This window comes from Pseudomonas sp. RW10S2 (genome assembly GCF_014268985.1).
Classification (GTDB): domain Bacteria; phylum Pseudomonadota; class Gammaproteobacteria; order Pseudomonadales; family Pseudomonadaceae; genus Aquipseudomonas; species Aquipseudomonas wayambapalatensis.
In genome coordinates, this window is sequence record NZ_JABWRO010000039.1 from 1 (window position 1) to 40,617 (window position 40,617).

Genomic DNA, 40,617 nt, shown 5'->3' on the forward strand with positions numbered 1-40,617 from the left:
CGGTTCGGCGCCCCGACTTGTCCCGCGAACCGGGGGCCAAGGCCCCCGGCCATTCACCTCAGTCGAACACGATGCCCTGCGCGAGCGGCAGCTCACGCGAGTAGTTCACGGTATTGGTCTGACGGCGCATGTAGCCCTTCCACGCATCCGAACCGGACTCACGGCCACCACCCGTCTCTTTCTCGCCACCGAACGCGCCGCCGATTTCCGCGCCGCTGGTGCCGATGTTCACGTTGGCGATACCGCAATCACTGCCCGAGGCGCTCTGGAAGCGCTCGGCCTCGCGGATGTCGGTGGTGAAGATGCACGACGACAGGCCCTGTGGCACTTCGTTGTTCAGGCGCAGGGCCTCTTCGAAGTCATCGTAGGCCAGCACGTAGAGGATCGGCGCGAAGGTTTCGTGGCGCACCACCTCGCTCTGCGCCGGCATCTCGGCGATGGCAGGCGATACGTAGTAGGCATTGGGGTACTGGTCGGCCAATTGGCGCTCGCCACCGAAGACCTGCCCACCCTCGTCGCGCGCCTTGGCCAGCGCGCCCTGCATGGCGTCGAACGACAGCTTGTCGATCAGCGGGCCGACCAGGTTGTCTTTGCGCGGGTCGCCGATGCGCACCTTGCCGTAGGCGGCTTTGACACGGGCGACCACTTCGTCCTTGATCGAGCGGTGGACGATCAGCCGGCGCAGCGTGGTGCAGCGTTGGCCAGCGGTGCCCACGGCCGAGAACAGGATGCCGCGCACGGCCAGGTCGAGGTCGGCGCTCGGGGCGAGGATCATGGCGTTGTTGCCGCCCAGTTCGAGGATGCTGCGACCGAAGCGCGCCGCAACCCGCGGGCCCACTTCACGACCCATGCGGGTGCTGCCGGTAGCGCTGACCAGCGGTACACGCGGGTCATCGACCAGGGCCTCACCGGCTTCACGCCCGCCGATCACCAGTTGGCTGAGGCCCTGCGGCGCCTCACCAAAGGCTTTCAGGGCCTTCTCGAACAGCGCCTGGCAGGCCAGTGCGGTCAGCGGGGTCTTTTCCGAAGGTTTCCACACCACCGAGTTGCCGGCTACCAGCGCCAGCGTGGTGTTCCATGCCCATACCGCAACCGGGAAGTTGAAGGCACTGATCACCCCGACCACGCCCAGCGGATGCCAGGATTCACGCATGTGGTGGCCCGGACGTTCGGAGGCGATGGTCAGGCCGTAGAGTTGACGCGACAGGCCGACGGCGAAGTCGCAGATGTCGATCATCTCCTGCACTTCGCCCAGGCCTTCCTGGGTGATCTTGCCGGCTTCGATGGACACCAGCTCGCCAAGGTCAGCCTTGTGCGCACGCAGCACTTCACCAAACAGACGCACCAGCTCGCCGCGACGCGGGGCCGGCACGTTGCGCCAGGCTTCGAAGGCTGCTTGCGCCTGGTCGATGCGCGCGATGGTCTCGGCCTTGCCGAGCAATTTCACCGAGGCGATCTGGCTGCCGTCGATCGGCGTGTGAACAGGGTAGTCGCCCTGGGTGTAATCCGCGGCGGCGACGCCGAGGCGCTCGAGCAATGCAGCAACCATTGTGCTTCTCCTACATCGGGTGAAGGGTTGAAAAGGTGATGGGGATCAGTATTAATCCGATTACATTGCTGCAACAAACGACCTTTATTCCTCTTATCATTCCCCTGCGGAATGGTATCGCAGCCCTAGAGAGTGCCATGTCCAAACGCCTGGTTCCGTCGATGACAGCCTTGCAGTGCTTCGAGGCCGCCGCCCGTCACCTGAACTTCACCCGCGCCGCCGAAGAGCTGCACCTGACCCAGAGCGCCGTCAGCAAGCAGGTGGCACAGCTCGAAGAGATGCTGCGTCACCACCTGTTCCTGCGCATCCGCCGGCGCCTGCAGCTCACGCCGGCGGGTGCGCTGTACCTGGCCGAGGTCAACAAGATCCTCACCCAGGTGGATATGTCCAGCCGCTATGTCCTCACCTATGGCGAACAGACCGAAGTATTGAAAGTAGCCACTCAACCGAGTTTTGGCGTGCGCTGGTTGATTCCTCGGCTCAAGGGCTTTGGCAAACGCCACCCCAACATCCACCTGGACATCCGCAACGAAATGGAGCCCTTCGCCCTGCTGCAGGGCTCGGCCGACGTGGTGTTCTTCTTCGGCCAGGGCACCTGGCCGGGTGCGACCTGCGTGGAACTGTTCGGCGAAGAGGTGGTGCCGGTGTGCGCCCCGGAGCTGCTGGGCGGACAAGAGCTGGACGGCCCCGGTGCGGTGGCCAGGCAGGTGCTGCTGCAAAGCACCTCGCGGCCGGAGGCCTGGCATGAATGGTTCCTGGAACAGGGGCTGCACACCGACAACAGCTACCATGGTCCGCGCTTCGATACCTTCTACATGGCGCTCAGCGCCGCACAGTCCGGCTGCGGCGTGGCCCTGGTGCCGCGCTATCTGGCGGCCAAGGAATTGGCCGAAGGCAGCCTGGTAGTGGCCTGGAACCATGCGATGCCGAGCAATGGCAAGCACTACCTGGCGTTCGCCGAACATGCGGCGGAGGTGCCGAAGGTGCGGGCGTTGGTGGAATGGATTCGCGCGCAGTTGCCGGGGTGATGCGATAGGGCCGGCAAATTCAATAGCAAAAGGAATGACCCTCACACTTTTTTTCGCTTGTGGACAAAGTCCATTCCCCGCTTTCATGTAAGGGTATCTACTGACCTTCAGGAAGCTAGTGATGCCCGCCCACGATTTCGTCAGCCCCGACAGCATCCGCGCGCAGTTCTCTGCCGCCATGTCGCTCATGTACAAACAGGAAGTGCCACTCTACGGCACGCTGCTGGAGCTGGTGAGCGAAATCAACCAGCAGGTCATGGCCCAGCAGCCTGAAGTGGCCCAGGCCCTGCGCTGGACCGGTGAAGTCGAACGCCTGGATCAGGAGCGCCATGGCGCGATCCGTGTCGGCACCGCCGAAGAGCTGGCGACCATCGCCCGCCTGTTCGCCGTCATGGGCATGGAGCCGGTTGGCTACTACGACCTGAGCTCGGCTGGGGTTCCGGTGCACTCCACCGCCTTTCGCGCGGTGCACGAACAGGCGCTGCACATCAGCCCGTTCCGCGTGTTCACCTCGCTGCTGCGCCTGGAGCTGATCGATAACCCGCCCCTGCGCGCATTGGCCCAGGACATCCTGGCCAAGCGCCAGATCTTCACCCCGCGCGTGCTGGAGCTGATCGCTCAGTGCGAACGCGACGGCGGCCTGAGCGCGGCCGATGCCGAAACCTTCGTACAGGAGGCGCTGCACACCTTCCGCTGGCACCAGCAGGCCACGGTCACCGCCGAACAGTACCAGCAACTGCACGACCAGCACCGCCTGATCGCCGATGTGGTGGCCTTCAAGGGCCCGCATATCAATCACCTGACCCCACGCACCCTGGACATCGATGCAATCCAGGTCGGCATGCCGGCCAAGGGCATTCCGCCCAAAGCCGTGGTCGAAGGCCCACCCACCCGGCGCCACCCGATACTGCTGCGTCAGACCAGCTTCAAGGCATTGCAGGAAAAGGTCGCGTTCAGCGATGCCCAGGGCAGCCACACCGCGCGCTTCGGCGAAATCGAGCAACGGGGTGCGGCGCTGACCCCCAAAGGCCGTGCGCTCTACGACCGCCTGCTCGACGCTACCCGGGCCGCCCTCAACGGGGTGCCGGCCGAAACCAATGCCGAGCACTACAAGACGCTGCTGGCGCAGCACTTTGCCGAATTCCCGGATGATCTGACGCAGATGCGCGAGCAGGGGCTGGCCTACTTCCGTTACTTCGCCACCGAAAAAGGCCTGGCCGAGCGAGATCGCCAGGATCGACCGTCCACGCTACAAGGCCTGATCGACGCTGGCCATGTGCATTTCGAGGCGCTGGTGTACGAGGACTTCCTGCCGGTCAGTGCCGCAGGGATCTTCCAGTCGAACCTTGGCGACGATGCCCAGGCTGACTATGGCAGCAATGCCAACCGCGATGCCTTCGAGGCAGCGCTGGGCCTCAAGGTGCAGGACGAACTGGCGCTGTACGCCCAGAGCGAACGACGTTCGCTGCAAGCCTGTGCACAGGCCTTGGGCGTTGCGTTGGACTAGGGTCATCGGGGCTGCCAGGCAGCCCCTTCCCGCACGCCATCACTCGCCGATGGCAGCCTTGTAGCCCGCCGCGTCCAGCAGTTTGTCCAGCTCGGCCTTGTCGCTTGGCTTGAGCTTGAAGATCCACGATTCGTAGGGCGCTTCATTGAGCAGCTCAGGGCTTTCGGCCAGCTCCTCGTTGACGGCGATGACTTCGCCGCCGACCGGGGCGTAGATGTCGGATGCGGCCTTGACCGACTCGACCACCCCCGCAGCGTCGCCCGCGGCGAACACCTTGCCGACTTCGGCCAGTTCGACGAACACCACATCACCCAGAGCTTCCTGGGCGTGATCGCTGATACCCACGGTCACGGTGCCGTCGGCTTCCAGGCGCGCCCATTCATGACTTTCAGCAAAACGCAGGTCGGCGGGGATATTGCTCATGTGTCGTATTCCTCGGTTGGCTCAGCGGTCTACCGCCGGTAATTGAGTGTTCAGATCAGGGTCTTGCCGTGGCGCACGAAGGTCGGTTTGACCACCCGCACCGGATACCACTTGCCGCGAATCTCTACTTCGGCGCGGTCGCCAGTGGCGATGGGCACGCGCGCCAAGGCAATGGACTTGCTTAGCGTAGGGGAGAAACTACCACTGGTGATCTCTCCTTCGCCAATACCGGCAACACGAACTATCTGGTGGGCACGCAGAACGCCGCGCTCCTCCAGTACCAGGCCGACCAGTTTGTCCTGCACACCACGCTCGATTTCCGCCAGCAGGCCGCTGCGGCCGATGAAATCGCGCTCGGCTGGCTCCCAGGCGATGCTCCAACCCAGGTTGGAGGTCAGCGGTGTGTGGGCTTCGTCGATATCCTGGCCGTACAGGTTCATGCCGGCTTCCAGGCGCAGCGTGTCACGAGCGCCAAGGCCGCTGGGGGCAATGCCGGCGCCGACCAGATCGTAGAAGAACGTTGCGGCCTGATCGCCTGGCAAGATGATTTCCAACCCGTCTTCGCCAGTGTAGCCGGTGCGGGCAATGAACCAGTCGCCTTCGCCGACGCCCTCGAACGGGCGCAGCTCGCGAATCAGCGCGGCACGCGCAGCACTGAGCAGTGCGGCGACCTTCTCGCGGGCCTGGGGCCCTTGGATGGCGAGGATCGCAAGATCGGGGCGTACCTCGATACCGACGGCAAAGCCTTCGCTCTGCACGTTCAACCAGGCCAGTACCTTGTCGCGGGTGGCAGCATTGGCCACCAGTCGATAACCGTCTTCGGTGCGGTAGGCGATCAGGTCGTCGATGACCTTGCCCTGCTCATTGAGCAACGGGCTGTAGAGGGCTTTTCCGGGGCTTTCGAGGCGGGCCACGTCGTTGGCCAGCAGGCGCCGTAGCCAGGGGGTGGCGTCGGCACCGTCGATGTCGATGACTGTCATGTGGGAAACGTCGAAGACGCCGCAATCACTGCGGACCTGATGATGTTCTTCGACCTGAGAGCCGTAATGCAGGGGCATGTCCCAACCGCCGAAATCGACCGTCTTGGCGCCAAGCGCCAGGTGCAGGTCGTACAGGGGCGTGCGCTGTCCCATGGGTTTCTCCTTCCGGGCGTGGCGAAGCAGAGGCGGTCGGCGCTGTTGAATCAGCACCTGATCTTGTAGGACCCACCTCTACGAATGCCGCGCATTGTAGCCGCAAGGGCGGGGGCTGGCACCCTCAGTGAGGATGCCCAGGGCGATAGGCGGAGCGACGGATCAGGCCGATGACCGGCAAAAGCCCTACCAGCACCAGGGTCAGGGCCGGCAGCGAGGCGCGCGCCCATTCGCCCTCGCTGGTCATCTCGAACACCCGCACGGCCAGGGTGTCCCAGCCGAACGGCCGCATCAAAAGGGTGGCCGGCATCTCTTTCAGCACATCGACAAACACCAGTAACGCGGCACTGAGCGCACCCGGGACCAGCAGCGGTAGATACACCTTGAAAAACAATCTCGGCCCGGCCACGCCGAGGCTGCGAGAAGCCTCCGGCAGCGACGGGCGGATCCGCTCCAGACTGCTTTCCAGCGGCCCGTAGGCCACCGCGATGAAGCGCACCAGATAAGCCAGTAACAGCGCAGCCACACTGCCCAGCAACAGGGGCTTGCCGGCCCCGCCCAGCCAGGTGGAAAGCGGGATCACCAGTTGATTGTCCAGATAGCTGAACGCCAGCATGATCGACACCGCGAGCACCGAACCAGGCAAGGCGTAGCCCAGGTTGGCCAAGCCAACGCCGGCACGAATCGATGGCGTGGGCGCCTGACGCCGGGCGAAGGCCAGCAACAGTGCCACGCTGACGGTGATCAACGCCGCCATCGCGCCCAGGTACAGGGTGTGCAGGATCAATGCGCCATAGCGTTCGTCCAGGTCATGTCGGCCACGCTGCCAGAACCACGCCAGCAACTGCAGCAGCGGGATGACGAAGGCGCAGGCGAACACCAGCAGGCACCAGCCACTGGCCGCCAGCGCCTTGAGCCCGCGCAGATGATAGAGCGCCTGCCCGCGCGGGCGCTCGTTGCCGCTGCGGCTGGCGCCACGGGCGCGGCGTTCGCCATAGAGCACCAGCATCACGACCAGCAACAACAGGCTGGCCAGTTGCGCCGCACCGGACAGGCTGAAGAATCCATACCAGGTCTTGTAGATGGCAGTGGTGAAGGTATCGAAGTTGAACACCGATACCGCACCAAAGTCCGCCAGCGTTTCCATCAACGCCAGGGCGATGCCCGCGCCGATGGCCGGCCGCGCCATCGGCAGCGCCACCCGCCAGAACGCCTGTAGCGGCGACAGCCCCAGCACCCTCGCGGCCTCCATCAAGCCCTTGCCCTGTGCCAGGAAGGCGGTGCGCGCCAGCAGGTAGACATAGGGATAGAACACCAGCACCAGCACGATGATGACCCCACCGGTCGAACGTACCCGGGGCAGGCGCATCGGCCCGAACACCTCGCGCAAGGCACTCTGCACCGGGCCTGAGAAGTCCAGCAGGCCGACGAAGACGAAGGCCAGTACATAGGCGGGAATGGCAAAGGGCAGCATCAGTGCCCAGTCGAGCCAGCGTCGGCCGGGAAACTCGCAGAGACTGGTGAGCCAGGCCAGGCTGACCCCCAGCACGGTGACGCCGACACCCACGCCCAGCACCAGGGTCAGGGTGTTGCCCAGCAGGCGGCTCATCTGGGTGTCGAGCAGGTGCGACCAGATCTGCGTGTCGATCGACTGCCACGACAGCACCAGTACGCTCAGGGGCAGGAGCACCAGGGCGGCGACAAGGCTGACCGGAAGGTACCAGCGGCGTTGGGGGGAGTGGGGCAAGACAGGTATCTCGGTTGCAGGTTGCGACCGCTGTGCGGTCGTTCGCGGCCAAAGCCACTCTCAATGTGTGGGAGTGGCTTCAACTGCGAAGGGGCCTTGAACGGCCCCGAAAGGATAAGCGCTGAAACTCAGTTCCAGCCAGCCCGATCCATCAGGCGAATGGCTTCGGCCTGGCGCTTGCCCGCCACTTCCACCGGCAGGCTGTCGGCCTTGAAGCTGCCCCAGGCCGCGACTTCATCCGACGGCTTGACCTTGGGGTTGGCCGGGAACTCCTGGTTGATGTCGGCGAACAGTTTCTGCGCTTCCTCGCCCGTCATCCACTCGACCAGTTTCTTCGCCGCTTCCGGGTGCGGGGCATGCTTGGTCAGGCCGATGCCCGAGAGGTTGACGTGCACGCCACGGTCGCCCTGGTTGGGCCAGAAGATCTTCACCGGCAGCTTCGGGTCGGCCTTGTGCAGGCGCCCGTAGTAGTAGGTGTTGACCACACCCACGTCGCATTGCCCTGCGGCAACGGCCTGAATCACGGCGTTGTCGTCGGAGAACACGTCGGTGGACAGGTTGCTGACCCAGCCCTTGACCAGCTTCTCGGTCTCGGCCTCGCCGTGGGTCTCGATCAGGGTGGCGGTCAGCGACTGGTTGTAGACCTTCTTCGCGGTGCGCAGGCACAGGCGGCCTTCCCACTGCTTGTCGGCCAGGGCTTCGTAGGTGCTCAGCTCCGAGGGCTTGACCCGCTCGGTGGAGTAGATGATGGTCCGCGCACGCAGGCTCAGGCCGGTCCAGTCGTGGGACGAAGCGCGGTACTGCGGCGGAATGTTCTTGTCGATAATGTCCGACTTGATCGGCTGCAGAATGCCCATCTGCTCGGCCTGCCAGAGGTTGCCGGCATCCACGGTGAGCAGCAGGTCGGCGACGCCGTTCTGGCCCTCGGCCTTGATGCGCTGCATCAGCGGCGCTTCCTTGTCGGTGATGAACTTGATCTTCACCCCGGTCTTGGCGGTGTAGGCATCGAATACCGGCTTGATCAGCTCGTCGATGCGCGAGGAGTACACCACCACTTCATCATCCGCCGCCTGGACGGAACCGGCAAACAAGGTCAGGGCCAGGGCGGCCAGTAGGGGCTTGCGGGGCGACATGGTGGATGCTCCTCGGGGTTAGAGAGGTGCAAATGGTAGTGAATCCCATTTTCCCACTCACCCTTGGAGCCGTTACCGGATGTTGCAAAGCAATCGCGGGGCAAGCCCGCCCCTCTAGGACCACCCCGCTCTTCAGGCAGGTGATGTACCTGCAGGAGCGGGCTTGCCCCGCGATAGGGCCCTCAAGCCTTGGCCAGGTCTGGCAGGTCGCCGCTCAACCCCAAGGCCTGGCGCACGAACACCGCCTTGGCCTCAGGCATCCCTTCCACCAGCTTCAACCCGGTATTGCGCAGCCAGCGCAGCGGCAGCGGGTTGGCCTGGAACAGGCGCTCGAAGCCCTCCATCGCCGCCATCAGGGCGAGGTTGTGCGGCATGCGTCGGCGCTCGTAGCGACTCAACACCCTCACATCGGCCAGACGCTCGCCACGCTCGCACGCGTGCACCAGTTCCTCGGCCAGCACTGCCGCATCGAGAAAGCCCAGGTTGACGCCCTGCCCCGCCAGGGGGTGGATGGTGTGGGCCGCATCGCCGATCAGCACCAGGCCTTCGTCCACATAGCGCTTGGCATGACGCTGGCGCAGCGGCACGCAGACGCGGCGGTCGGCATGCAGCACCTGGCCCAGGCGGCCTTCGAAGGCGCGCTCCAGTGCCTGGCAGAACGCCGCATCATCCAGCGCCATGGCCTGCTCGGCCTGCTCCGGCGTGGTGGACCAGACGATCGAACACCAGTGCTGGCCGTCATCGCGCGACAACGGCAGAAAGGCCAGCGGACCTTCGTCGGTGAAGCGCTGCCAGGCCGTGGCGCGGTGCGCCTCGCTGCAGCGCACGCTGGTGACGATGGCGTGGTGCAGGTAATCCCACTCGCGCGTCTCGCAGCCCGCCAGGCGCCGCACCGCCGAATTGGCGCCATCGGCAGCGACCACCAGCGGCGCACGCAGGCGACGGCCATCGGACAGGGTCACCAGCCACTCATCGCCAGAGCGGCGCAGCTGTTCCAGCCGCGCATTGGGCAGCAGCCCGACGTCACTGTCGTGCAGACGGTCCAGCAGGCCGTCCTGCACCACACGGTTCTCGACGATGTGGCCGAGCACCTGAGCATGCACACTGGCGGCTGAAAAATGAATCTGACCGGTGCCGCTACCGTCCCAGACCTGCATGTCCGAATAGGGCGTCACGCGGCGCCCGGCAATGCCCTCCCAGGCGCCAAGACGCTCGAGAATGCGCTGGCTGGCGGCCGACAGGGCACTGACCCGCGGCTCGAAGGGCGCGGCGTCATCGAAAGGCTTGACCGACAGCGGCCCGCCATCGAGCAGCAGCACCTCCAGGCCACTGTGGCGCAACGCCAGGGCCAGGGCGCTGCCGACCATACCGGCACCGACAATCAACAGATCCGCGCGCATGTCCATGCCTTACGCCTGCCTCGCTTGCGGCTTGAGCCGCACGTATAGGGTTTTGTCGACCCGCGCCACCAGCTCGCCGGCGCCGTCGCGGATATCGACCTGCAGACGCGGCAGGCACTTCTTGCCACCGGCCGTCTGCTGGCGGATGTCGTCCAGCAGTGCGTCGTCGATGTGGAATTCGGCGAACACCGGGCCCTTGCCCGGTGCGATGAAGTCGATGCTGGCGGCCTTGTCCCAGACGATGTACTCGCGGCCCAGCTGCTCGATCAGCAACAGCATGTAGAACGGATCGACCATCGAGTAGAGGCTGCCACCGAACTGGGTGCCGACGTAGTTGCGGTTCCAGCGGGTCAGGTTCATGCGCACCTTGACGCTGCGCATGTCGGGGCTGATGTGCTGCACGCGGATACCGGCCCCCAGGTAGGGCGGGTAGAAATTCAGCAACCAGCGCAGCATGCGGGCCCGGCGCGCGAGCTTGCGGGCGTCTTTCATGCGCGGCCTCGCGGGTCGGGGCGGGTTCCCAGGCCCATGGCCTGGCGGGCGAACCAGCTCTTGGCCGGCGGCAGCAGGTCCAGGCCCAGCAGGCCGAGGTTGCGCCCGGCGGCCAACAGCGGTTGGGCGCTGCCGAACAGGCGGGTGACCTGGTCGGAGAAGCCGATGGTCAGGCTCTGGTCCAGGCGCTGGCGCTGGCGATAACCCTGCAGCGTTGCCAGGTCGCCCGGCTGCTGCGGGCCTGCGAGCAGGGCCTCGGCCAGCGCCTGCACGTCACGCAGCGACAGGTTGAAGCCCTGGCCTGCGATCGGATGCAGGCTGTGCGCCGCGTTGCCTAGCACCACCAGGTGCGGGCGTACCTGCTCCTCGGCTTCGACCAGCGCCAACGGGTAGAGATGCCGTGCGCCGACCTGGCGCAGAGCGCCGAGGCGGTAGCCGAACGCGTCCTGCAGTTCGCGCAGGAAGGCGCGCTCGTCGATATCGGCCAGACGCCGCGCGTCCATGCCCTGGCGTGTCCAGACCAGCGCGCAGCGGTTTTCCGGCAGTGGCAGCAAGGCCATCGGGCCTTGTTCGGTGAATCGTTCGAAGGCCTGGCCACGGTGGGCCTCGCCTGGAGAGATGTTGGCGATCAGCGCGCTCTGGTCATAGGGCGTGCGGCGCACATGAATGCCCAACTGCTCGCGCAGGCCGGAGCGGCCGCCATCGGCGAGAATCGCCAGGTCGCACTCAAGGCTGGTGTCATCGTCGAGTTGCAGGCGATAACCGCCCTCGACGGGCTGCATGGCCCTGACTTCGGCCGGGCAGCGCCAGCTCACCACCTCGCTGTCCAGCCCCTGCCACAGGCACTGGCCGAGCCAGGCGTTCTCCACTACATAACCCAGCGCAGGCACACCTTCTTCCTGGGCATCCAGCCGGGTGGCGCCAAAGCGGCCGCGGTCGGACACCTGGATCTGCCGAATCGGCTCGGCGCGGCGCTCGATGCCCTGCCACAGGCCAAGCTGGTCGTAGATCTGCCGAGTGCCGAAGGACAGCGCCGAGGAACGTGCGTCGTAGCTGGGCTGGAAGCTGTCGCCGGGGGCGAACGGCTCGATCAGCAGGATCTTCCAGCCACGCACCTTGGCCCCGGCCTGCAGCGCCAGTGCAAGGCTGGCACCGACCAGGCCGCCGCCGATGATCGCCAGGTTGACCCGGCTCATGCCACGTCCTTGCGCGCGTCGAGCATCAGTGCCTCGATTTCGTCGACTGTCTTCGGCACACTCGAAGTGAGAATTTCACAGCCCTTTCTGGTGACCACCACGTCGTCCTCGATCCGCACCCCGATGCCGCGCCACTTCTTCGCCACGCTCTGGTTGTCGGCGGCGATGTAGATACCTGGCTCTACAGTCAGCGCCATGCCCGGTTCGAGCACCCGCCACTGACCGCCGACCTTGTATTCACCCACATCGTGCACATCCATGCCCAGCCAGTGTCCGGCGCGGTGCATGTAGAACGCGCGGTAGGCTTCGCTGTCGATCAGCGCCTGCACCTCACCCTTGAGCAGCCCCAGCTCGACCAGCCCTTGGGTGATCACGCGCACCGTCGCTTCATGGGCGTGATTCCAGTGTTTGCCCGGCGCGATCTCGGCAAAGGCGGCTTCCTGGGCCTTGAGCACCAGTTCGTAGATCGCCTTCTGCTCGGGCGAGAACCGCCCGCTGACCGGGAAGGTGCGGGTGATGTCGCTGGCGTAGCAGTCGATCTCGCAACCGGCGTCGATCAGCACCAGGTCACCATCCTTGAGCGGCGCATCGTTCTGCTGATAGTGCAGGATGCAGGCATTGCGCCCGGCGGCGACGATCGAGCCGTACGCTGGCATCTTCGCGCCACCCTTGCGGAACTCGTAGTCCAGTTCGGCCTCCAGGCTGTATTCGTGCAGACCGGCGCGGCAGGCCTGCATGGCCCGCACATGGGCGCGCGCGGAAATTGCCGCAGCCTCGCGCATTACCTTCACTTCCGCTGCCGACTTATACAGGCGCATGTCGTGCAGCAGATGATCCAGGGCAACGAACTCGTTCGGCGGTTGCGCACCCAGGCGCGCCTTGGAGCGGATCACATTGATCCAGTCCATCAGCCGGCGATCGAACTCGGGGTTGCTGCCCATGGCGCTGTAGACCCGCTCGCGACCTTCGATCAGGCCAGGGAGAATCTCGTCGATGTCGGTGATCGGGAAGGCATCGTCGGCGCCGAAGTCGCGTATCGCGCCCTCCTGGCCGGCACGCAGACCATCCCAGAGCTCACGCTCGGGGTTGCGCTCGCGGCAGAACAGCACGTATTCGCCGTGCTCGCGGCCGGGGATCAGGGCGATCACCGCCTCGGGTTCCGGGAAGCCGCTCAGGTACTGGAAGTCGCTGTCCTGGCGATAGACGTGCTCGACGTCGCGGTTACGGATCGCGACCGCCGCCGCCGGCAGGATGGCGATGCTGTCGGGGACCATCTGCGCCATCAGCGCCTTGCGCCGACGGGCGTACTCCGCCTTGGGTATGTGGCTCATGGGCAAACGACCCCCGGGTCGATCAATGCAGCGATGGTTTTGGCGCCGGCGCGACAGGCGCGGCCAGCTCCGTGTACAGCAGCAGCGGTGCGACGCGCAGGTACTCCATGACTTCCATGTAGTCGCTCTCGCCGTCCTCGGACTCTTCCAGCGCTTCTTGCACCTGGGAGATGGCGACCAGGTCCTGGAGCACTTCCTTGGCATCGGTGGACAGGTCCTTGCCACCGGCGTTCAAGCCAAAACCGGTAATGAAGCCCTGGCACCATTGGCCCAGCGCCGTGGCGCGATCGCTCAGGGCGGCATCGTCGGTCGGCAGCAGCAGCACGATGGCGACGTCTTCGCCGGTCAGCTCGGCCTTGACCATCTCCTGCAGGCCGATCAGGGCGTTGCGGACAGTGTCACCGGGCTCGGTTTCAAGCAGTTGGGCGGCGTCGGCCAGCCAGGCATCGGCATCGAAGCCGGCACCGGCGCAACTGCGACCGATCAGCAGGCCGTGCAGCTCGGCAGGAGTGGCGGGATGGCCATTGCTGGAGAGCAGCATGGCGAAGGCGATGTAAGGCGATTGGGTATTGGGCATGGGCGGCTAGGCGCCAGACGGCGCATATGACTAGAATGAAGACCTTGTATCCTAGCACCGGCAGGCGCGCCAAGACCATCTGCGCTGGCCGTCGCGGCTCGGGCAGAGGCATGATCGCCAGGCGATCGACGAAGGAGCGGATCGAGTGCAACCCATGCAAGACAATGACCTGCAAGCGCTGATGAGCCGATTCGAGTTGCTGATCGAGCGCGTCGAGCAACTAAAACGGCAAAATGCACTCCTAGTAGCTCAGGAAAAATCCTGGCGCGAAGAGCGCGCCCACCTCATCGAAAAGAACGAGATCGCCCGGCACAAGATCGAGTCGATGATCTTGCGTCTGAAGGCCCTGGAGCAAGACTCATGAGTTCAAGCAATAGCGTCACCGTCCAGATTCTCGACAAGGAATACTCGATCATCTGCCCGCCGGAAGAACGCAACAACCTGGTGGGTGCCGCGCGCTACCTGGACGGCAAGATGCGCGAGATCCGCAGCAGCGGCAAGGTGATTGGCGCCGACCGCATCGCGGTGATGGCGGCGTTGAACATCACCCATGAGCTGCTACACCGCCAGGAGCGCCCTGACGTCGCCAGCGGCGGCACCACCCGCGAACAGGTGCGCGACCTGCTCGAGCGCGTCGACCAGGCGCTGTCCGACGACGCGGTTAGCAAAAACGATTGAGATTGGTATACTGGCGCGACTCCCTGGGGGATGCGCCAGTCGGTTATGTCCCTGAGCCGATACGCACAACCACGGGGGTTGCACGTGGGGCAGGTGTGCATGTCCGCTCGACGGAAAGCCTTAACGCCTCCTGCAATCTCCACCTTGAACTTTCGGGTTCAAGGGCTACACCGATAGCGGTCTTGTCGGGGAGCCTGAATTCTCAATGCCCGCCCTTACCGGCGGGCATTTCGTTTGTGCCGCCGTCGGCGGCCAGCATCCGGGATCGCCTGTGCCATGACCGACACCGTGCCGCTCACCCGTCCGCAACTTCGCCGCGTGCTGCGCAACGCACGACGCGCGTTGACGCCCGCCCAGCAACGCCAGGCCGCCGTCGGCCTGTACCGGCAACTGGCCCAGCACCCGCTGTTTCGCCGCGCGCGGCATATCGCCCTGTACCTGCCCAACGACGGTGAGATCGACCCGCGCCTGTTGCTGCGCGAAGCCCAGCGGCGCGGCAAGCGCACCTACCTGCCGGTGCTGCATGCCTGGCCACGCACGCGCATGGTGTTCCAACGCTTCGAACAGGGCGAAAAACTGCGACGCAACCGCTTCCGCATCCCTGAACCAGTCATCGAGCGCAAGCGTCAGCGGCCGGTCTGGTCGCTGGACCTGATCCTGCTGCCACTGGTGGGTTTCGATGAAGTGGGCGGACGGCTGGGGATGGGCGGCGGCTTCTATGATCGCAGCCTGGCCTATCAGGGGCGGCGCAAGGCGTGGAAGAAACCGCTGCTGCTGGGGCTGGCACATGAATGCCAGAAGGTGGAACGACTGGCGCAGGCCAGTTGGGACGTACCCTTGCGCGGAACGGTCTCGGACCGTGACTGGTACCTGGCGCCGGCCTGAACGTTAGGCCGCGCGCCGCAGCACTTCAGCGCTGCTGTTGGGCGGATACGGCCGGCGCCTGATAGGCGGCGTCGAGCTTTCGCTCCCACAAACCCTGCGCATAACCGGTGGTGACGACACCCAGACCGAAGATGAAAGCCAGGATCCACAGCAGGTCCGGTTTGCGTTTGTTCATCGTTGCCCCCCTAGGCAAACTGTTCAGGCTCGGCAGCCTTCTTGGTGCTACCGGAGCGTATAGCTTTAAAATCGGCGCATTTTCCGACAACGTGACGCGCCACGCAAATGTTGACGCCAACCGGCTGTCGGTTTGATGCAACATCTTATTTCAAACCTTGTCAGGAGCAGCATCCATGGCCTATTGGCTGATGAAATCCGAGCCCGACGAACTTTCCATCGAAGGCTTGGCCCGCCTCGGCCAGGCGCGCTGGGACGGGGTGCGCAACTACCAGGCACGCAATTTCCTGCGGGATATGAGCGTAGGCGACGAATTCTTCTTCTACCACTCCAGTTGCCCGCAACCGGGTATCGCCGGGATCGCCCGGATCAAGGCCGGCGCCTACCCCGACCCGACGGCGCTGGACCCGCAAAGCCACTACTTCGACGCCAAGGCCAGTGCCGAGAAGAACCCTTGGAGCGCAGTGGATGTCGAGCATGTGCGCACGTTCGGTCAGGTGCTTGGCCTCGGCTTGCTCAAGCAGCAGACGGCGCTCGAAGCACTTGCACTGGTGCAGAAAGGCAGCCGCCTGTCGGTGATGCCAGTGACCCCGGAGCAATGGCAGGCAATCTGCGCGCTGGCGAGGTGATCCAGGCAGCCGCTGTGCGGGAGCGCGCCGAGGAACTCACTGCACGATCAGGTTGTTGAACAGCAGGTCCTCGACGATCGGCTTGCCTTCTTCGGTTTCCATCACCTGCTGAACCTGCTTCAAGGCTTCCTGACGCAACGCCTCCTTGGCTTCGACATTGCTCATGTTATCCACGCCTTGCTGGGTGAACAGCGCCACCAGCTGGTTGCGGATCAGCGGCTCATGGTGCTTGACCGCCGCGGCGGCAGCATCGCCGGTCACGCGCAGGGCCACGTCGGCCTTGTAGACGCGCAGCCTGGGGCCGCCATCGAGGGCATAGTTGCCGACCAGAGGCGGGGTCAGGTTGATGTAGGCAACCTTTGGCTCGCCTTCCTTGCCCTCTTCGGCCGTGGCCGCCACCGGCAGCATCAAGGCCAGCACCATCAAGATCCACGCTTTCACGAAATCGCTCCTCAATACAATTGGCGCCAGCTTACCCAGCGCGTCGCTCAAACCCAAGCCCGGGCTTATGCCGGCTTATCAGAGCAGGCCATGCTCGTTGACCCGCCCCTTCGTCCTCCTACACTTATCGGCCATCACCCGCAAAGGAATAGCCCGATGAAAGCTGTGTTGTGCAAAACCCTGGGCCCGGCACGGGACCTGGTGCTGGAAGAGGTCGCGGATCCCGTGCCGAAAAAGAACGAGATCCTCCTCGAGGTGCATGCCGCCGGGGTCAACTTCCCCGACACCCTGATCATCGAGGGCAAGTACCAGTTCCAACCGCCTCTGCCCTTCTCGCCCGGCGGCGAAGCGGCCGGCGTGGTGGCGGCAGTCGGCGAGAAGGCCGGGGCTTTCAAGGTCGGCGACCGGGTCATGGCCCTCACCGGCTGGGGTGCCTTCGCCGAGCAGGTCGCGGTGCCTCACTACAATGTGCTGCCCATTCCGGCAGGTATGGATTTCACCACGGCGGCCGCCTTCGGCATGACCTACGGCACCTCGATGCACGCACTTACCCAGCGTGGCCAGCTCAAGGCGGGCGAAACCCTGCTGGTGCTGGGTGCATCAGGCGGCGTCGGGCTGGCAGCGGTGGAAATCGGCAAGGCGTTGGGTGCACGGGTCATCGCGGCGGCCAGCAGTGCCGAAAAGCTCGCCGTGGCCAAGGCAGCCGGCGCGGATGAGTTGATCGACTACAGCCAGGCCAGCCTCAAGGAAGAGATCAAGCGCCTGACCAACGGCCAGGGTGTGGACGTGATCTACGACCCGGTCGGCGGCGAGCTGTTCGACCAGGCAGTGCGAGGTCTGGCCTGGAACGGCCGGCTGCTGGTGGTGGGCTTTGCCAGCGGCAGCATTCCGCAGATGGCGGCCAACCTGGTGCTGCTCAAGGGCGCTGCAGTGCTGGGGGTGTTCTGGGGCGCGTTCGCCCAGCGCCAGCCAGAAGACAACGTTGCCAACTTCCGTCAGCTGTTTGCGTGGCATGCCGAGGGCAAGTTGAAACCGCTGGTGTCGCAGACCTACGCGCTGGCCGAGGCCGGGGCGGCTATCGAACGGCTGGGGCAGCGGCAGGCGGTGGGCAAGCTGGTGGTATTGGCCAGGTGATTCGGTGATGACTTCTTCGCGGGCAAGCCCGCTCCTACAAACTGTACCGTCTCTGCAGGAGCGGGCTTGCCCGCGAAGAGCCCAGCGCAGTCAAACCTCGCGCAGGTTATGGCAGCGCTGAAACCGCGCCTCCAGCCCCCGATCAGGCATCTGGTGGCTGCGCAAGGCGTTGAGCGTCTGCTCCACATACTCCCGCGTGGTGCCGTAACGCCCCTTGGCACTGGCCAGAATCTGGCTGAACAGGGTGTCCGGCAGGTTGCCGGCATAGCACGGCAAGTGACGCTCGAGCACAAAGCCCAAGGCCTGCACCTTGCTGCCGTCATCGAGTCGGCAGGTCAGCCAATGCGGGCGATAGGCCGGATAGGGCATCTCCCGCTGCCACAGGGCCATCAGCGAGTCGTCCAGGCAGCTCTCGTCCAGGCGGTAAGCAAAGCCGCTGCACGACCCTCCACGATCCAGGCCGAACACCAGCCCCGGGCATTCCGGTGTGCCGCGGTGCTCATGGGACCACAGGTAAAGCCCACGATGATAACCGTGCACCCGCGCACGCTGGCGCTCTACCGAGTTGCACTCCGGACGCCAGATCAACGAACCATAGGCGAACAACCACACAGGCCCACCGTCATGACGGGACATGGTCGTTGTCATGGAGTGCTGCAATTGCTCAGGGGTCAGTTGTTGACCGAAGTCGAGCGACGGAGGATAGGAAACCTGCCACGAAGAACTTTCAAGTGCCGACATAGGCTGCCGCCATTATTTCCTGTGTAACTACCGGAGAGCTGTGTTGCGATCGACGCCTTCGCCTGCGAGCCCGCACCCAATGCTGCGGGGCCTGTACCGCAAGAGGTTGATGACGATGTGCCTACCGTAAGACATATGACGGCGAAACCTCAACCCCTTTTGGCAAAGTTTCACGCGCGATACCGACGACTGGAAAGTGTTGTTATAAGCATAGTAAAAGTTATTAACCCGGCGAGTAATAATTCACCGCTTATAATCGACGACGATAACTTTGGTTATTAATCACGGCGCGCCATTGCAGCGCGCCGCAGGCGCTCATGAAGACCTAGTTACTCAGCCGCGTGGAGCGTAGGCAAACACGTCGGCGCGCATGCGGTGTGCATCCATGCCCGCCTCGACCAGCGCATCGAGCGTGCCATAGACCATGTTCGGTGAACCGCTGGCATAGACATGCACACTGTTCAGGTCGGCGATATCCTCGCACACTGCCTCGTGCAAAAGGCCGCAACGCCCCTCCCAGCCACACAGGTCGCTGACCACCTTGTGCAGGAACAGGTTGGGCAGACGCTCCCATTCGGCCCAGTGCTCGAGGGTGTAGAACTCCTCGGGCCGACGCACACCCCAGTAAAGGTGCACCGGATGCTTGAAGCCGTTGGCGCGGCAATGCTCGACCAGGCTGTGCATCTGGCCCATGCCGGTCCCGGCAGCAATCAGCACCAGCGGCCCGTCCGGCAGCTCGGCCAGGTGTGCGTCACCGAATGGTAGCTCGATGCGGGCCATACCGTTGCGCTGCAACTGCTCGATCAGCTTTACCGCGCTGCTTTCGCGGGCCAGCACATGCAGCTCGAGATCACGGCCCGAATGCGGGGCAGACGCCAGCGAAAAGGCGGCCTTGTCGGCGCCCTCACGCTCGATCATCAGGTATTGCCCGGCGTGGTAGCGCGGCGGCTTGCCGGCGGGCACGCGCAGACGCACGCGCCAGACATCCCCGCCGACCTCGACGCACTCGCTGACGGTGCAGGCCAGCTTGCGCACGGGCAACTCGCCCAGGGCCAGCACGCCATCCCACAGCAGCACGCAGTCTTCCAGCGGTTCGGCGATGCAGGTGAACAGTTCGCCGTGATCGCGGACTTCACCGTCCTGTCGCACCCGCCCCTCCACCAGCAACGCCGCACACACATGGCAATTGCCGTTGCGACAGCTGCTCGGGCACTCGTAGCCCAGGCGCCGCGCGGCATCCAGAATCCTCTCGCCCGGCTCGATGGACAGCACCGCGCCGGACGGCTGCAAGGTCACCTGCATCAATCTATTCCCAACTGGTCCCACAGCTCATCGATACGGCGGGTAACGGCCTCGTCCTTGACGATGACCCGGCCCCATTCGCGTGTAGTCTCGCCCGGCCACTTGTGCGTGGCGTCCAGGCCCATCTTCGACCCCAGGCCCGATACCGGCGACGCGAAGTCGAGGTAGTCGATCGGCGTGTTGTCGATCATCACCGTATCACGCTTGGGATCCATGCGCGTGGTGATGGCCCAGATCACGTCGTTCCAGTCGCGGGCGTTGACGTCGTCGTCGGTGACGATAACGAACTTGGTGTACATGAACTGTCGCAGGAACGACCACACACCCAGCATCACGCGCTTGGCGTGCCCCGGATATTGCTTTTTCATGGTCACCACCGCCATGCGGTAGGAACAGCCTTCCGGCGGCAGGTAGAAGTCGACGATCTCGGGGAACTGCTTCTGCAGGATCGGCACGAACACTTCGTTCAGCGCCACGCCGAGGATCGCCGGCTCATCTGGCGGCCGGCCGGTGTAGGTGCTGTGGTAGATCGGCTTTTGCCGATGGGTGATGCGTTCGATGGTGAACACCGGGAAGCTGTCCACCTCGTTGTAGTAGCCAGTGTGGTCGCCGTAAGGGCCTTCCGGGGCCATTTCACCCGGATGGATCACACCTTCGAGGATGATTTCGGCGGTGGCCGGCACCTGCAGGTCGCTGCCGCGGCACTTGACCAGCTCGGTGCGGTTGCCGCGCAGAAGCCCTGCGAAAGCGTACTCGGAGAGGGTGTCGGGCACCGGCGTCACGGCGCCAAGGATGGTGGCCGGGTCTGCACCCAGCGCGACGGCCACCGGGAACGGCTGGCCCGGGTGCTTCTCGCACCATTCGCGGTAATCCAGCGCGCCGCCACGATGGCTCAGCCAGCGCATGATGACCTTGTTGCGGCCGATGACCTGCTGGCGGTAGATGCCGAGGTTCTGGCGGTCCTTGTTCGGCCCGCGAGTCACCGTCAGGCCCCAGGTGATCAGTGGCGCCACGTCACCTGGCCAGCAGTGCTGGATCGGCAATTGCGAAAGGTCGACATCGTCACCCTCGACCACCACCTCCTGGCACACCGCATCCTTGACCACCTTGGGTGCCATTGACACGACCTTCTTGAAGATCGGCAGTTTCGACCAGGCATCCTTCAGGCCCTTCGGCGGCTCGGGCTCCTTGAGGAAGGCCAGCAGCTTGCCGATTTCACGCAGTTCGCCGACCGACTCGGCCCCCATGCCCATGGCCACACGCTCGGGAGTACCGAACAGGTTGCCCAGTACCGGAATGTCGAAACCCGTGGGTTTTTCGAACAGCAGCGCCGGGCCCTTGGCCCGCAGGGTGCGGTCGCAGACTTCGGTCATTTCCAGGACGGGCGAGATAGGAACCTGGATGCGCTTGAGTTCACCGCGCTGCTCCAGGCCACGGATAAAGTCGCGCAAATCGCGATACTGCATGCGTGAGCCTCGTGTTGGCTGTATCGGTCGGGGTGCAGAGTGTAGCGCCGATCGGGCTTTGATAGCCAAATGGCAGAGTGCAATGCGCTCGTTCGTTAGGGCGCATCAATGACTTGGGGCCGCTATGCGGCCCATCGCGGGACAAGCCCGCTCCTACAGGTCTGGCGTGATCCTTGTAGGAGCGGGCTTGTCCCGCGATGGGCTGCGCAGCAGCCCCAATTCGCTGTACCGACGGAAACGCTTACTTGCGCTTCATCGACAGGAAGAACTCATCGTTGGTCTTGGTCTGCTTGAGCTTGTCGATGAGGAACTCGATGGCCGCCACTTCATCCATCGGGTGCAGCAGCTTGCGCAGGATCCACATGCGCTGCAGTTCGTCGTCGGCAGTCAGCAGCTCTTCGCGGCGGGTGCCGGACTTGTTGATGTTGATGGCCGGGAACACACGCTTCTCGGCGATGCGGCGGTCCAGCGGCAGCTCCATGTTGCCGGTACCCTTGAACTCTTCGTAGATGACCTCGTCCATCTTCGAGCCGGTCTCGACCAGCGCGGTGGCGATGATGGTCAGCGAGCCGCCTTCCTCGATGTTACGGGCAGCACCGAAGAAACGCTTGGGCTTTTCCAGGGCGTGGGCGTCGACACCACCGGTCAGGACCTTGCCGGAGCTCGGGATCACGGTGTTGTAGGCACGCGCCAGACGGGTGATGGAGTCGAGCAGGATGACCACGTCCTTCTTGTGCTCGACCAGGCGCTTGGCCTTTTCGATCACCATTTCGGCAACCTGCACGTGGCGGGTCGGCGGCTCGTCGAAGGTCGAGGCGACCACTTCGCCGCGCACGGTGCGCTGCATCTCGGTCACTTCTTCCGGGCGCTCGTCGATCAGCAGGACGATCAGGTGGCACTCGGGGTTGTTACGGGTGATGTTGGCCGCGATGTTCTGCAGCATGATGGTCTTGCCCGCTTTCGGCGGAGCGACGATCAGGCCGCGCTGGCCTTTGCCGATAGGCGCGCACAGGTCGATGACACGGCCGGTGAGGTCTTCGGTGGAACCGTTACCGGCTTCCATCTTCAGGCGATGGTTCGGGAACAGCGGCGTCAGGTTTTCGAACAGGATCTTGTTCTTCGCGTTTTCCGGACGGTCGAAGTTGATGGTATCGACCTTCAGCAGGGCGAAGTAACGCTCCCCTTCCTTCGGCGGGCGGATCTTGCCGACGATGGTGTCGCCGGTGCGCAGGTTGAAGCGGCGGATCTGGCTGGGCGAGACGTAGATATCGTCAGGGCCGGCCAGATACGAGGCATCTGCCGAACGCAGGAAACCGAATCCATCCTGGAGAATCTCCAGCACGCCGTCACCCGAGATCTCTTCGCCGCTCTTCGCGTGTTTTTTCAACAGGGCGAAAATCACGTCCTGCTTGCGCGAACGGGCCATGTTTTCGATGCCCATCTGTTCGGCCATTTCCAGCAGATCGGTAATCGGCTTTTGCTTGAGTTCTGTCAGGTTCATAAGGGGAGTGACGTAATCATGTAAGAAGGGGGGAATTAAGCTTCTGGCTTAATGAGGTCGCGCCGCTAGATTGGCGACAGGATCGCGTACTGATTCGAATTGGGAGTACGTCGCGACGGCGTGCAGAGGGCACTGGAGAAGCAGTGCGAGGCCGAATGTAACACTTGCTTTTTTCGACGTCTAGTGGTTTTGACAGGGGAAATCGAGCCTCAGGGGCAAAAAAAGCCCCGCATTCGCGGGGCTTTTTCACATCACAGGTGGGCGTCGAGGAACGCAGCCAGCTGGGACTTGGACAGCGCGCCGACCTTGGTGGCCTCGACGTTGCCGTTCTTGAACAGCATCAGCGTCGGGATGCCGCGCACGCCGTGCTTGGCCGGGGTTTCCTGGTTGTCGTCGATGTTCAGCTTGGCGACGGTCAGCTTGCCTTCGTAGGTGGAGGCGATGTCGTCCAGGACCGGAGCGATCATCTTGCATGGACCGCACCATTCAGCCCAGTAGTCGACCAGCACCGGGCCTTGAGCCTGCAGCACTTCGGCTTCGAAGGTGGCGTCGGTGACGTGTTTGATCAGATCGCTGCTCATGGAGTTCTCCAGGTCGTAAGCATAAAAAACGTTGCCCATCATAGCCGCACCCACGCCCTACAGGAAGCCACGGCCGATTGAGTGTAACTATAGTTGTGCAAGACGCCCCGAATCGAAACCGTCATACAAGCGTCATAGGATTTGTCCGAGGCCTTTGTTGATCAGTCATCCAGGCCACCCGCACATTGCCCTGCATCAATCCTCGCCATGTCGCGCGTTGGCGTATGCCCGCGATCATGGCAGGATTGCCGGGTTATCGACCGAGAACATCCAGATCATGCCGCAAACCACCGCGAAGAACCTGTCTCTGATCGCCGCCATCGACCTTGGCTCCAACAGCTTCCACATGGTCGTGGCCAAGGCCCACCATACCGAGATCCGCATTCTCGAACGGCTGGGGGAGAAGGTTCAACTGGCTGCGGGCATCAACGAAGACCGCCAGCTCAGCGAAGAAGCCATGCAGCGGGGCCTCGAATGCCTCAAGCGTTTCGCCCAGCTGATCAACGGCATGCCGGCCGGCGCAGTGCGCATCGTCGGCACCAACGCCCTGCGTGAAGCGCGCAACCGCAATGACTTCATCCTGCGTGCCGAAGCCATCCTTGGCCATCCGGTCGAGGTCATTTCAGGCCGTGAAGAGGCGCGCCTGATCTACCTGGGTGTGTCGCACACCCTCGCCGACACGCCCGGCAAACGCCTGGTCGCCGATATCGGCGGCGGCAGCACCGAGTTCATCATCGGTCAACGCTTCGAGCCACTGCTGCGCGAGAGCCTGCAGATGGGCTGCGTAAGCTTCACCCAGCGCTATTTCCGCGACGGCAAGATCACCCCGGCACGCTACGCCCAGGCCTACACCGCCGCACGCCTTGAGCTGATGAGCATCGAGAACGCCCTGCACCGCCTGACCTGGGACGAGGCCATCGGCTCGTCGGGCACCATCCGCGCCATCGGCGCCGCGATCAAAGCCAACGGCCATGGCAACGGCGAAGTCAACGCCGAAGGCCTGGCCGTGCTCAAGCGCAAGCTGTTCAAGCTGGGCGAAGTCGACAAGATCGACTTCGACGGCGTCAAACCGGACCGGCGCACCATCTTCCCTGCGGGGCTGGCGATTCTCGAGGCGATCTTCGACGCCCTCGAACTGCAGCGCATGGACCACTGTGACGGCGCCCTGCGTGAAGGCGTGCTGTTCGACCTGCTCGGCCGCCATCATCACGAGGACGTGCGTGAGCGCACGCTGAACTCGCTGATGGAGCGCTATCACGTCGACCAGGGTCAGGCCGCACGGGTGGAGCGCAAGGCCCTGCACGCCTTCGACCAGGTGGCCAAGGCGTGGGATCTGGAAAACGGCAACTGGCGCGACCTGCTGGGCTGGGCGGCGAAGGTGCATGAGGTCGGGCTGGACATCGCCCACTACCACTACCACAAGCACGGCGCCTACCTGATCGAGCACTCCGACCTGTCGGGCTTCTCCCGCGAGGACCAGCAGATGCTGGCCCTGCTGGTACGCGGCCATCGCCGCAACATCCCCAAGGACAAGTTCGCCGAGTTCGGCGACGAAGGCGTCAAGCTGATCCGCCTGTGCGTGCTGCTGCGCTTCGCCATCCTCTTCCACCACATCCGCGGCACCCAGCAAATGCCCAAGGTCGAGCTCAAGGCTGCCGACGACAGTCTGGAAGTGGTGTTCCCTGAAGGCTGGCTGGAGCAGAACCAGCTGACCCAGGCCGACTTCGCCAACGAGGCTGAGTGGCTGGCGCGGGTCGGGTTCGTGCTGAGCGTGCGTTGAAGGTTTGAGTGTGCTGGGGCTGTTTTGCAGCCCCAGCAATCTGACTACCGTACGTTCAGCACCGGGTTGCTCAGGCGCTCCAGCAGGGTCGCCTGGGCGCTGCGCGGGTTCTGGTTGCCGGTCGGCGTGCTGCGCACATAACGACCATCAGGCTGCAAGGTCCAGGCCTGGGTATTGTCGGTCAGGTAGCCTTCGAGCTCCTTCTTCACCCGCAGCAGCAACTTCTTGCCCTCTACCGGGAAGCAGGTCTCGACACGCTTGTCGAGGTTGCGCTCCATCCAGTCGGCGCTGGACAGGTAGATCTGCTCCTCGCCGCCGTTGAGGAAGTAGAACACCCGCGTGTGCTCGAGGAAGCGGCCGATGATCGAGCGCACATTGATGTTGTGCGACACCCCCGGGATGCCCGGGCGCAGGCAGCACATGCCACGCACCACCAGGTCGATGCGCACGCCCGACTGGCTCGCCTTGTACAGGGCCTTGATGACCTTGGCATCGGTCAGCGAGTTGAACTTGGCGATGATGTGCGCCGGCTTGCCGTCGAGCGCGAACTGCGTCTCGCGGGCGATCATGTCGAGCATGCCCTTCTTGAGGGTGAAGGGTGCATGCAGCAGCTTCTTCATGCGCAGGGTCTTGCCCATGCCGATCAGCTGGCTGAACAGCTTGCCGACGTCCTCGGTGAGTGCGTCATCGGAGGTCAGCAGGCTGTAGTCGGTGTACAGGCGGGCGTTGCCGGCGTGGTAGTTACCGGTACCCAGGTGCGCGTAGCGGACGATCTCGCCCTGCTCGCGGCGCAGGATCAGCATCATCTTGGCGTGGGTCTTGAAGCCGACCACGCCATAGATCACCACCGCGCCGGCTGCCTGCAGGCGGCTGGCCATCTGCAGGTTGGACTCTTCGTCGAAACGCGCACGCAGTTCGATCACCGCAGTGACCTCCTTGCCGTTACGCGCCGCATCGACCAACGCGTCGACGATCTCCGAGTTGGCCCCGGAGCGGTACAAGGTCTGGCGCACAGCGAGCACGTGCGGGTCCTTGGCGGCCTGGCGCAGCAGGTCGACCACCGGGGTGAAGGATTCGAACGGGTGCATCAGCAGCACATCCTGCTTGCTGATGACGCTGAAAATGTTGTCGGCGTTCTGCAGGATCTTCGGGATCGCCGGGGTGAACGGGGTGTACTGCAGCTCCGGGTGGCTGTCCAGGCCGGTGATGCTGAACAGACGGGTCAGGTTGACCGGGCCATTGACCTGGTAAAGCTCGCTCTCGCTCAGGCTGAACTGCTTGAGCAGGTAGTCGGAGAGGTGCTTCGGACAGGTGTCGGCAACCTCCAGGCGCACAGCATCGCCGTAGCGGCGCGAGAACAGCTCGCCACGCAGGGCGCGGGCAAGGTCGTCGACCTCTTCGGAGTCCAGCGCCAGGTCGGCGTTTCGGGTCAGGCGGAACTGATAGCAGCCCTTGACCTTCATGCCCTGGAACAGGTCGTCGGCGTGAGCGTGGATCATCGACGACAGGAATACATAGTTGTCGCCGGGGCCGCCAACCTCTTCCGGCACACGGATCACCCGCGGCAGCAGGCGTGGCGCCGGAATGATCGCCAGGCCCGAGTCGCGACCGAAGGCATCGACGCCCTCGAGCTCGACGATGAAGTTCAGGCTCTTGTTCACCAGCAGCGGGAACGGGTGGGTCGGGTCGAGGCCGATCGGGGTGATGATCGGGGCGATCTCGTCGCGGAAGAAGCGACGCACCCAGGTCTTGAGCTTGGGCGTCCAGTGGCGGCGGCGGATGAAGCGAATCGCATGCTTCTCCAGCTCCGGCAGCAGCACGTCGTTGAGGATCGCGTACTGGCGGTCCACCTCCAGGTGCACCAGCTCGCTGATCCGCGCCAGCGCCTGATGCGGCTGCAGGCCGTCGGCGCCGGCCTGTTCGCGGGCGAAATTGATCTGCTTCTTAAGCCCGGCGACGCGGATCTCGAAGAACTCGTCGAGGTTGCTGGAGAAGATCAGCAGGAACTTCAGACGCTCCAGCAGCGGGTAGGACTCGTCCAGCGCCTGTTCCAGCACGCGGATGTTGAACTGCAACTGCGAAAGTTCACGATGAATGTACAGGCTGCTGTCGTCCAGGCCCGGCACCGGAATCGCCGGGGCCGGCGCCGGGGCGGCGGCCTCGACGACAGGCACCGGCTCAGGTGCAGGCGTCGCTGGGAGGTCCGGCGGGGTCTGCATCAGTTCCTCCGGGAGGGCCTTGGCTTCCTTGATCTCGACAGCAGTGAGCACTTCGTTATTCATCTGACGTTCCTGTGAGGGCGTTACTGCCCTCTCAACAATTGAGCGGCACGCACGGCGAAATAGGTGAGGATGCCATCGGCGCCGGCCCGTTTGAAAGCGGTTAGGGATTCGAGAATCACGGCCTCGCTGAGCCAGCCGTTCTGGATGGCCGCCATGTGCATGGCGTATTCGCCGCTGACCTGATACACGAAGGTCGGCACGCGGAATTCGGTTTTGACGCGGTGAACGATGTCCAGGTACGGCATGCCCGGCTTGACCATGACCATGTCGGCGCCTTCGGCGAGATCGGTGGCCACTTCATGCAGGGCCTCGTCACTGTTGGCCGGGTCCATCTGGTAGGAGGCCTTGTTGGCCTTGCCCAGGTTCAGCGCCGAGCCGACCGCATCGCGGAACGGGCCGTAGTAGGCGCTGGCATACTTGGCGGAGTAAGCCATGATGCGCACGTTGACGTGACCGGCCAGCTCCAGGGCTTCGCGGATCGCCTGCAGACGACCGTCCATCATGTCGGACGGTGCCACCACCTGGGCACCCGCTTCGGCGTGCGACAGCGCCTGACGCACCAGGGCGTCGACGGTGATGTCGTTCTGCACGTAGCCCTCTTCGTCGAGGATGCCGTCCTGGCCGTGGGTGGTGAAGGGGTCGAGCGCAACGTCGGTGATCACCCCCAGGTCCGGGAAGCGCGCACGCAAGGCGCGGGTGGCACGCTGGGCGATGCCGTCCGGGTTCCAGGCCTCGGCACCGTCGAGGGACTTCTTCTCCACCGGGGTGACCGGGAACAGCGCCAGCGCCGGAATCCCCAGCTCCACCCAACCCTGTGCGGCTTCGAGCAGCAGGTCGATCGACAGGCGCTCGACGCCCGGCATCGACGGCACTTCCTCGCGGCGATTTTCGCCGTCCAGCACGAATACCGGCAGGATCAGGTCATCGACGGTCAGGGTGTTCTCGCGAACCAGACGACGGGAGAATTCGTCCCGGCGGTTGCGACGCAGGCGGGTAGCAGGAAACAGGCGGTTGGCGGGGGTAAAACTCACGGCAGACTCCTGAGCCCGCGCAGGCGGGCTAGCGCGACAGTTATAAGCGCCCATTATGACGCCTAGGTTACAGGGAAGAGCAACCCTGCGACTTGTGGCCGCAGGCATTGTCCTTGTAGGAAATGTTCACGTCGAGACACATTTGGACACTTTCCCCCAGGCGCGCGAAGGGGTAGGCTGCGCGTTCATTTCGCCAGCACCTCAGAAAATGCTTCAACAATTCCTGCAGGATTTCGGCTATTTCGCCCTCTTTCTAGGCACCTTCTTCGAAGGCGAGACCATCCTGGTACTTGCAGGATTCCTCGCGTTCCGTGGATACATGGACATTAGCCTGGTCGTGGTGGTGGCGTTCTTCGGCAGCTATGCCGGTGACCAGCTCTGGTATTTCATGGGCCGTCGCCACGGGCGCAAGATCCTTGCGCGCAAACCGCGCTGGCAGGCGATGGGCGACCGCGCGCTGGAGCATATCCGCCGCCATCCCGACATCTGGGTGCTGAGCTTCCGTTTCGTCTATGGGCTGCGCACCGTGATGCCGGTGGCCATCGGCCTGTCCGGCTATCCTCCGCGGCGCTACCTGCTGCTCAACGGCATCGGCGCGGCAATCTGGGCCCTGGCCTTGGGCGCGGCGGCCTATCACTTCGGCGCCATCCTCGAAGGCCTGCTGGGCAACGTGAAGAAATACGAGCTATGGGTGCTCGGTGGCCTGCTGGTGCTGGGCGGACTGCTCTGGCTGCGCCGACGTTTCCGCAACCTGCGTGCGGAGCGCAAGGCGGCGGCAGAAGGCCAATCCCCACAGGCTGAGCAGGCTGTAGAGCCCGAGCAGAAGCCAGGCCAAGGGCGTAACCGTCCCTAGGCCCAGCGCCCCGCCCAGGTAAAGCGCCGGGCCGTTGGACACCAGCCGCAGCAGCTCAAGGCGCGCGGCCCGAGGCCGGTTCTCCAGCGCCATCCCAAGCACGAACAAGCCAAACGCCATCAGTGTCCAGCCCAGCACCAGCGCCACTGGCGGCACGCGGTCGGCCACCTCCATCAGGTAACTGCCCAAGCCCGCATACACGGCGAACTGCAGCGCCACGTACAGCTGCTGGGCCCGGCCCAGCGGTATCTCGAACTTGCGAAACTGCGCCAGATCGGCCTTGGCCTGTGGATAACCCAGCGCCACATCCGCCGGTCGCCAACCGGTGGGCATGAACCAGATCCGCAGCTTGTCCCACAGACTGCGAGTGCGCCGCGCATCGCGCCAGAGCTGCGCATAGAACTGCAGGTTGGCCCACAACGGGTTCCAGCTCGCCAGCGGCGTGGTCACGCCGAACACCACGGGCTCGCGCGGGTCTTCCTCCTGGAAAGTGCCGAACAGGCGATCCCAGAGAATGAACACGCCGCCGTAGTTGCGATCCAAGTACAAAGGATTCTGCGCATGGTGGACGCGATGGTTGGACGGCGTGATCAGCACCCACTCGAGCCAGCCCAGCTTGGGCACGTGGCGGGTATGCACCCAGAACTGGTACAGCAGGTTCAGCGATGCCACGGTGACGAACACCAGCGGCGGTACGCCAACCAGGGCCAGCGGCAGGTAGAAGATCCACGAGAAGAGAAAGCCGCTGCTGGTCTGGCGCAGGGCGGTGGTGAGGTTGTACTCCTCGCTCTGGTGATGCACCGAATGCGCCGCCCACAGCACGTTGCGCTCATGGCCCAGGCGGTGCAGCCAGTAATAGCAGAAGTCGTAGAGCACGAACGCCAGCAGCCAGACCCAAACCGCACTATCCGGCAGGCGCAGCAGGGCCAGGTGCTCCCAGACCAACGCGTAGCTGACAAGCCCCACGCCCTTGGTCAGCAGCCCCGTGCTGGTCGACAGCGCCCCGGTGCTCAGGCTGTTGATCGAATCGGCCAGACGATAGTTGCGCTGCCCGCGCAGCCGGTCGGCGACCAGCTCCACAGCAATCAGCACGAAGAAGAACGGCACGGCCAGCAGAATCAGGTCCATGGTGACGATCCCAAGCGTTATCCACAGAGATTAGGCCGCGTCGGGCACAACCCTTATGGCCACATCTGCCAAACTAGAGGACATTTAGCGCCTCGACACTGGAGTAATGAGCATGACGAAAAAGGTAGCGGTGATTCTTTCCGGCTGTGGCGTCTATGACGGCGCCGAAATCCACGAAAGCGTGATCACCCTGCTGCGCCTCGACCAGCGCGGCGCCCAGGTGCAGTGTTTCGCGCCGAACATCGCGCAGATGCACGTGATCAACCACCTGACCGGCGAAGAAATGCCCGAGTCGCGCAATGTGCTGGTGGAGTCGGCGCGCATCGCCCGCGGTGAAGTGAAGGACATTCGCGAAGCCAAGGCCGAGGACTTCGACGCGCTGATCGTGCCCGGCGGTTTCGGCGCAGCCAAGAACCTGTCCAACTTCGCCGTCGAAGGCGCCAACTGCAGCGTGAACCCCGATGTGCTGGCGCTGGCCGAGGCTTTCGCGGCGGCGTGCAAGCCGGTCGGCCTGATCTGCATCTCGCCGGCGCTGGCCGCGAAGATCTACGGCCCGGGCGTGGTCTGCACCATCGGCAACGATGCCGGCACCAGCGCAGCCGTGGTGAAGATGGGCGGCACCCATGAAGAGTGCGATGTACATGACATCGTCGAAGACACCCAGCGCAAGCTGGTGAGCACCCCGGCCTACATGCTGGCCAAGTCGATCAGCGAAGCGGCGGGTGGAATCTACAAACTGGTGGATCGGGTGCTGGAGCTGACTCACGAGAAGGACTGAAACGCATCAGGGCGAGCCTTTTCGCGGGCAAGGCCGCGAAAAGGTCAACGCGTCAACCGCGTGAGGATCCGATCCAGCGAATTGGCAAACGCCTGCTTCTCCCGCTCGCCATAGGGCGCCTGCCCGCCGCCGACCTGCCCCTGTTCACGCAATTCAGTGAACAGGTTGCGCACCGCCAGCCGATCCCCCATGTTGCGCTCGTCGAACTCGCGACCACGCGGATCCAGCGCCGCTACACCCTTCTTGATCAGGCGATCGGCCAGCGGCACATCGCTGCAGATCACCAGCTCGCCGGGCTCGGCATGCTCCACCAGGTAGTCGTCGGCGGCATCCATGCCGCTGGGCACCACGATCAACCGCACGATCGCGAAGGCCGGCTTGGCCACGGCCTGGCCGGCCACCATCACCACTTCCAGCTTGCGCTTGAGGGCGAACTTGACGATCAGATCCTTGGCCGCCTTGGGGCAGGCGTCGGCGTCGATCCATATGCGCATGACGATGTTTCCGTAATTCGAAAAGAGATAGTGTGCCAGCCCCGACCTCAGTTCGCTGCTACCCTGCGCTTCTCGGCAATCCGCGAGCGCCCGTAAAGCGCCACGATAGCCAGCAACGCCACCGCCTGCGCACTCAGCGAATAGGCGTCGGCGTGAATCCCCAGCCAATCGAACTCGAAGAACGGCACCGGCCGCGTGCCCAGCACTCCAGCTTCCTGCAGTGCCTTGACGCCGTGCCCGGCGAACACCACCGACAGGGCGCACAACAACGCGGCGTTGATGCTGAAGAACAGCGACAGCGGCAGCTTCGCCGACCCGCGCAGGATCACCCAGGCCAACCCCACCAGCAACACCAGCGCAGTGGCACCACCGGCCAGCACCGCCTGGTGCCCGGCAGGCCCGGCCTGCAGCCACAGGGTTTCGTAGAACAGGATCACCTCGAACAGCTCGCGGTACACCGAGAAGAACGCCAGCATGGCGAAGCCGAAGCGCCCGCCGCCACTGAGCAGGCTGCTCTTGATGTAGTCCTGCCAGGCTGCGGCGTGGCGCCGGTCATGCATCCACACCCCCAGCCACAGCACCATGACCGCGGCGAACAGCGCCGTGCAGCCCTCGAGCAACTCGCGCTGGGCGCCGCCGACATCGATCACGTAGGCCGCCAGGGCCCAGGTGGCGAAACCTGCAACCAGGGCCAGGCCCCAACCGATGTTGACGCTGCGTACCGCCGACTGCTGCCCGGTATTGCGCAGGAAGGCGAGGATCGCCGCCAGCACCAGGATCGCCTCCAGGCCCTCGCGCAGCAGGATCAGCAGCCCGGAGATGTAGCTCAGCGACCAGCTCAGGCCGTCGCTGCCAAGCAGTTTCGCAGCCTGCTCCAGCTTGACCTTGGCCTCGGCCAGGCGCTGCGCGGCCTGCTCGGCAGGCAGGCCATCCTGCAGCGACTGCCGGTAGGCCATCAACGACCTCTCGGTATCCTTGCGCACCTGCGCGTCGATGTTGTCGAGCGAGCTCTCCACCAGCTCGAAACCTTCGAGATAAGCGGCCACCGACAGGTCGTAGGCCTGGTCGTGATCGCCCTCGCGGTAGGCCGCCAGGCTCTTGTCCAGGGTGCTGGAGGTGTATTCGAGCAGCTGTGCCGGGCCACGCTTGACCTGCGGTGGCTGGGCGCGCTGGGCACGGAATGCAGCAACGGCGTCGGCGCCTTCATTGGCGCCGACTTCGGCCGGGGTCTGGCGGGCCAGGTCGGCGATGTTCCAGGTCTTGTCGCCCTTGGCCGCCTGCGGGTCGGCGGTGAAGCTGGCAATGTAGGCGGCCACGTCCCAGCGCTGGCGCTCGTCGAGCTGATCGGCGAATGACGGCATCTCGGTGCCCTCGATACCCAGGCCGAGGGTGTTGTACAGGTCGAACAGGCTCAACTGGTCAAGGCGCTGGGCGTCGCGCAGGTTGGCCGGCGCAGGCTCCAGGCCGACACCCGCCGGGCCGTCACCGGCACCGCTGTCACCGTGGCAGATCGAGCAGTTCTGCGCATACAGCGCGGCACCGCGAGCCGGATCCGGCGTGATCACCGGCGCCTGGCTGACCTCATAGGCCACCGCCAGCCGCGCACCCAACTGCCGAGCCTGGTGCGCCACGGCGCCACCGTCCTGGCGTTGCTCGATGGCCTGGCGCAGCGCCTGCACACCCTGCTCGAGGGCGTCGCGCTCGGGGTTGGCGGGCAAGCCCTTGACCAGCTCGGCCAGCACCCCGCTGAACTCCTGCTGTTCGCGATATTCACCCTCATCCACCACCTTGCCGTCATGCACGGTCGGCGGGTAGTCGGCACCGATGTAGTCCAGCAGGTGCAACGCCTTGGTGGCCTCGGCGGGGGCTTCGGCCTGCGCCAGGGTGCTGCACAGCGCCAGCACCGGACCGAGCAACAAGGCCGGCAACCAGGCGAGCGGACGGGAACGGGGAATCATGGGGCGATCTCGGCGAGAATACGAAAGCGAACATTGTTCACTTCCACTTCGACTTGCTCAAGGTTCGCGGGCGGATTTCATGAAAAATCTTGCAACGAATACGTTCTGAATCGGCCCGCTCAAGACGCTCCCAGGATCTCCACCTCAGGCAAATCCATCGCCGCCGCTTCCTCCTGCAAGAAGGCACTCAAGCGCCGCAGTCGCTCACCCCCCGGCCGGGTGCGCGGCCACACCAGGTAATAGTCCAGGCCGCTGGCCACCGCCGTCGGCCATGGCAGGCTCAGGCGCCCCTGGGCGACGTCTTCGGCGACCATCAGCAGGTCACCCATCGACACCCCATAACCCCGGGCGGCGGCGATCATGCCCAGCTCCAGGGTGTCGAACACCTGCCCGCCCTTGAGCGACACCGTTTCGCTCAGGCCCATGCGCGCCAGCCAACTGCGCCAGTCGCGACGATCGGGCGTCGGGTGCAGCAGCTCGACGCTGGCCAGCCTGCCCGCGTCCCAGGGCGCCTCGGCCTGCAGGTCCGGGGCGCCCACCGGGATCAGCAGCTCGGCGAACAGCCGGCGCACCTCCCAATCCACCGGAAAGCTGCCATCGCTGAGCAGTACCGCGCAATCGAAGGGCTCTTGATTGAAGTCCACATGGTCGACGTCCATCCAGGCGCTGGTCAGTTGCACCTCGTTGCCCGGCTGCAAGTGGCGGAAACGGCTCAGGCGCGCCAGCAGCCAGCGCATGGTCAGGGTCGAGGGGGCTTTCATGCGCAGGATGTCGTCCTCACCGCGCAAGGTATTGCAGGCCCGCTCCAGTGCCGCGAAACCGTCGCGCACGCCAGGCAGCAGCATCCGCGCCGCCTCGGTGGGCTGCAGGTTGCGGCCGTTGCGCACGAACAGCCGGCAGGCAAAGTGCTCTTCGAGGGTGCGGATATGGCGGCTGACCGCACTCTGGGTAATGGACAGCTCCTCCCCGGCGCGGGTGAAGGAGCTCAGCCGCGCGGCCGCTTCAAATGCGCGCAGGGCATACAGCGGTGGTAGCTGACGGGACATGGGACACCTGCCATACGTGGGCATGAGGCGAATCATCGAAATCATACATCCATGAGTTGAACTCATGCCAACGATCGCTTTTATCCTTTTGTGGAATGCTGACCGAAGCCTCAGAATCCCCAATTCTCGCTGTAGGACTCATACTCAAGGACTTCGCCCCATGCATGTCGCGCCCACCACCGAACTCAAGGCTCTGCTGCGCCTGGCCGGGCCCCTGGTCGCCTCGCAATTGGCGCACATGCTGATGGTGCTCACCGACACCCTGATGATGGCGCGCATCAGCCCACAGGCGCTGGCAGGGGGCGGCCTGGGTGCGGCGAGCTACTCGTTCGTGTCGATCTTCTGCCTGGGCGTGATCGCTGCGGTCGGCACCCTGGTGGCCTTCCGCAAGGGCGCAGGTGACATCGCCGGGGCCACGCGCCTGGCGCAGAACGGCCTGTGGCTGGCCTGGGGCCTGGCGCTGGGCGCGGCCTTGGTGTTGTGGAACCTCAAACCTTTGTTGCTGCTGTTCGGCCAACGCCCGGACAACGTCGATATGGCCATGCAGTTCCTCACCCTGCTGCCCCTGGCGCTGCCCGGCTACCTGACCTTCATGGCCCTGCGCGGCTTTACCAGTGCCCTGGGCCATTCGACCCCGGTGATGATCATCAGCCTGGTGGGCACGGTGCTCAACTACCTGTTCAACCACGCGTTGATCGAAGGCATGTTCGGCCTGCCCAAGCTGGGCCTGATGGGCATCGGCCTGGTCACTGCCGTGGTGTCGCTGGGCATGGCCATCGCCCTGGCGCTGTACATCCACTGGCACCGCGCATACGACGCCTATCCGCTGCGCAAGGGCCTGTCACGCCCCTCGCTCGATGCACTGCGCGAGCTATGGCGGCTGGGCCTGCCGATCGGCGGCACTTACATCGTCGAGGTCGGCCTGTTCGCCTTCGCCGCCCTGTGCATGGGTGTACTGGGCGATACCGAGCTGGCCGCGCACCAGATCGCCCTGCCGATCATTTCCGCGGCGTTCATGGTGCCGACCGGGCTGTCCTACGCGGTGACCATGCGGGTCGGGCTGTACTACGGTGCAGGCAACCTGCTGGCCGCGCGCAGCGCCGGGCGCATCGGAATCGGCCTGGGCGCGGTGGTGATGTTCGCCTTCGCGGTGCTGTTCTGGCTGTTCCCGGAAACCTTCGTGGGGCTGCTGGTCGACCGCAATGACCCGGCGTTCGCCGCCATCTTCGCGCTCGCCGTGCAGTTGGTGATGGTGGCCGCCTGGTTCGAGCTGTTCGACGGCACGCAGACCATCGCCATGGGCTCGATCCGCGGCCTGAAGGACGCCAAGACCACGTTCGTGATCGGCCTGCTCTGCTATTGGCTGGTGGGCGCACCCTGCGCCTGGGTGTTCGCCTTCACCCTCGGCGGGGGTGCGGTGGGTATCTGGTGGGGCTTGGCGCTGGGGCTGGCGTGCGCGGCGGTGGCGCTGACACTGGCGTTCGAATGGCGGATGAAGCGTCTGCTGGGCAAGGCGGCCGTGGGGGTGGCGGTGTCGGCCTGAAATCGGTGGCGGCCCCGCGACAGGGCCGCTACAGGCTAAACACTCACCAGCTGCGGCTTGCCCGCCTGGAACAGGTAGACGATCAGCTCATCGATCGGCAACGGTCGGCTCACCAGGAACCCCTGCACCTGGTCGCAACCGAAGTCACGCAGCAGCCCCAGTTGCTCGTCGCTTTCCACCCCCTCGGCGACCACCTCCAGGTTGAGGTTGTGCGCCAGGTTGATCATCGCATGCACCAGCTTGCGGTTCTCTTCGCGCTGCTCCATGCCAGCGACGAAGCTGCGATCGACCTTGAGCAAGGTGATGGGCAGGCTGTTCAGGTGCACGAACGACGAAAAACCAGTGCCGAAGTCATCCAGCGAGAAACGCACACCCAGGCGCCCCAGTGCATCCATGGTCTGGCGCACCACTTCGTTGCGGCGCATCACCGCGGTCTCGGTCAGCTCGAACTCCAGCCAGCGCGCATCGACACCGTGCTCGACGATCAGCCGACTCAGGGTCGCCAACAGCTGGCTGTCCTGGAACTGGCGGAAGCTCAGGTTCACCGCCATGTGCAACGGCGCCAGGCCGTGCTCGCCCAGAGCCTGCATGTCACGCAGGGCGCGGGAGATGACCCAGTAGCCCAGCGGAACGATCAGCCCGCTCTGCTCGGCCAGCGGCACGAACTCGCTCGGCGGCAGCAGGCCACGCTCGGCATGGCGCCAGCGCACCAGCGCCTCGAGGCCGACGATGGTGCCGTCCCTGAGGTTCAGGCGTGGTTGGTAGTGCAGTTCCAGCTCGTCACGACGCAGGGCCCGGCGCAGCTCGCTTTCCAGGTCGGCGAGGCTGCGGGCGTTGCTGTTTATCCGCTCGTTGAACACGTGATACGTGCAGCCCTGGCTGCCCTTGGCCTGGCGCATGGCGATGTGTGCATGCCACATCAACGGATCGGCACCCGCTTGCGCACGGGCATGGGCCAGGCCCAGGCTGCAGCCGAGCAGCAGGCTTTCGCCATCGATCCAGTAGGGCTCGGCGAGGGCCTCGACGATTCGCTCGGCAGTGCGCTCGGCGCGGCTGGGGTCACGGCGGGTGTCGATCAACAGCGCAAACTCATCGCTGCCCAGGCGGGCCAACTGGTCGCCGGCCTCCAGTTGCTGCTTGAGACGGTTGACCACCTGCAGGATCAGGCGGTCACCGCCCTGGTGCCCCAGGGCGTCGTTGACGTGGCGGAAGTTGTCCAGGTCCAGGTGGCCGAGGGCCAGGCCGCGGCCTGCGTTCTCCGCCAGGCGGGCGGTGAGCAGTGCCTGGAAGCCCTGGCGATTGGCGATGCCGGTGAGCGGGTCCTGCTCGGCCAGGCGTTGCAAGGTGGCGACCAGCACACCGCGTTCGCGTACATGGCGCAACGAGCGGCGTAGCGCATCACTGTTCAGCTGCCCGCGCACCAGCCAGTCGCTCACCCCCACCGGAGGCGCCTCGGGCTCGTGCTCCAGCAGCAGGATGGTCGGCAGGTCGCAGCGCCCGGGTGCCGGCTGCAGCTCCGGCGTGGCCAGCACCACAGCCTGGCGATCGTGAACGAACAGGCTGTCCACCGCCTCCCAGCTCGGCGCAGTCAACAGCACCGCGCTGCCGGCCAGCGGCTGGACACATTCGCGCAGCAATGCAGCCCATTCCGGCTCATCGGCCAACAGCAGCAAGCGCAACGGTTCGACGGGCGTGGACAAGCGGGCTCCTTAGGGCTTGAACGGTGTGACCGAGGATGCGCCGTATCCTAACCGACAAGTAGAAATGATTCTCACTTTTACATGTGGCGTTCCCTGCCCCGCATCTCGACGGATTGTGCCGTGCATCCTGCGCGAAAGTCGCAACGCCCGCAAATCTGAATGGTGCGCTGCATCACACTGTCAGACGGTCGCGCAATAACCGACCCATGCCTGCTAGAATGCGCGGCTATTTTCTGGTTACTCCCGGTTTCTAGCATGTCCCGACTCAATCCCCGGCAACAGGAAGCCCGAGACTACGTCGGCGGCCCTCTATTGGTGCTCGCCGGTGCAGGCTCCGGCAAGACCAGCGTGATCACGCGCAAGATTGCCCACCTCATCCAGAACTGCGGCATCCGTGCCCAGTACATCGTCGCCATGACCTTCACCAACAAGGCCGCGCGCGAGATGAAGGAGCGGGTCGGCACCCTGCTGCGTCCGGGCGAAGGCCGGGGCCTGACGGTGTGCACCTTTCACAACCTGGGCCTGAACATCATCCGCCGGGAACACCAGCGCCTGGGCTACAAGCCAGGCTTCTCTATCTTCGACGAATCCGACATCAAGGCGCTGCTGTCGGACATCATGCAGAAGGAATACTCCGGCGACGACGGGCTGGACGAGATCAAGAACATGATCGGCTCGTGGAAGAACGACCTGATCCTGCCCGCCGAAGCCCTGGAGAAAGCGCGCAACCCGCGCGAGCAGACCGCCGCCATCGTCTACACCCACTACCAGCGCACGCTCAAGGCGTACAACGCGGTGGACTTCGACGACCTGATCCTGCTGCCGGTCAAGCTGTTCCAGGAGCACACCGACGTGCTCGAGCGCTGGCAGAACCGCGTGCGCTACCTGCTGGTCGACGAATACCAGGACACCAACGCCAGCCAGTACCTGCTGGTGAAGATGCTCATCGGCATGCGCAACCAGTTCACCGTGGTGGGCGACGACGATCAGTCGATCTACGCCTGGCGTGGCGCGCGCCCGGAAAACCTGATGCTGCTCAAGGAGGACTACCCCTCCCTGAAAGTGGTGATGCTCGAGCAGAACTATCGCTCCACTAGCCGTATCCTGCGCTGCGCCAACGTGCTGATCGCCAACAACCCCCACGACTTCGAGAAGCAGCTGTGGAGCGAGATGGGCGTGGGCGACGAAATCCGCGTGATCCGCTGCAAGAACGAGGAAGCCGAGGCCGAGCGCGTGGCCATGGAAATCCTTACCTTGCACCTGCGCACCAATCGCCCGTACAGCGACTTCGCCATCCTCTACCGCGGCAACTACCAGGCCAAGCTGATCGAGCTGAAGCTGCAGCACCACCAGGTGCCCTATCGCCTGTCGGGCGGCAACAGCTTCTTCGGTCGCCAGGAGGTCAAGGACCTCATGGCCTACCTGCGCCTGCTGGTCAACCCGGACGACGACAACGCCTATCTGCGGGTAATCAACGTGCCGCGCCGCGAGATCGGCTCGACCACGCTCGAAAAACTCGGCAACTACGCCACCGAGCGTGGCGTGTCGATGTATGCCGCCAGCGAGGAACTGGGCCTGGGCGAGCACCTGGATGCGCGCTACACCGAACGCCTGCAGCGCTTCAAGCACTGGCTCGACGGCGTGCGCCACAAGGTCGCCCTGGAAGACCCGATCGCTGCGCTGCACGAGATGGTCAAGGATATCGACTACGAGAACTGGATCCGCCAGAACACCGCCAGCGACAAGGCGGCGGATTTTCGCATCGGCAACGTCTGGTTCCTGATCGATGCGCTGAAGAACACCCTCGAGAAGGACGAAGAGGGTGACATGACCATCGAGGACGCCATCGGCAAGCTGGTGCTGCGCGACATGCTCGAGCGCCAGCAGGAAGAGGAAGAAAACGCCGAAGGTGTGCAGATGATGACCCTTCACGCCTCCAAGGGCCTAGAGTTCCCCTACGTGTTCATCATGGGCATGGAGGAGGAAATCCTCCCCCACCGCTCGAGCATCGAAGCCGACACCATCGAGGAAGAGCGCCGCCTGGCCTACGTGGGCATCACCCGCGCCCGTCAGACCCTGGCGTTCACCTTCGCCGCCAAGCGCAAGCAGTACGGCGAAATCATCGATTGCACGCCCAGCCGGTTCCTCGACGAACTGCCGCCGGACGACCTGGCCTGGGAAGGCCTGGAGGATGCGCCTGTGGAGGTGAAGGCGGCGCGGGGCAACAACGCGCTGGCCGACATCCGGGCCATGCTCAAACGCTGATCAACCATTACTCTTTCAACCTTTGCCGCTACCTTCTGGATGCGGCCACTCTTGCTACATCGAGGAATACACAGTGGAAGCACTGCATCAGAAGATTCGCGAAGAAGGCATCGTGCTTTCCGATCAGGTTCTCAAAGTCGACGCGTTTCTCAACCACCAGATCGATCCTGCACTGATGCAACTGATCGGTGACGAGTTCGCCCGCCTGTTCGCAGACTCCGGCGTGACCAAGATCGTCACCATCGAGGCGTCGGGTATCGCTCCGGCAGTGATGACCGGCCTGAAGCTGGGCGTGCCGGTGATCTTCGCCCGCAAGCACCAGTCGCTGACCCTGACCGAGAACCTGCTGACCGCTTCGGTGTATTCCTTCACCAAGCAGACCGAGAACACCGTGGCCATCTCGCCGCGTCACCTCAACAGCAGCGACCGCGTGCTGGTGATCGATGACTTCCTGGCCAACGGCAAGGCTTCCCAGGCGCTGATCTCGATCATCAAGCAGGCCGGCGCCACGGTGGCGGGCCTTGGGATCGTCATCGAGAAGTCGTTCCAGGGCGGCCGCGCCGAGCTGGACAGCCAGGGCTATCGCGTCGAATCGCTGGCTCGGGTGAAGTCGCTGGAAGGTGGGGTCGTGACCTTCATCGAGTAAGGCGGCGCCACACTCACTCGATTGTGGCCATTCAATGAGGGCCTCTTCGCGGGCAAGCCCGCTCC

General features: G+C 64.4%; 36 protein-coding genes, 1 other RNA gene and 1 pseudogene. 14 read left to right on the plus strand and 24 right to left on the minus strand.

Features of this window, described 5'->3' with window-relative positions; translation table 11 throughout:
- Positions 1 to 58: 58 nt before the first annotated feature.
- A complete protein-coding gene (locus tag HU729_RS10950) occupies positions 59 to 1,549 on the minus strand; it encodes an aldehyde dehydrogenase family protein (RefSeq protein ID WP_186709946.1) in 1,491 nt (496 codons plus the stop codon).
- 137 nt (positions 1,550 to 1,686) lie between these two features.
- On the opposite strand from HU729_RS10950, the gene HU729_RS10955 reads away from it, so the two are divergent.
- Positions 1,687 to 2,577 carry a LysR substrate-binding domain-containing protein gene (locus HU729_RS10955; protein ID WP_186669864.1) on the plus strand — a complete coding sequence of 297 codons (891 nt, stop codon included), beginning with the start codon at positions 1,687 to 1,689 and terminating at the stop codon, positions 2,575 to 2,577.
- 121 nt (positions 2,578 to 2,698) lie between these two features.
- Positions 2,699 to 4,084 (plus strand): VOC family protein, encoded by a 1,386-nt coding sequence (locus HU729_RS10960; protein ID WP_186669865.1) that lies wholly within the window; start codon positions 2,699 to 2,701, stop codon positions 4,082 to 4,084.
- Positions 4,085 to 4,123: 39 nt separating this feature from the next.
- Here the strand turns inward: HU729_RS10960 and gcvH are convergent, their stop codons facing one another.
- The 9 genes from gcvH to HU729_RS11005 all read right to left on the minus strand — a co-directional run bounded on the left by gcvH (position 4,124) and on the right by HU729_RS11005 (position 13,516).
- Entirely contained in the window at positions 4,124 to 4,507 is a 384-nt protein-coding gene (gcvH, locus tag HU729_RS10965) for a glycine cleavage system protein GcvH (protein WP_186709948.1), read from the minus strand.
- Positions 4,508 to 4,557: 50 nt separating this feature from the next.
- Entirely contained in the window at positions 4,558 to 5,640 is a 1,083-nt protein-coding gene (gene gcvT, locus HU729_RS10970) for a glycine cleavage system aminomethyltransferase GcvT (protein WP_186709950.1), read from the minus strand.
- A 124-nt stretch (positions 5,641 to 5,764) separates the two neighbouring features.
- Positions 5,765 to 7,387: an iron ABC transporter permease gene (locus HU729_RS10975; RefSeq protein ID WP_186709952.1), complete on the minus strand. Its 1,623-nt coding sequence runs from the start codon at positions 7,385 to 7,387 to the stop codon at positions 5,765 to 5,767.
- Positions 7,388 to 7,515: 128 nt separating this feature from the next.
- Positions 7,516 to 8,520 (minus strand): extracellular solute-binding protein, encoded by a 1,005-nt coding sequence (locus HU729_RS10980; protein WP_186669871.1) that lies wholly within the window; start codon positions 8,518 to 8,520, stop codon positions 7,516 to 7,518.
- A gap of 182 nt (positions 8,521 to 8,702) precedes the next feature.
- Entirely contained in the window at positions 8,703 to 9,920 is a 1,218-nt protein-coding gene (locus tag HU729_RS10985; RefSeq protein WP_186709987.1) for a 2-octaprenyl-3-methyl-6-methoxy-1,4-benzoquinol hydroxylase, read from the minus strand.
- Positions 9,921 to 9,929: 9 nt separating this feature from the next.
- Positions 9,930 to 10,412: a DUF4442 domain-containing protein gene (locus HU729_RS10990; RefSeq protein ID WP_054894080.1), complete on the minus strand. Its 483-nt coding sequence runs from the start codon at positions 10,410 to 10,412 to the stop codon at positions 9,930 to 9,932.
- Positions 10,409 to 11,608, minus strand: a complete 1,200-nt coding sequence (gene ubiH / locus HU729_RS10995; protein WP_186709954.1) for a 2-octaprenyl-6-methoxyphenyl hydroxylase — start codon at positions 11,606 to 11,608, stop codon at positions 10,409 to 10,411. The genes HU729_RS10990 and ubiH overlap by 4 nt, the downstream gene beginning before the upstream one ends.
- A complete protein-coding gene (gene pepP, locus HU729_RS11000; RefSeq protein ID WP_186709956.1) occupies positions 11,605 to 12,939 on the minus strand; it encodes a Xaa-Pro aminopeptidase in 1,335 nt (444 codons plus the stop codon). Before pepP ends, ubiH begins: the two co-directional genes overlap by 4 nt.
- 22 nt (positions 12,940 to 12,961) lie before the next feature.
- Positions 12,962 to 13,516: a YecA family protein gene (locus tag HU729_RS11005; RefSeq protein ID WP_186669875.1), complete on the minus strand. Its 555-nt coding sequence runs from the start codon at positions 13,514 to 13,516 to the stop codon at positions 12,962 to 12,964.
- Positions 13,517 to 13,670: 154 nt separating this feature from the next.
- On the opposite strand from HU729_RS11005, the gene HU729_RS11010 reads away from it, so the two are divergent.
- The 4 genes from HU729_RS11010 (at position 13,671) to HU729_RS11025 (ending at position 15,079) form a co-directional block, all read left to right on the plus strand.
- Complete coding sequence (locus tag HU729_RS11010; RefSeq protein WP_054894084.1) at positions 13,671 to 13,880, plus strand: TIGR02449 family protein; 210 nt, start codon at positions 13,671 to 13,673, stop codon at positions 13,878 to 13,880.
- Positions 13,877 to 14,194 carry a cell division protein ZapA gene (locus HU729_RS11015; protein ID WP_054894085.1) on the plus strand — a complete coding sequence of 106 codons (318 nt, stop codon included), beginning with the start codon at positions 13,877 to 13,879 and terminating at the stop codon, positions 14,192 to 14,194. The genes HU729_RS11010 and HU729_RS11015 overlap by 4 nt, the downstream gene beginning before the upstream one ends.
- A gap of 17 nt (positions 14,195 to 14,211) precedes the next feature.
- Positions 14,212 to 14,390, plus strand: a non-coding RNA gene (gene ssrS / locus HU729_RS11020) — 6S RNA.
- A gap of 80 nt (positions 14,391 to 14,470) precedes the next feature.
- Positions 14,471 to 15,079 carry a 5-formyltetrahydrofolate cyclo-ligase gene (locus HU729_RS11025; protein ID WP_063542056.1) on the plus strand — a complete coding sequence of 203 codons (609 nt, stop codon included), beginning with the start codon at positions 14,471 to 14,473 and terminating at the stop codon, positions 15,077 to 15,079.
- Positions 15,080 to 15,104: 25 nt separating this feature from the next.
- On the opposite strand, the gene HU729_RS11030 is transcribed toward HU729_RS11025, so the two are convergent.
- Entirely contained in the window at positions 15,105 to 15,254 is a 150-nt protein-coding gene (locus tag HU729_RS11030) for a hypothetical protein (RefSeq protein WP_172964797.1), read from the minus strand.
- Between the two features lie 175 nt (positions 15,255 to 15,429).
- Here HU729_RS11030 and HU729_RS11035 point away from each other — a divergent pair, with 175 nt between their 5' ends.
- Positions 15,430 to 15,882 (plus strand): EVE domain-containing protein, encoded by a 453-nt coding sequence (locus tag HU729_RS11035; protein ID WP_186669877.1) that lies wholly within the window; start codon positions 15,430 to 15,432, stop codon positions 15,880 to 15,882.
- 36 nt (positions 15,883 to 15,918) lie between these two features.
- Here the strand turns inward: HU729_RS11035 and HU729_RS11040 are convergent, their stop codons facing one another.
- Entirely contained in the window at positions 15,919 to 16,323 is a 405-nt protein-coding gene (locus HU729_RS11040; RefSeq protein WP_186709958.1) for a flagellar basal body-associated FliL family protein, read from the minus strand.
- Positions 16,324 to 16,479: 156 nt separating this feature from the next.
- Here HU729_RS11040 and HU729_RS11045 point away from each other — a divergent pair, with 156 nt between their 5' ends.
- Positions 16,480 to 17,457, plus strand: a complete 978-nt coding sequence (locus HU729_RS11045; RefSeq protein WP_186709960.1) for an NADPH:quinone oxidoreductase family protein — start codon at positions 16,480 to 16,482, stop codon at positions 17,455 to 17,457.
- Positions 17,458 to 17,547: 90 nt separating this feature from the next.
- On the opposite strand, the gene HU729_RS11050 is transcribed toward HU729_RS11045, so the two are convergent.
- The 5 genes from HU729_RS11050 to trxA form a co-directional block, all read right to left on the minus strand.
- Entirely contained in the window at positions 17,548 to 18,198 is a 651-nt protein-coding gene (locus HU729_RS11050; RefSeq protein WP_065861755.1) for a gamma-glutamylcyclotransferase, read from the minus strand.
- A gap of 333 nt (positions 18,199 to 18,531) precedes the next feature.
- Positions 18,532 to 19,500: a CDP-6-deoxy-delta-3,4-glucoseen reductase gene (locus HU729_RS11055; protein ID WP_186709962.1), complete on the minus strand. Its 969-nt coding sequence runs from the start codon at positions 19,498 to 19,500 to the stop codon at positions 18,532 to 18,534.
- A complete protein-coding gene (gene ubiD / locus HU729_RS11060; RefSeq protein ID WP_186669884.1) occupies positions 19,500 to 20,966 on the minus strand; it encodes a 4-hydroxy-3-polyprenylbenzoate decarboxylase in 1,467 nt (488 codons plus the stop codon). The genes HU729_RS11055 and ubiD overlap by 1 nt, the downstream gene beginning before the upstream one ends.
- 241 nt (positions 20,967 to 21,207) lie before the next feature.
- Positions 21,208 to 22,467: a transcription termination factor Rho gene (rho, locus tag HU729_RS11065; RefSeq protein ID WP_039581904.1), complete on the minus strand. Its 1,260-nt coding sequence runs from the start codon at positions 22,465 to 22,467 to the stop codon at positions 21,208 to 21,210.
- Between the two features lie 251 nt (positions 22,468 to 22,718).
- A complete protein-coding gene (gene trxA, locus HU729_RS11070) occupies positions 22,719 to 23,048 on the minus strand; it encodes a thioredoxin TrxA (RefSeq protein WP_009684153.1) in 330 nt (109 codons plus the stop codon).
- Between the two features lie 277 nt (positions 23,049 to 23,325).
- On the opposite strand from trxA, the gene ppx reads away from it, so the two are divergent.
- A complete protein-coding gene (ppx, locus tag HU729_RS11075; RefSeq protein ID WP_186709989.1) occupies positions 23,326 to 24,828 on the plus strand; it encodes an exopolyphosphatase in 1,503 nt (500 codons plus the stop codon).
- Positions 24,829 to 24,872: 44 nt separating this feature from the next.
- Here ppx and ppk1 read toward each other — a convergent pair whose 3' ends face one another.
- The gene (gene ppk1, locus HU729_RS11080) at positions 24,873 to 27,110 is read right to left on the minus strand and encodes a polyphosphate kinase 1 (protein WP_186709971.1); all 2,238 of its coding nucleotides are present in this window, start codon (positions 27,108 to 27,110) and stop codon (positions 24,873 to 24,875) included.
- A 20-nt stretch (positions 27,111 to 27,130) separates the two neighbouring features.
- Entirely contained in the window at positions 27,131 to 28,141 is a 1,011-nt protein-coding gene (gene hemB / locus HU729_RS11085; protein ID WP_186669886.1) for a porphobilinogen synthase, read from the minus strand.
- Positions 28,142 to 28,349: 208 nt separating this feature from the next.
- Between hemB and HU729_RS11090 the strand changes: the two genes are divergently transcribed.
- The gene (locus tag HU729_RS11090; RefSeq protein ID WP_186669887.1) at positions 28,350 to 28,994 is read left to right on the plus strand and encodes a DedA family protein; all 645 of its coding nucleotides are present in this window, start codon (positions 28,350 to 28,352) and stop codon (positions 28,992 to 28,994) included.
- A 501-nt stretch (positions 28,995 to 29,495) separates the two neighbouring features.
- Here HU729_RS11090 and HU729_RS25825 read toward each other — a convergent pair.
- Positions 29,496 to 30,122 (minus strand): annotated as a pseudogene (locus HU729_RS25825) (sterol desaturase family protein); the annotation flags it as partial.
- 112 nt (positions 30,123 to 30,234) lie between these two features.
- Here HU729_RS25825 and elbB point away from each other — a divergent pair.
- Positions 30,235 to 30,900, plus strand: a complete 666-nt coding sequence (gene elbB / locus HU729_RS11100; protein ID WP_186709973.1) for an isoprenoid biosynthesis glyoxalase ElbB — start codon at positions 30,235 to 30,237, stop codon at positions 30,898 to 30,900.
- A 44-nt stretch (positions 30,901 to 30,944) separates the two neighbouring features.
- Here the strand turns inward: elbB and HU729_RS11105 are convergent, their stop codons facing one another.
- From HU729_RS11105 to HU729_RS11115, 3 genes are all read right to left on the minus strand, one after another.
- Positions 30,945 to 31,394, minus strand: a complete 450-nt coding sequence (locus tag HU729_RS11105; protein WP_054894100.1) for a YaiI/YqxD family protein — start codon at positions 31,392 to 31,394, stop codon at positions 30,945 to 30,947.
- 47 nt (positions 31,395 to 31,441) lie between these two features.
- Positions 31,442 to 33,352: a cytochrome c/FTR1 family iron permease gene (locus HU729_RS11110; protein ID WP_186669889.1), complete on the minus strand. Its 1,911-nt coding sequence runs from the start codon at positions 33,350 to 33,352 to the stop codon at positions 31,442 to 31,444.
- A 119-nt stretch (positions 33,353 to 33,471) separates the two neighbouring features.
- The gene (locus HU729_RS11115; RefSeq protein ID WP_186709981.1) at positions 33,472 to 34,398 is read right to left on the minus strand and encodes a LysR substrate-binding domain-containing protein; all 927 of its coding nucleotides are present in this window, start codon (positions 34,396 to 34,398) and stop codon (positions 33,472 to 33,474) included.
- 160 nt (positions 34,399 to 34,558) lie between these two features.
- Between HU729_RS11115 and HU729_RS11120 the strand changes: the two genes are divergently transcribed.
- Positions 34,559 to 35,941: a NorM family multidrug efflux MATE transporter gene (locus tag HU729_RS11120; protein ID WP_186709983.1), complete on the plus strand. Its 1,383-nt coding sequence runs from the start codon at positions 34,559 to 34,561 to the stop codon at positions 35,939 to 35,941.
- Between the two features lie 35 nt (positions 35,942 to 35,976).
- Here HU729_RS11120 and HU729_RS11125 read toward each other — a convergent pair whose 3' ends face one another.
- Positions 35,977 to 37,641 (minus strand): bifunctional diguanylate cyclase/phosphodiesterase, encoded by a 1,665-nt coding sequence (locus HU729_RS11125; protein WP_186709985.1) that lies wholly within the window; start codon positions 37,639 to 37,641, stop codon positions 35,977 to 35,979.
- A 255-nt stretch (positions 37,642 to 37,896) separates the two neighbouring features.
- Between HU729_RS11125 and rep the strand changes: the two genes are divergently transcribed.
- Positions 37,897 to 39,906, plus strand: coding sequence for a DNA helicase Rep (gene rep, locus HU729_RS11130; protein ID WP_054894105.1), 2,010 nt, complete (start codon positions 37,897 to 37,899; stop codon positions 39,904 to 39,906).
- 73 nt (positions 39,907 to 39,979) lie between these two features.
- Positions 39,980 to 40,552: a xanthine phosphoribosyltransferase gene (gene xpt, locus HU729_RS11135; RefSeq protein ID WP_028689919.1), complete on the plus strand. Its 573-nt coding sequence runs from the start codon at positions 39,980 to 39,982 to the stop codon at positions 40,550 to 40,552.
- The last annotated feature ends 65 nt before the right edge of the window (positions 40,553 to 40,617 follow it).

Coding starts and splice junctions, on each gene's coding strand:
- rho (WP_039581904.1), bottom strand. CDS start 22,467: ATGAACCTGACAGAACTCAAGCAAAAGCCGATTACCGATCTGCTGGAA.
- trxA (WP_009684153.1), bottom strand. CDS start 23,048: ATGAGCAGCGATCTGATCAAACACGTCACCGACGCCACCTTCGAAGCC.
- HU729_RS10985 (WP_186709987.1), bottom strand. CDS start 9,920: ATGCGCGCGGATCTGTTGATTGTCGGTGCCGGTATGGTCGGCAGCGCC.
- HU729_RS11105 (WP_054894100.1), bottom strand. CDS start 31,394: ATGCGCATATGGATCGACGCCGACGCCTGCCCCAAGGCGGCCAAGGAT.
- HU729_RS11050 (WP_065861755.1), bottom strand. CDS start 18,198: ATGTCGGCACTTGAAAGTTCTTCGTGGCAGGTTTCCTATCCTCCGTCG.
- HU729_RS11090 (WP_186669887.1), top strand. CDS start 28,350: ATGCTTCAACAATTCCTGCAGGATTTCGGCTATTTCGCCCTCTTTCTA.
- HU729_RS11035 (WP_186669877.1), top strand. CDS start 15,430: ATGGCCTATTGGCTGATGAAATCCGAGCCCGACGAACTTTCCATCGAA.
- HU729_RS10955 (WP_186669864.1), top strand. CDS start 1,687: ATGTCCAAACGCCTGGTTCCGTCGATGACAGCCTTGCAGTGCTTCGAG.
- ppk1 (WP_186709971.1), bottom strand. CDS start 27,110: ATGAATAACGAAGTGCTCACTGCTGTCGAGATCAAGGAAGCCAAGGCC.
- HU729_RS11025 (WP_063542056.1), top strand. CDS start 14,471: ATGACCGACACCGTGCCGCTCACCCGTCCGCAACTTCGCCGCGTGCTG.
- gcvH (WP_186709948.1), bottom strand. CDS start 4,507: ATGAGCAATATCCCCGCCGACCTGCGTTTTGCTGAAAGTCATGAATGG.
- ppx (WP_186709989.1), top strand. CDS start 23,326: ATGCCGCAAACCACCGCGAAGAACCTGTCTCTGATCGCCGCCATCGAC.
- HU729_RS10960 (WP_186669865.1), top strand. CDS start 2,699: ATGCCCGCCCACGATTTCGTCAGCCCCGACAGCATCCGCGCGCAGTTC.
- HU729_RS11120 (WP_186709983.1), top strand. CDS start 34,559: ATGCATGTCGCGCCCACCACCGAACTCAAGGCTCTGCTGCGCCTGGCC.
- HU729_RS11055 (WP_186709962.1), bottom strand. CDS start 19,500: ATGCAGGTGACCTTGCAGCCGTCCGGCGCGGTGCTGTCCATCGAGCCG.
- HU729_RS11110 (WP_186669889.1), bottom strand. CDS start 33,352: ATGATTCCCCGTTCCCGTCCGCTCGCCTGGTTGCCGGCCTTGTTGCTC.
- HU729_RS11030 (WP_172964797.1), bottom strand. CDS start 15,254: ATGAACAAACGCAAACCGGACCTGCTGTGGATCCTGGCTTTCATCTTC.
- HU729_RS11045 (WP_186709960.1), top strand. CDS start 16,480: ATGAAAGCTGTGTTGTGCAAAACCCTGGGCCCGGCACGGGACCTGGTG.
- ubiH (WP_186709954.1), bottom strand. CDS start 11,608: ATGAGCCGGGTCAACCTGGCGATCATCGGCGGCGGCCTGGTCGGTGCC.
- HU729_RS11005 (WP_186669875.1), bottom strand. CDS start 13,516: ATGCCCAATACCCAATCGCCTTACATCGCCTTCGCCATGCTGCTCTCC.
- pepP (WP_186709956.1), bottom strand. CDS start 12,939: ATGAGCCACATACCCAAGGCGGAGTACGCCCGTCGGCGCAAGGCGCTG.
- elbB (WP_186709973.1), top strand. CDS start 30,235: ATGACGAAAAAGGTAGCGGTGATTCTTTCCGGCTGTGGCGTCTATGAC.
- HU729_RS10950 (WP_186709946.1), bottom strand. CDS start 1,549: ATGGTTGCTGCATTGCTCGAGCGCCTCGGCGTCGCCGCCGCGGATTAC.
- HU729_RS11015 (WP_054894085.1), top strand. CDS start 13,877: ATGAGTTCAAGCAATAGCGTCACCGTCCAGATTCTCGACAAGGAATAC.
- ubiD (WP_186669884.1), bottom strand. CDS start 20,966: ATGCAGTATCGCGATTTGCGCGACTTTATCCGTGGCCTGGAGCAGCGC.
- HU729_RS11115 (WP_186709981.1), bottom strand. CDS start 34,398: ATGTCCCGTCAGCTACCACCGCTGTATGCCCTGCGCGCATTTGAAGCG.
- rep (WP_054894105.1), top strand. CDS start 37,897: ATGTCCCGACTCAATCCCCGGCAACAGGAAGCCCGAGACTACGTCGGC.
- HU729_RS11010 (WP_054894084.1), top strand. CDS start 13,671: ATGCAAGACAATGACCTGCAAGCGCTGATGAGCCGATTCGAGTTGCTG.
- HU729_RS10980 (WP_186669871.1), bottom strand. CDS start 8,520: ATGTCGCCCCGCAAGCCCCTACTGGCCGCCCTGGCCCTGACCTTGTTT.
- HU729_RS10990 (WP_054894080.1), bottom strand. CDS start 10,412: ATGAAAGACGCCCGCAAGCTCGCGCGCCGGGCCCGCATGCTGCGCTGG.
- gcvT (WP_186709950.1), bottom strand. CDS start 5,640: ATGGGACAGCGCACGCCCCTGTACGACCTGCACCTGGCGCTTGGCGCC.